Genomic DNA, 56195 nt, shown 5'->3' with positions numbered 1-56195 from the left:
ATCTCGTGGTGAAAAACCAGCGGCAAGCCGGTAAGACAGATGATCAGCAGGAAGATCGTGCAGACCAGGCTGGTCCATTTATGGACCAGATACCAGGTTTTGATGGTGGACGCGGCAGTCATGGGGGGCGGGCCCTTGCAGGCGCGGGTTGGAGAAAGCTGAATATTATCGCGAATAATATCGATTCTCGTAACCAAATTTTGACCATGGGACGGCAAGGGTGGGACGGTGAGACGGCTTGAAAGCGGGTTAAAAAGGGGGATCAAGCATCAACCCTGCAGCAGTCCCGGATCATCATGGAGCAGCGTTTTCTCAAAGTCCCGCGCAACGAGCTAGGCCGCGATTTCGCGGTGGGCGATCTGCACGGCCATTTTTCCCGCCTGGAGGAAAGCCTGGGCCAACTGGGTTTCGATCCGGCCACGGACCGTCTGTTTTCCGTGGGAGACCTGGTGGACCGCGGCCCGGAGAGCGAGGCCGCGCTGGAGTGGCTCGCCCGGCCCTGGTTTTACGCGGTCCAGGGCAATCACGAGGACTACGCCATCCGCCACGTGCGCACCGGGCAGGTGGACGTGGACAACTGGCGCGGCTATGGCGGCGGCTGGTTCCTGGATCTGCCCTCGGAACGCCAGAAGGTCTTTGCTGAGGCCTTCGCGCAATTACCCATCGCCATCGAAGTTGAAACCCTGGACGGCGCGGTGGGGCTGTTGCACGCGGATTGCCCGGTGCTGTTCTGGCCGCGGCTGGAGTCCGCGCTGCAGGACCGCTACCGGCGCACCAGCGCCGCCTGCCAGTGGTCGCGCGACCGTCTGCGGCAGATGGACCGCACCGGCATCCGGGGCGTGAGGGCGGTGGTGGCCGGGCATACGCCGGTTCCGGCGCCGTTGGTGCTGGGCAACGTCTACCACATCGATACCGAAGGCTGGAAATCCGGCTACTTCACCTTCCTGGATCTGGAGTCCCTGCAAGCTTGGCCGCGCGAGGTCGTGACCGAACTCGCGGAGCAGGAATAGCTCAGGCGTGGCCCCGGCGCCTGGCGCCGGGGGGCGGGCGCGATCAGAGCGGCCGGGCGGCTACCGGTCCGGCGCCGCTGACGGCGCTGGCGCGCGCGGGAGTGTCGGCGTCCACGCGAGGAACCGGAATGGGCGGGATGACCGGCGCATTGCCGGCCGGCGCGCCGGACGCCGATGGCACGGGGACCGGCAGGGCCAAGGGGGGCTGGCCAGGACCGCCTTGGGGCGCCGAGCCGCCGGGCGGCAAGGGCTTGACCGAGGTGTCCACGCCATCCGTGGAGCGGTTGTTGTTCAGGAAGTCCGTCAGCGCGTCGCCCGAGGAGAGGTCCAGCGAGGCCACGGCCTGGCCCGGCGGGAATTCCGAGAAATAGTATTCGCCGTTGTCCACGATCAGGCCGTCAGGCCGTGGCGCGGGCTTTGCTTCCGGGATGCCTTTTAGGGCCGGTTGCATATAGTCCAGCCAGGTGCTCAAGGCCAGGCCGCTGCCGAATTCGTTGGTGCCCAGCGACTTGGGCTGGTCAAAGCCCATCCAGACCGTGGTGGCGAGGCTGGGCGTGAAACCCGAGAACCAGACGTCCACGGCCTCGTTGGTGGTGCCGGTCTTGCCGCCGATGTCATTGCGCTTGAGCACCTGGTGCGCGCGCGCGGCGGTGCCGCTGACCGTGACGCCGCGCAGGATGTCGTCCATGACCCAGGCGGTGCGGGGATCGATGGCGCGTGCCTGGGCGTCGCCGGCCACCACCGGTTGCGCCTGCATCAGCACATTGCCCGAACGGTCGGTGACGCGGTCCACCAGGTAGGGAGTGACGCGGTAGCCGCCGTTGGCAAACACGCTGTAGCCATTGACCACCTGAAGGGGCGTGGCGCCGCCCGCGCCCAGCGCCAGCGGCAGCACGGCCGGCCAGCGCGCCTTGTCGAAACCGAACCGGGTCAGGTAGTCCTGCGCGTATTGCGGCGAAATGGCCTGCAGGATGCGGATCGACACCATGTTCTTGGAGCGCATGAGGCCCTGGCGCAGGGTCAGCATGGGCTCGTATTTGTTGCCGTCGTTCTTGGGCTGCCACGCTTTGGAGCCGGTCTGCTCCGCCGTCAGCATGAAGGGCTGGTCCGAAATCTGCGTGGCCGGGGTCAGGCCGCGCTCCAGCGCCGCGGCGTAGACGAAGGGCTTGATGTTCGAGCCGGGCTGGCGCCAGGCTTGCGTTACCCGGTTGAAGCCGCCGCGGTTGTAATCGAAGCCGCCGATCATGGCGCGGATGGCGCCGTCCTGCGGCACCATGGAAACCAGCGCCGCCTGCAGCGTCGGCATGTTGATGATTTCCCAGTTGTCGCCATTCTTGTGGATGTAGACCACCGAGCCTCGGCGCAGGCGCTGGCTGTCGCTGGCCTTGGGATTGAGCGCGCGCGCCACGACCGCCAATGCCTTTTTGTCGCTGATCGTGATGATGTCGCGGGCGCTGCGCGCCAGCGTTACTTCGGTGGGGCTGGCGGCCAGCACGACGGCGGCCAGCAGGTCTTCGCTGTCAGGCGTTTTTTCCTGCACGCCATCCAGGATCTCATCCAGTGCGGCCGCGTCCTTTTCGACGCCGTCGGGCAGGTCGATCTGATCTTCCGGGCCGGGATATACCGCGCGGCGGGTGTAGTTCAGGACGCCGTCGCGCACGGCGCGATAGGCCGCTTCCTGGTCCTTGGAATCGATGGTGGTGTAGACGTCGATGCCCTTGGAATAGGTTTCTTCCTGGAACACGCCATACATGAGCTGGCGCGCGAGTTCGGCGGGGTAGTCGCCATGGATCGCAAAGCCACGCGCGCTGGCGCCGTCCGCGCCGCGGATGGTCAGGCGCTGCTTGAGCGCTTCATCGGTCTGTTCGGGCGTGAGGTAACCCAGTGTTTTCATGCGGCCCAGCACGTAGTGCTGACGGATCTCGGCGCGCGGGAAATTGGTGATGGGGTTGAAACGTGACGGGGCCTTGGGGATGCCGGCTAGCATGGCGGCTTCCGCGGGCGTGACTTCGGACAGGGGCTTGCCCAGATAGGTGCGCGAGGCGGCCGCGAAACCATAGGCGCGGTGGCCCAGGTAGATCTGGTTCATGTAGAGCTCGAGGATCTGGTCCTTGGTGAGCTCGGATTCGATCTTGAAGGTCAGCAGCAGCTCGTAGAACTTGCGCGAATAGGTCTTCTCGGACGACAGGTAAAAGTTGCGCGCCACCTGCATCGTGATCGTGCTGCCGCCCTGGCTTTTGGAGCCCTTGACGATGTTGGTCAGCACGGCACGCGCCACGCCCATCCAGTCGACGCCGCCATGGCTGTAGAAGCGGTCGTCCTCGGCCGCCAGCACCGCCTGGCGCATCACGGGCGGGATTTCGTCAAAGCGCAGCACATTGCGGTGTTCTTCGCCGTATTCGCCAATCAGTACCTTGTCCGCCGTATAGATGCGCAGCGGCACCCGCGGCCGGTAGTCGGTCATCGCGTGCAGGTCGGGCAGGCTGGGCCACGCCAGGGCCAGCGCAAGGCCGAGCAGGACGGCGCCGCACACGGCGGCGCCAGCGGCGGCCACGCCTGCCTTGATCAGGAGTAGTTTCCAGGGGAGGCCCGGTTTGCCGCCCGGGGTGGCGGAGGATTGCTGGGGGGTGCTCATTGCAGGCGATTCTAGGGCAGAACGCTATAGACCGCCCAGGGAGCAATAAGGTTTCGGTAACCAAACTTGCCCGGGGGGCGGAGCCAGCGGACGCGGGGGAAATTCAGGGACGGGCTCTAGCATACGCCGGGGGCGGCTTTGTTGCGCCACCGCCGCTCCCGCGCGCCGAGAAATGTATTGCGCGCCGTGACAAACGGCAAGTCCGGTTGCAGGCGTCAGCGGGCCGTCAGCGGGCCCCGTCCGGTTCAGCCGGCGGTCGCAGGGCGCAGGTAATGCTGCGGCGGCGCGCCCAGCGCACGGTGGAACATGGCCGAAAAGGCGCTGGTGCTGCGATACCCCAGGTCGGAGGCAATGCGCGCAACCGGCGCGCCTTGGGACAGCCGGCACACGGCCTCGGCCAGCCGTACCTGCTGCACCCACTGTCGGTAGTTCAGCCCCAGTTCCGCCTGGAACAGCCGGATCAGCGTGCGCGCGCTGGCGCCGACTTCGCTGCCCCAGTCCTCAATGCCACGTTGCAAGCCGGGAGCATCCAGGATGGCCGCGCAGATGGTCTGCAGGCGGCGGTCGCGCGGCCAGGGAATTTGCAGCGGCGCGACGCGCGCCGCGGCCAGTTCGGACAGGAGCAGGGCGGCGATCTGCTCCGCGCGGCCCCCCAGCGGGTAGTCGATGGGTTCGGCGGTCAGCGCCAGGATCAGTTCGCGCAGCAGGCCGCTGACCTCGACCACCTGGCATTGCGGCCAGTAGTCTCGGGCGGTTTCGGCTTCGAGGTAGAGCGAGCGCATGGATACGGCGCCCACCATGTCCACGCCATGCGGCACGCCCGCCGGCACCCACAGCGCGCGCAGCGGCGGCAGGGCCCAGAAGCCGCTGGGGGTCGTCACGCGCATGATGCCCTCCACCGCGTAGACCAGCTGGGCGCGAGGATGGGAATGGGTGCCGGTCCGGGTGCCGGGCGGGAATTCCTTGGCCATGGCCGTCACCACGCGCGGCCGGTGCTGGTAGTCCTGCGGATTGATGCTGCGGGCGGGGTCGGGCAAAAGGAGTCGTGCGGGCATACGTGTCACTTCCGGCGTAAGGATGAGCAAGGGGCGGCTGAAGTGTAATTTCCGTATTTTGTCACTTACGCGACGGAAATTGGCAGATCGATCCCAACCCCGATTCCTACACTGGCTACAGGTCCCGGCACGGTGCCGGGCGTGCCCTTATCCCTATACCGCGTCCCGCAACCCATGAATCCACCCCAGAACCCCGCCGCCGGCATTGCCGATGCCGATACGGCTGCACCGCCAGCCGCCTCCTCGGATCCGTCCACCGCCTTCAAGGTGCTGGGCGCGATCAGCGTGGCGCATCTGATGAACGACATGATCCAGTCGATCCTGTTGGCCATCTATCCCATGTTGAAGGACTCTTTCAGCCTGTCGTTCGCGCAGATTGGGCTGATCACGCTGGTCTACCAGCTGGCGGCGTCGCTCTTGCAGCCCTTCATCGGCTTCTACACGGACCGCAATCCCAAACCGTACTCGCTGCCGGTGGGCATGGGCTTCACCCTGGTGGGATTGCTCCTGCTTTCCATGGCGCCGTCGTTCGGCTGGCTGTTGGTGGCCGCGGTCCTGGTGGGCACGGGCTCCTCGGTGTTCCATCCGGAGTCATCGCGCGTGGCGCGCATGGCGTCGGGCGGGCGCCACGGCCTGGCGCAATCGCTGTTCCAGGTGGGAGGCAACGTGGGGTCGGCGCTTGGGCCCTTGCTGGCCGCGCTCTTCATCATTCCGCACGGGCAGCGCAGCGTGGCGTGGTTTTCCCTGGCCGCGCTGTTCGGCATTGTCGTGCTGACCGGTATCGGGCGCTGGTACAGCGCCAACCGCGTGCGGCTCAAGCCGCGCGCGCGGCGCGAGGGCGCAGGCCATGGGCTGTCGCGTAACCAGGTGCTGGGCGCGCTGGCGGTGCTGGGCGTGCTGGTGTTCTCCAAGTACTTCTATCTGGCCAGCCTGAACAGCTACTTCACTTTCTACCTGATCGATAAATTTGCGCTGTCGGTACGCGAGGCGCAGCTCTATCTGTTCCTGTTCCTGGCCGCCGTGGCGGTGGGCACGGTGGTGGGCGGCCCGGTCGGCGACCGCATCGGCCGCAAGATCGTGATCTGGGTGTCCATACTGGGCGTGGCGCCGTTTACGCTGCTGTTGCCCTACATGAACCTGTTCTGGACGGGCGTGCTGGTGGTGATCATCGGCATGGTGCTGGCCTCGGCATTCTCGGCCATCGTGGTCTACGCGCAGGAGCTGGTGCCAGGCAAGGTGGGGATGATCGCCGGCCTGTTCTTCGGCTTTGCCTTCGGTATGGGAGGGGTGGGCGCCGCGGCGCTGGGCAAGCTGGCCGATGCGACGAGCATAGGCTATGTGTACCAGGTCTGCGCCTATCTGCCCTTGCTGGGCGTGGTGGCGATCCTGCTGCCCGACGTGGAGAAGGCGCGCCGCTGATGGCCGCGCTGGATCGGTAGCCCCTGCGCACCCCCGGGGAACCGGGGCCTTGCCTGGGCCCTGGCTTCCCGGCAAACGCGGGTGTCAGCCTGTCCGCACGGCGCTCAGGTGGGGCTGGCCGGTTTCGATGCCGGTGATGTCCCCGGCAGCGCCATGGTGGATGATGCAGGTGCGCGCCGACCTCAGCTGCGTCAGCTGGGCCGGCGTGATCGCGAAGCTGGCCGCCAGGCGGCGGTCGCTCAGCGGTTTGATTGGCTTGCGGCGGTCCTTGCCGGCGAATTTGCGGTGGTTGTAGATGGCCCAGGCGACCAACACACCGGCATTGACCAGCGCCAGCACGGCGTATCCCCAGAGCGTGTTCACGGTGGGCAGGAACACCGGCCACAGCGAGGCGTCGGGACCGCCCGCGGCGGCGCGCAGTATGGCCAGGATCCCGGAGCCAAAGAGATAGACGAAGGCAAACCAGCCGATGGCGGTCAGGACCAGGTCGAACAGGTAGCCTGCGCGGGAACGTTGCGTGGTGATGATCATGAGCTTGCGTCCGGAGATTTGATGCCCCGGTCAGGGCTGGTCCAGCGCGCGCGCCGGGCCTGCTTGCGGAGCATGACTTTGGGAAAGCTGACCAGGGTGGTGAACAGGCTCACCATCCAGAAGGCCAGCGGATACCAGATGACCCAGTACAACGAACGGGCCAGGCCGGGCTCGTAGCGGCGGTCGATCAGGATGCTGACGACGAACTGCAGCAGGCAGACGACCGCCAGCATCATGCCGGTGAAGGCGGGCGGCATCAGGCTGGCAATCTGCATATTGTTGGGCAGCGCGACTACCTGGCTGATGGCCCACAGCAGCACCGATACGCCGAAGGCGAAGGCCCAGGCCGTGGACAGGCAGAACTCCGCCATCAGCGGCCACAGGCGGCGATGGCGCCAGATCCAGATGGAACGCAGGTTTTTCAGAAAGACTTCGGCGCCGCCCTGGGCCCAGCGCAGCCGCTGCTTCCATAGCCCGCGCAGGGTTTCCGGCATCAGGATCCAGCACAGCCCGCGGGGTTCATAGAAGATGGACCAGTGATCGCGCTGCAGCTTCCAGCTGATGTCGATATCTTCGGTGATCATGTCCAGGCTCCAGTAGCCCACCCGGTCCAGCGCCGCGCGCCGGAACGCGGCGACCACCCCGGACACGGTAAACACCTGGCCATAGACACGCTGCGTGCGCTTGATAAGGCCGATGATCGAAGAGAACTCGCCGACCTGGATCCGCCCGATCAAGGTGGAGCGGGTGCGGATGCGTGGGTTGCCCGTCACGGCGCCGACGCGCGGGTTGTCGATCAGCGGGGCCACCAGGTAGGCGGCCGCGTCCGGATCCAGCATGGCGTCGCCATCGATGCAGACCAGGTATTCGCTGCGCGCGGCCATGGCGCCCATGCGCAGTGCCATCGCCTTGCCCTGGTTCTGCGCCAGGTGCACCACGCGCAGCCGCGGATGGGCGGCTGCCATGCGGTCCAGCATCTCGGCGGTGCCGTCGCTGGAGCCGTCGTTGATGGCGATAACCTCAATGTGCGGGTAGTTCTGGCCCAACGCGGCCAGCAGCGTCTCTTCGCCGTTGTCGGCTTCGTTGTAGCAGGGCACAAGAATGGACACCAGCGGATTGCCGGCCAGGGCCGGCGGCTGGCTGTCCTTGCCCCATTTCCAGTGGCGCTCCCAATGCCACCAGAAGTAAATGCCGCCAGCCATCCACATGCCGGACATGAACAGCGGGTAGAAGAACACGAAGCCCAGGAGCGCCTCACCGGTCAGCATCAGCGTGAAACCGAAGGGCGCGCCAAGCACCGCGCAGAGAATCAGCAGGGCAATCAGTCGGTCTATCATCGGATGGGGTACCAGGCTTCGGAGATGGCGGGCCGGATGCCTTGCAACCGGGGCTGGTCTTGCGAGAAGTCGTCGGGGTAGTAGCCGAAGCTGCGCGAGCCACGCAGTTGCAGCCGCTTCATCCAGCCGGCGAGCACGGCCGTGTCGACCGGGGTTGCCTCGGGGCGGCCGGGGCCGGTGCGCCAGTCGCGCGCCTGCAGCTCGAACACCGTCTTGTCCAGCGCGCCGGGGCGTTTCGCGACGGTATCGACCAGCTTGTCCAGCCAGGCGTTTTCCTTGCCAGGGGGCACGTTCTCCATCAGCGGCATCGCCATGGGCGCGGTCCAGTCGTAAGCGCCGAGGAAGTCGTCCAGGTTCTGGGCGAACCAGGTCTCGCTGCCGGGATTCAGGATGGGTTCTGCAAAGATATTGCGGGCCGTCTTGATCTGCGGACCGCGCACCGCCCGCACCCGTTGCGTGAGCTCGGCCGTGAAGTCCACCAGCGCGCGGCTCTTGAAGCGCGTCCAGCGCTGCAGGGTGTCGGGATCCGCGCGCAGCTCGGCGATGCTGCCTGGCAAACCGGCGGCCCGGTAGGCAGCCAGCGCGCCTGGACTGGCGTCTTCATAGTCGGACAGCAGCGCGTCGTCGTGGAACAGGATGCCGTCGAAGATCGCGTAGCGGGCCAGGTCCTCGTACAGATCGCCGATGCGCGCGCGCACGGTGGCGTCGAACGGCGACAAGCGGCGGTACTGGTCGGGGTCCGGGGCCGGCTGCGCCTGATCGTCGGTCCAGCGCGTGACGCGGGGCAGGGCGGGTTCCAGGTCGAAGGACAGCACAGGCATCCAGGCATAGACCATCACGTTGGCGCGGTTGTGCAACTGCCACGCGGCGCGGTTGAACAGGTCGGCCCGGGTGGGCAGCCAGCGGTTGGGGAAGTAGACCGATTTCACCAGCCCGTCGCCCTCGGGGTCCGAGTAGGCCTGCAGAAACACCGTGTTGATCTGCATGTCCAGGATGCGCTGCACCAGTTCGCCCAGGTTGCGGTCCGTCTGGGCCGGATCCGGGTCGTAGACATAGTCCAGGTCCACGTGCGCGACACGCATGAAGGGCTGGGCTTCCATGCCGACCACGCTGTTGGCGAAGGGCTTGAGCGTCGGGTCGCTCGCCAGCAGCAGACGCGGCGTGGACATCAGGCGGCCGACGCGGCCGGCGCCATCTTCCAGCGTCAGGGCGAGTTGATAGCCATGCTCGGCAGTGATACGCAGGGTGGATCCGCCTTCGGCGCCGTAGGGCCAGACCCACACTCGCGGCTTCTTGCCGGTGGCGCGGCGGATCTTCTCGGTGATGGCGGCGACGTCGCCGCCCATGCGGGCATTGAACTGCGCTTCGGTCTCGTAGCGCCGGGTCTGCGCGTCATAGGCGCGGATGGCAGCGGCAGGCTCGGTATTGCCCTGGGGGTTGGCCAGCGCGCCGTAGTGCGAGGCATTGGTGTGCGCGGCAATTTCCACCAGCCCCGACCGCGAGATTTCGCGGATCTCGTCCCAGTTCAGGAAACGCTTGCGGTCTTCGGGGCTGCCGCCGAAGTCCACGCGCTGGTTGGCGGGGGTGTCCATCCAGACGCCCACGGGCGCCAGCAGGGCAGGCCATTGATAGGCTTTCAGGATAGGCAGCACGCGCGTATAGAAGCTGCGGTAGCCGTCGTCGAAGGACAGCAGGACGGCGCGATCGGGCAGCGCTTTGCCGCCCTGGCGCGCGGCCAGGATCTGGTCCACGGTCACCGCCTGGTAGCCGTTGGCGCGCAGCCAGGCCAGTTGCTCGGCCAGGCGGTCGGTGCGCACGCTCAGGAACGCCTGGTCGGGGTCGTCGTCTTCCACGTCGTGGTAGGCCAGGGCGAGGAATTGGCCCTGGACCCAGGGTTGCTCCGCGGCAGCAAGCGGACGCTCGCCCGGCGGGGTATAGACCGGGATGTCCTTGGCGCAAGCAGTCAGCGCCAGGATCGCAAGCAGCAACAGGCCGGCGAGAATCAGGCGGGTATGGGTTTTAAGCATCATGGTGTTGACTCGGTGCCGGGTTCAGAAGCGGTACGTCAGGTCGAACGCGATGCGCAGTTCGCGTTCGCGCTCGCCGTCGTACGGGCGGCTGGTGCCGGTGATCATGGCGCCCATGTCCAGGACGTCGTTGGCGCGGTAACGCTGGCCGTAGCCCAGCGCGATCACGCCGCCGGTGCCATAGCCCTGCTGGGTGTAGGTGCCCGCGCCCAGGGTGCCGATCTGTTCCCACGCGGTTTCGTAGCGGCGGTACAGCGTGTGGGTCAGGCGCACGCCGGGCAGCAGCATCAGGTCCGAGCGCGGGTTGAAGTAAGGCACGTTGCTGTCGTGGCTGTTGCGCTGCGTCGAGGCCTCGAACTCCAGATCCGCGAGCAGGTGCGGGGCGGTGTAGACGCGCTCGCGTCCCGCCAGGCCCAGCGCCCAGCGGTTGTTGCCGTCGCTGAAGTGCGAGGGCGACAACGCCAACGTCCACTCGCGGCGTTCATTGGCGCGCCAACGCACGAAAGCCGACAGGCTGTTGGACGAAATGCCACTGGTCAGGGCCCGCAGCGGGGTTTCGCGCGACATGATTTCGCCCGAGCCGCCAACCTGCCAATGGTCGTCCACGTCGTAGGCGACCGAAAGGCGGGCGCCGGGCTTCACGCCATGGCCGTAGTCGTGAGTGGAGACCTCGCCTTCCACCGTGAGGTCGCGTCCGCGCCATTCCACGCCGGTGCGCAGCCAGCGGTAGTTGCCGCGGCCTTCCTCGAAGTCGCCGGCGGCATAGCCGCCGCCGCCGAAGACCCGCCAGTTGTAGTCCAGCGGAGCGGAATAGAGCACGGCGTCGATGCCGAAATCGCCGCTGCCATTGACCGGGCTGTCCGAGGCCAGCCCGCGATAGCCGTTGATGCGCAGCTCGGCTTTGTTGTGGACTTCCCACTCACGGGCCAGGCGGCGGCTGGTCAGGTTCTCGGGCGAGCGGGCCATGGTGTCTTGCGACAGTGCTTCCGCCTGGCGCCACTCCTGCAAATCCAGGGCGGTGAAGCCCTGGCCGTTCTCCACGCCCAGACTGCGCGGCGCCAAGGTTTCGGCCATCTTCAGTTCGACTTCCGAAGCGCGGGGAAGGGAGCGGGCGCGGTAGACGGTCGCCAGGTCGCTGCGCAGGCCGGAGTTGTTGGGCGCGTTGGCGACCATGTCCTCGAGGCGCTGCTGGGCGGCGACGGTGTCGTTGGCCTGCAGGCGGGCCGAAGCCAGGGTCTGCCGGCTTTCCAGGTTCAGATCGTTGGGCATGCGCGTGGACTGGCCCTTGTAGTAGAGCCAGGGGGCATAGCCCGATTCGACGTCGTCGGTCACCGCGCCGGTCTCGCTGAACTGTTCGCCCTCGGCCAGCGAGTAGTACAGGCCGGTCTCCGTCGCCAGGCGCTGTTCGGCGTCGTCGCCGCGCAGCGCGTCGTCGGCGGCGACCTGGCGGTAGATGTCGCGGGCGCGTTCGGGTTGGCGCAGATACAGATAGGCCGAGGCCACGTCGTTCAGGGCGTAGCGCGGCACGCTCACGCCCTCGGCCAGCAAGGTTTCATACTCGCGGACCAGATCGGCCATAAGCACCCGGACGTGGAGCGCGTGCAGGCGGTCGATACGGGCGCGCAGCGCGTCGGCCTGGCCGCCTTCCTGTTGTTGCCAGGCGGGGATCAGTTCGGCGTAGCGGGCCAACGCCTGGTCGGCCAGCACGAATCGTTCGGCTTCCGAGCGCGTGGGCATGGCCGCCAACCGCACCTGCTGGGCCAGCGCGTCGGCTTCGAAGCCGCGCATTTGGCCAGCGTCGAACAAGTCCTGGTGGCGGCGCGCCAGTTCCAGCGCCACGTCCGCCATGCGCGCGCGCTGCAAGGCGTGGATGTACTCGCGCACCACGTAAGGCGTGCCGGGCGCGGCGTCCAGGGCGAGGTCGGCCTGATGCAGCGCTTCGTAAGGTTCGCCTTGGCGGGCATGGACATAGCTCAAAGCCAGCCGTGCATCCACATCGCGGGGGTGGCGCTTGAGCCAGCGCGCGGCCGCCTCGCGCGCTTCAGGATAGCGGCCCGCGTCGGCGAGCGTCATGATCTCGCCGGCTTGGAAGGCGGATTGCCCGGGATGGCGCTGCGCTCCCGCCTGGAAGGCGGCCAGCGCCTCGGGCCAGCGCTGCAGGTCGCGGTAGGCGCGTGCCACGGCGAGCTGGATGTCGGCGGGCAGCGCCGCGCCGCGGGGCAACTGTTCGTAGGCGGTGATGGCTTCGGCGGGATTGCCGGCCCAGCCCGCGATGATGATGTGGTCGTAGATGGCGCGTTTGCCGCCATTCTGGCCCTGCTGGCGCAGCATGGCCAGGGCGGGTTCGTAGTCGCCGGCGCGCGCTCGCGCGATCAAGGCGTCATAGTCGTTGCCGGGGCCCGCCAACGCCATGGCGGGAGCCAGGATGGCGCAGGCCGCCAGCAAGCTCAGTCTCGGCCCAACGGCACCCGGGGGTGTCGATCCTCTGTTTTGCATCTGTATTACTTCCGCAGTTGCGACTCGGGGGCGTTCCTGGTCCGGCGGGCCGTGGGCATGCCTTTTTTCGGCGCGAGCCGAGGCGACGCGCAGCACAAAGGCGCCGGCGGCACGGGTAGGAACACTTTTTGGTTAGGACTGCGCGGCGCCCGCTGCGGGGACCTTCGCACTCGCGCGATGGGAGTGCATGGCTAGTACGCGCCACGCCCGTAGGGCGCGATTGCGGCGCTCTTTGCGGCACCGTCAATGGGCCAAATTATAAGTGTGTTAACTGTCAGTCAACTGTCAATTAGTGCAAAGGGCTGTGGCGCAAGGCCCGCCTTGGCGTATTCTTCGTCGCTTGCCGCGCAATCGTCTTGGCGCGGGCAGTAGAGGTTCAGGGCGAAACGGCGTGCGGCGACGGACGGGCGCCAGGTTGTGCCTGTCTGTCGCCGCGCGGGTAACAAAAAGCGTCAGGGATGCTGGGATGTAACCGGTCCAGGCGCGTGAACCCAGTGCAACAGCAATGAACAGCGACGGCGGGCGTCCGCGGGGCGCAAGCCGGCAAACACCATGACGACTTCTCTTTTCTTTCTGATGTGGGGCCTGGCCACGGCTCTGGCGTTGCCCTTGCTGGCGCCGTTTCGTGCCCGCGACGTCGGCGGCATCCGGGAATTCATCATGGGCAATGCGTTGGCGGTGCTGTCGCTGCTGGCCTACGCGTCCTCGCACTTCCTGCCGCCCGGCGTCTACGTGATGGTATCGAACACCGCCTGGGTGTGCGCGATCGGCCTGGTGTATACCGGGGTGCGGAAGTTCTTCGGGCTGCGACCGCTGGCGCGGCGTACGGCCGTGCTGGGCGCGCTCTGCATCGTGGCGTTCGCGCTCATGCAGTATCTGGTCGATGACTTGCGCGGACGCATGCTGCTCTTGTCCGCCTATACATTCGGGGCCATGGTGGCGACGGGCCTGGTGTTCTTCCGCGAGCGCAAGCGGATCCAGACGCGCGGCGTGATGCTGTACCTGATGCTGGCCAGCTTCAGCCTCGCCGCGCTGCACGCCTTGCGTGTATTGGTCTATACCGTAGGCGGCCAGGCGCCTTCCTCGATGCTTGACCCGACCCCGTGGGGCCTGTTTTTCATCGTTTGTGGAACCGTGACGGTGCCCGGACTGTTCCTCGCGCTGCTGTTGCTGATCCAGACCAGCCTGTCCGAGCAGATGCAGGCAGCGCTGACCTTCGACGGCCTGACGCGCGCCTATTCGCGCCGCAGCATCCTGGATGAACTGGCGCGTGAACTGCAACGCTGCAAGCGCGCGAACGGCAGGCTGGCCGTGCTGGTGCTGGACATCGACCATTTCAAGTCCGTCAACGACCGTTACGGCCATGCGGTCGGCGATGCGGCCTTGCGCCATTTCGCCCAGGTGGTCCAGCGGGCGGTGCGGGCCAGCGACCGCTTCGGCAGGCTGGGGGGCGAGGAATTCGTGCTGTTGATGTATGACTGCGACCCGGCGCGGGCGCTGGTGCAGGCCCAGCGTGTGTGCGACGCCTTGCGCGATACGCCCTTCCATGCGCAAGGGCGCGAGCTGCGGATGACCACCAGTGGCGGCCTGGCTTCGTATCAGCCGGGAGACAGCGTGGAGGGCATCCTGGCCCGTGCCGACGATGCGCTGTACCGCGCCAAGGAACAGGGTCGCGACCGCGTGGAGATGGCCTGGATCGGCCGCGCGGCGGGCCGGCCGCAGGAACGCGGTCCGGCCGTGCTGGAGGAGCAGGTCAGGGCTTGAGGTGTTCGGTCAGGAATTTCTCCATGGCTTCGTAGAACTCGAACTTGTTCTCGTCGTTGTGAAAACCATGGCCCTCGTTGTCCTTGACCATGTATTCGACCTCCACGCCGCGCGCGCGCAACGCCTTGACCATCTGGTCGCTTTCGTCCTTGTTCACGCGCGGATCCTTGGCGCCCTGGGCCACGAATAGCGGCGTCGTGATCTTGTCCGCGTGCAGCGCCGGCGAGGTGGCGGCCAGGCGCTCGCGGTCGCGTTCGGGATCGCCCACCATGTCGTACATCTTGTCCAGCATGGGTTTCCAGTACGGCGGAATGGACTTCATGAACGTGAACAGGTTGGACACGCCCACGTAATCGACCGCGGCGGCGTAGAGGTTGGGGGTGAACGCCACGCCCGCCAGCGTGGCGTAGCCGCCGTAGCTGGCGCCATAGATGCCGATGCGCTTCGGGTCGGCGATGCCCTGGCCGATCAGCCACTGCACGCCGTCGGTGATGTCGTCCTGCATCTTCAGGCCCCATTGGCCGAAGCTGGCTTCCCAGAAAGCGCGGCCATAGCCGGTGGATCCGCGGAAGTTCATCTGCAGCACGCAGAAGCCGCGGTTGGCCAGGAACTGCACTTCGGGGTTGTAGCCCCAGCCGTCGCGCGCCCAGGGACCGCCATGCGGGTTCACGATGCAAGGCAGGTTCCTGGCTTCGCGGCCGGCGGGCAAGGTCAGGTAGCCGTGGATGGTCAGGCCGTCACGGGCCTGGTAGCTGATGGGCTGCACGCGCGACATGTCCGCTTCCGGGATGGCGGGGTTGATGTCGGCCAGCTTGGTCAGCGTGTCGGCGGCGGCGTCGTAGATGTAGCGCGAGCCGGCCGTGCGGTCGTTGTAGGCGGCGACGATGAACTTGTCTTCGTCGCGGTTGGAGCCCTGGATGGCGAAGTCGTAGCCGGTCAGCTTGGCCGACAGCTTCTTGAAGAGCGTTTCGGTCTGGTTGTCGAAGAATTTGTATTGCGGTTTGTCGGTCTGGTAGGCGGCCACCGTCAGCACGCGGCGCTTGCGCGAGTAACCCGCCGAGTCCAGGTCGACCGTCTCGGGCGTGAAGATTTCTTCTTCGGCTTCGGGCTTGGCGGGGTCGATGACCACCAGCGAAAGCTTGTCGCGACCGCGGTTGGAGAGGGCGTAGAACTTCTTGTCGTCGAAGGTGAAGAACGCCGGGCTCACGTTGGTGCGGTAATCGGTGGTGATGAGCGGACGGAATTCGGATGACTCGTTGTCGCGGTAGAGCAGGGTGGTGTTCAGGCCGTCGCTGGTGACGGCGGCGCGCACCTTGCCGGCATGGTCGGTCTGCCAGCCGACAATGTTGCCCGGGTTCTGCGCCACCAGCACGGCGGCGCCCGTGTGCACATTGACCCGATAGACGTCGAAGACCTCGGGGTTGCGCTGGTTATGGCTGATGAGGACGTGGTCGGGATCGTCTTCCAGGTCGTCTTCGATGCCGGCGCGCACGCCGTCATAAGGGGTCAGGTCGGTGATCTTGCCGGTCTTGGCGTTGACGGCCAGCACGTGGAAGTTTTCGTCGCCGCCGAAATCCTTCTGGTAGAGCACCACGTCGGCGCCTTTCCAGAAGAAGTTGCTGATGTCGCGCGCGGTTTCGCTGGTCAGCTGCCGGGGCTCTCCCACCGGCGTGCTGCCCTGCAAGGGCTGCACATAGATGTTCATGCGCGCGGGGTTGCCGTCCACGCTGGTGGGCTGCATGAAGCCCAGCGTCCGGCCGTCGTCGGCCAGGCGGAAGAAGCCCCGTTCGGGGTTGCGGAAGAAATCCTTGAGGGGATAGGCGCGCGGCGTTTGCGCGGCGCTGGCGCCCAGCGATACGCCGATGATGCTGGCGGCCAGGACGGTGCGCTTGAGGAATGAAAACAAGGGAGGACCTCCGAGGTTGCCGCGGCGAGCGCGCAGCGCCCGCCGCCAGGTGGTCCGTCGATAATGCCATAGGGCCGCGGGCGGTGTCGAACCGCCCGCGGCCCGCGCTGCATGCGTGCAGAACCTATTGCGGCTCCAGTCCGGTCGCCTTGATGATGGCGCCGTACTTGGCCATTTCGGCGCCGATGTAGGCTTTGAATTCCTGTGGCGGCTTATAGGAAATGGCCAGGCCCTGGCCTTGCAGCTTTTCCTTGACGTCGGTGGATTGCAGCGCCTGGGCCGTGTCCTTGGAAATGCGGTCCACCAGGGCGGCAGGCATGCCGGCAGGGCCGAACAGGCCGAACCAGTTGGAGATGTCGAAGTCGTCCAGCCCGACCTCCTTGGCCGTCGGCGTCGCGGGCAGCACATCCTGGCGCCGCGGTCCGGCTATGAACAGCGGGTGTAGCTTGCCGGCGCCGATCTGGCCGATGATGGCCGGCGCCGTGGCGAAGAAAATGTCGATCTGGCCGCCCACCAGATCGGCGACGGCCAAGGCCGTACCGCGGTACGGCACGTGCGTCAGGTTCATGCCGGAACGCACCCGCAGCAGTTCGCCCGCCAAGTGCTGTTGGCCGCCCGTGCCCGGCGAGCCGTAGACCAGCGGGGCCTGCGCGCCCTGACGCTTCAGATCGGCATAGGTGGTGGCGGGCAGCTTGGGGCCGCTGACCAGCACCAGCGGCGCATCGGCGACGAGCGCGATGGGCTGCAGGTCTTTCAAGGGGTCATAGCGCATCTGCTTGTAGACGAGCTTGTTGATGGACACCTCAGGCGTATAGGCCAGCAGCAGGGTGTAGCCGTCGGGCTTGGCGCGCGCGACCTGCTCCGCGCCTATCATGCCGCTGGCGCCGGAACGGTTCTCGACGATGACCTGCTGCCCCCAGCTTGCGGTCAGCTGCGCCGCGAGGATGCGGGCGATCACGTCCGTGGCGCCGCCCGGCGTGTAGGCGACGATCAGGCGCACCGGTTTGTCGGGAAAAGCCTGCGCCGCCTGGGCGGACAGCGGAATGCAGGCCGCGGCCAGCATGCCCGCGAGTTTGACTGCGTATCGAAACATGGGATGGCTCCTGTGCTGGGGTATGGGTCAGTTGCGCTGGATGAGCAGCAGCGCCTGGTCCGGCAGGTGCCGGCGCGCGTAGTCCGTCCAATCGTCCCGCTCTTGCAGAACGCGTTGGGCCGTCAGGTCGATGACGCGTTTGAACGCGCCGCCCTGGACGTGGCGGTTCAGCGCAGGGCCGGATCCGTAGGCGAGCTCATATACCTGCCCACCGGATTGATAGCGGCACAGGCGCGCGCCAGTTTCGCCATCGATCCGTTCGACCGATCCGGTGTCCGCGGCCTGGTCCGCGAAAACCGCGTTCAGCGCCGCAAGCGCCAGCCCGGCCGGCCGCGGATCGTAGCGCCGGTCGATGAGGCCATTGCGCGGAAAGTAGCCGCGGTCCACGTCCATGAAGGTGTCGAAGGAATAGCTCACCGCGTCCGAGGTCCGGGCCGCGAGGAAGGCTTCGGCAACCAGCGCGGCAATGGCGATGTCGTCGGTATTGGCTGCCGCCAGGCGGTCGGCCAGCTTGACGCCCACGTTCACGCTGGCGCCCCAGTCCCGGGCCTGCCTGGCCAGTTGCAGGTGCGTGGCGACGAGGTCGGAACCCCAGTCCAGGCGCACGGTGAACCCGTCCAGGTTCTTCTGCGTGAAATGCGGCAGCAAGGTGGCTTGCGCGGCCTCCAGCTCGGAAGCTCGCAGTCCGGTGTTGACGAAATGGCTGTAGTGCTTGCCGTCGAAGTGAGCGTCGTCCGCGCCCGTCCGGATCTTGCAATAGATGAGGCGCGCGGAAGTGTGCTCGCGCAGGCGCTGCAAGGCCGCGCCTGCCTCGTCAAGCGCCTGGGCGTTCAGATTGACTTCGATGGCCGAGATCGCGATGCCGTGCTCGCGCGCCTGTTGCAGCAGCCGGGCGTCCGGCAGGCCGAGCGAGGTCAGCACGAAGCGGTGGCCGACGTCGGACATGAGGCGGGCGCGGCGCAACGTCTTGTCGTCGCGCAAGTCCTGTACCGGAATCTTGAGGGTGCGCAATCCCATTTCCCACATGGACATCAGGGGGTAGTCATTGCGCGCCAGCTTGCGGCCGAATTCCTGCACCCCGCCGGTGCAGGGGATCTCGATGATCTCGGCCCAGGGATGGCGCATCTCGACCGCGATGCCATCGCAGGCGGCGGTCTTGGTATGCACGGTGGGCAGGGCGCGCGCCACAGCCCGGCCCGGCTCGGCTTCGCCGCGCATGGCGCCATGCGTGCGGATGAGCTTGGCCACATGGCCCTGTTCATGGACATCGACGATGAAGTAGCCGAATTTCTCGACGTCGCCGCGTCCGAATTCGTCCGCCGGCGGCACGCGGTAGAACTCGGAGAAGTCGTGCCGCAGGAAGGCGGTGGACGGGAGCATGTAGATCTCCGCGCTGCCGATGACGTCGTACCAGAAGTTATGGACGTGGCCGGCAAAAACGGCCTCTACGCGGGGATCCGCCAGGCGCGACAGCAACCAGCCGCGGCCGGGCTCATCGATGTTGTCGTACGAACCGCGTTCCTGCGCGTCGTGCAGGTAAGGGGGGTAGTGCAGCGACACGAATACGCGGCCAGCGGCGCTGGCCAGTTGCTCGTCGATCCACGCGCGCTGCGCTTCATCGGCTGGCAGCCCGGAGTTGAACAGCAAGGCATTCAGGAACAGGAAGCGCACGCTGCCATGGTCCACCGCGTAATAGTCCGGCCCGAAAACCTGGCGGTATTTGTCCAGATAGTCGTCGCAGACGATGTCGGCGGGCATCCAGTCGATGCGCTTGTCGCCGACGTCGTGGTTGCCGGGCACCAGATGCAGCGGCATATCGATCTGTCCGGCGATGGCCTTGAAGCGGCTGGCGGCCTCCTCGAACGAGGGCATGCTCGGCACTGGATGGACGATGTCGCCCAGATGGATGGTGAACGCGGGCGCCGGGGCCAGGCTGGCGATGTCGGCGAACACATGGCGCGCGCGCGCGTTGGCGCGGGCATTGGTGGCGAAGGGGGAGGCGCAGGTGTCTTCGGATTCGTTGACGTGCGTGTCGGCCACGACGGCGAAGCTGAACAGGCGGGCGCCGAGCGGCTCGCGGGAAAAGCGGGAATTCGTCATCAATCCGTCCTTTCAATTTCAATAAATGGAATTCAAATGTTTATAGTGAACGGAATGTTTGTATTTCGGCAGACGATATACTGTCAATGCTCCGGAACCCAGGGGCCAGTCGACACTGAAACGGAGCCTTGCTCCAGGCCTTAGCCCACCCATGCACTCGAAAACTCCGCTCAACTACGAACTCGAATCCCGCGCCTCCCTCGAAGCGCACCCGCGATTCGCGTCCACGCTGTCCAACGGACTGGACGTGCTCAAGTGTTTTTCCGCGGCCGAGCCGCAGCTGGGAAACAAGGAGATCGCCGAAATGCTCGGCCTGACGCGCCCGACGGTGTCCAGGCTGACATTCACCCTGGTGGGGCTGGGCTATCTGCGGCGCGACGAACGCACCGGCAAGTATTCGCTGGGGCCGGCGGTGCTGACGCTGGGCTATCCCTTGCTGGTGCATCTGACGCTACGGCAGCTGGCGGCGCACGACATGATCGAACTCGCGCGTTACGCCAAGGGGCCGGTATCCATGGCGATCCGCGACCGCCTGCAGGTGGTTTACGTGGAAACGGTGCACGACGGGGCATCGAACGCGTCGCGTCCGGATATCGGTTCGGCCCGCCCCTTGCTGCGCACGGCTACCGGGCGCGCGTTGCTGTATGCGCAGACGGCCGATGAGCGCACGCTCATCTGCGGCCGGCTGGCCGAGGAGTTTCCCGAGGACTGGGAACGTTTCGGGGCGTCCCTGCAACCGGCGTTCGACGCCATCGACGAGCACGGTTTCTGCGTGGTCAGCAAGGACTGGCGCGCCGAGCTGTGCGGCATCGCCACGCCGATGCGCTATCGCTCCAATGACCTGCCGCTGGCCTTCAATGTGACGATCCCGGCGGACAACCTGGACGAAAAGCACGTATACGAGACCCTGGGGCCGCGCCTGCGGACCCTGGTCAAGAACCTCGAGTACCGCATCGGGATCATGTGAGCGAGGGGGCGCTTATCGCGCGCCGCGGATATGCGGGATAATCGCGGGCACTGATCTGGAGATACACATGTACTGGAAACTGGTCGCGGCTTCGGCGCTGGCCCTGGGCCTGGCAGGCTGCTCGATGGGCATTTCGTCCGGCACGTCGCCGCACAGCGAATTCAAGGCGCCGGTGAGCTTCAAGGACGCCTACGACACGGCGATCCGGCAGGCCAATGCCTGCTTGCGCAGCACGGACAATGCCTACCGCGTGGTGGACACCCTGAACGAAGGCGCGCAGTCCGGCGTGGTGCAGGTGCTGGCGCCGTATAGCGACAACGAGATGACGCGGGTCGAATTGAAGGCGGCCGGCCCCAAGACCACCGACGTGCGTATCGCGGTGTGGGGCAAGGGCACCTGGGATGCGGCCGCGATGCGCGCGATGCAGGATGCCGTCTATTACGGCCTGGTGTCGTGCAGCAGCTATATGCCGCTGGATCCGCGCCCGCCGGTCAAACCGTCGCGCGACCTGCCCAATTGATGCGCGGGCGCCGGCGGCCTGCCGTCGCTGGCGCTCAGTCGCCGCCCGGGCGGCGGCGAATGATCTTGAACGTGGCGGTGGCGCGCGCCACCAGTTCGCCGTCGGCGCGTCGGACGTCGCCTTCGCAGAAAGCGATGGAGGCGCCGCGCCGCAGGCAGCGCGCCTCGATCACGAGGTTGCCCGTGCCGGGCGACAGGAACGACGTGTTCATGTCTATGGTGGCCATGCCTTCGGTGCCGTCGGCGGAACCGCGGGCGGCGGCGCTCAGCGTGAAGTCCAGCACGCTCATCAACGTCCCGCCATGCACGTCGCCGCGGCTGTTGGTCAGGTCCTCGCGCCAGGGCAACGAGGTGCGGGCATAAGCCGGCGCGATGCTTTCGGGCACCAGGCCGATGAAATGCATGAAGGGTATGGTCAGGCCGAAGTAGTCGGTTTGGGGTGTTGAGGATGCAGTCATGGACCGTTGCGGACGGGAATGGGAAGTCGGTTGTCGGCGGTCATAATATTATGTTTTGGCTCGGGGGTTCCTAACATGAATGGCAGCAAGCTCGCGTAGCGTGCACGGCGTTGGGGGCAACAGCTTTCATGACTGAACCAAGAAAGATCGTGCACGTGGACATGGACGCGTTCTACGCGTCCGTTGAACAGCGCGACAATCCCGAGCTGCGCGGCAAGCCCGTGGTCGTGGCCTGGACGGGGCCGCGTTCCGTGGTGTGCGCCGCGTCTTACGAGGCGCGGCGGTTCGGTATCCATTCCGCTATGTCCGCGGCCAGGGCGGAGCGCCTGTGTCCACATGCGATCTACGTGCCGCCCGATTTCAACCGCTACCGCGAGGTCTCGCGCCAGGTCCGGCAGATATTCGCCCGCCACACCGACATGATCGAACCGCTGTCGCTGGACGAGGCCTACCTCGACGTCACGGTCAACAAGCTGGGGCTGCCCTCGGCCACCGAAGTGGCCCAGGTCATCCGTCACCAGATCCGTGAAGAAACCGGGCTGACGGCGTCTGCCGGCGTTGCGCCCAACAAATTCCTGGCCAAGATCGCCTCCGACTGGAACAAGCCGGACGGCCTGTTCGTCGTCCGCCCGGCCAAGGTCCTGGCTTTCCTGGAGCCTTTGCCCGTGCGCAAGGTGCCCGGCGTGGGCAAGGTGACACAGGCGCGCCTGGAGCAGATGGGCATCCATACCGTGGGCGATCTGGCCACGCACAGCGCCCAGGAACTGGAGCACTATTTCGGCCGCTACGGCCGGCGGCTGTACGAATTGGCGCGCGGCATCGACGAGCGCGAGGTGCAGACCGACCAGCCTTTGCAGCAGGTGTCTTCGGAAACGACGTTCTCGCAGGACGTCCGGCTGGAAGCCGTGGGCGAGGCCCTCGACCGCATGGCGCAACGCGTGTGGGATCAGGCGTTGAAGAAGGGTGCGTTGGGCCGCACCGTGGTCCTCAAGCTGAAGACCGACCGTTTCCGCATCCTGACCCGCAGCCAGACCAGCCAGAATCCGCCAGGATCGGCGGAGGAACTGGCCGCCGTTGCCCGGCTGCTGTGCGAGCGCGTGGATCTGCCGGCACAGACGCTGTATCGGCTGGCGGGGGTCGGGATGAGCAATTTCGCCGACCCGCAGGAACTATCGCGCCAGCCCGATCTGTTCGGCGGGGCGTTCTGAGCGGGCCGGCCGGGATCAGGCCAGGCGAGCCTTCACTTGCTGGGACAGCGCGGTCATGTCGGCGCGGCCGGCCAGGGCCTGCTTGAGCAGAGCCATGACCTTGCCCATGGCGGGCGCGCCGGTAACGCCTTGCGCAGCGACTTCCGCCAGCGCGGCGTCGATCGCGGCCGAGACTTCCTCGGGCGTTGCGGCCTGCGGCAGGAACTCCTGCAGCACAACCAGTTCTGCCTTTTCCTGCTCGGCGGTTTCGGTGCGGCCGGCCTGTTCGAACGCGGCAATGGACTCGCGGCGCTGCTTGACCTGTTTTTCGATGATGGCGGTGATCTCGGCGTCGGTCAGTTCGCGGCGTTCGTCGACTTCCTTCTGCTTGACGGCCGCCAGCAGGAAGCGCAGCGTGGCCAGGCGCTCGGCGGCCTTGGCGCGCATGGCCTCCTTGACGGAATCGGCGAGACGGGTCTTGAGCGTAGCAGTGCTCATGGGTGAAAACCTTTGTGGTGTTGCGGCAAAGAAGCAGTTTAAACCGCGGCAGGGCTGACCGGCGCCATCGTGTTTTGAAGCGCGGATTTAAAGATGTATTATAAATGCATGTTTAATGGCGATTCCGATCGCGCCACAAGGAGCAGTAGATGTTGAGTCCCCAAATCCGCGCCCTGGTCAAAGGCACGGCTCCCGTTCTCAAGACGCACGGCGTTGCGCTGACCCGGCATTTCTATGCCCGCATGTTCAAGCACAACCCGGAGCTCAAACATGTGTTCAACCAGGGCCACCAGGCCGGCGGCGAGCAGCAGCAGGCGCTGGCCGGGGCGGTCGCGGCCTATGCCGAGCACATCGACGATCCCTCGGTGCTGATGCCGGTGGTGACGCGCATCGTGCACAAGCACGTCAGCCTGGGCATCCGCCCCGAGCACTACCAGATCGTGGGCAAGCATCTGCTGGCCTCCATCGGCGAAGTGCTGGGCGAGGCGGCCACGGAAGAGCTGATTGCTGCCTGGGCTGCCGCCTACGGCCAGTTGGCCGACCTGCTGATCGCCGAAGAGGCGCGCCTGTACGCGGAGTCGGCTGCCAAACCGGGCGGCTGGACCGGCTGGCGCGCGTTCCGGGTGGTGGGCAAGCAGCGCGAAAGCGCCGAGATCACGTCGTTCTACCTGGCGCCCGCCGATGGTGGCGAGGTGCCGGCCTACCGTCCGGGCCAATACGTTTCGGTGCGTGTATTCGTGCCCGAACTGGGCCTGATGCAGCCGCGCCAGTACAGCCTGTCCGACGCGCCGGGCCAGGATCGCCTGCGCATCTCCGTCAAGCGCGAAGCCGCCGGCGCCGATACGCCGGCCGGCCGCGTGTCCAACGCCCTGCATGACCGCCTGGAAGAGGGCGGGGTGCTGGACGTGGCGCCGCCCCAGGGAGACTTCCACCTGCGCGAGGAAGGTAATGCGCCGGTTGTGCTGCTGAGCGGCGGCGTGGGCCTGACGCCCATGGTTTCCATCCTGAACCACCTGGTGGGCCTGAACGACGACCGGCAGATCCGCTTCGTGCACGGCTGCCGCAACAACTCGGTCCATGCCATGCGCGACCACGTCAACAGCATCGCCGCCGGACGCGCCAATGTGCGCAAGGCGGTGTTCTACGAGGAGGTCGGCCATGGCGACCAGCCGGGCCGCGACTACGACTACGCCGGCCGGGTGGATCTGCATGCCATTCGCGATGAAGTCATCGTGCCTGGCGCGGACTACTACCTGTGTGGTCCGGCCGGCTTCATGCGCGCGCAGCGCGAGGCCTTGACCGGCCTGGGCGTGCCCGCCGACCGCATCCACGCCGAAGCCTTTGGCAGCGGCGGCGCGCCCGCCTGAGCGGTGTATCCTGGCGGCCTGAACTCTCGGGCCGCCAGCCCCACCTTCCGTCCCTGCCATGCAACTGACCCGATTTACCGACTTTGGCCTGCGCGTCCTGATGTACCTGACGCAATGCCGGGACCGGCCCGCCGCAGTCACCATTCCGGAGATCGCCGACCGCTTCAGCGTGTCGCGCAATCATCTGGTGAAAGTGGTGCACTTCATGGCGCAGCAGGGTTGGGTCAGCACCTCGCGCGGCAAGGGCGGAGGGCTACGCCTGTCGCAATCCGCCGACAGCTATCGGCTGGGCGACCTGATCCGGCAACTGGAACAGCAGGGGCCGCTGATCGACTGCCGCGAGCCTCCCTGTGCGCTGGACGGCTCCTGCCGGCTGTCCGGCGTGCTGGCGCAGACCCTGCAGGCGTTCTATGAAGCGCTCAATGGCCATACCCTGGCCGACCTGGTGCGCGATCCCACGGCCGCGGCCATCATCAGGCTGCATCGCGCCGCCTGAGACGGGGCATGATGTTTTGTTATGGACCCTGCGGAGTTTGGCATTTGCCGCAGGGGGGGACGCGTCCCAGAATAGCGTGAATTCCCTGTCTTTCTGGATATAAGTATGCGGGTTTGCGTAATCGGCGCGGGCGTCGTGGGCGTCACGTCGGCCTATTTCCTGGCGCGCCAGGGCCATGACGTGGTGCTGGTGGACAGCCAGGCGCGTCCGGCGGAAGTGTCCAGCTACGCCAATGGCGGTCAGCTCAGTTATAGCTATGTGGCGCCGCTGGCCGGTCCCGGCGTGCTGCCCAGCGTGCCGGGCTGGTTGCTGCGCGAAGATTCCCCGCTGCGTTTCCGGCCCAGGCTGGATCCCCACCAATGGCGCTGGTGCCTGCAGTTCGCGCTGGCATGCCGGGCCTCGGTGGCTAAGGCCTCCACCGCCGAGCTGTCCAGCCTGTCCTATCTCAGCCGGGACGTCATGCATTCCCTGCTGGAGCAGGAAAATCTGGATTTCGGCCATCTGAAGAACGGCAAGCTCATTGCCTACCGCAGCACGGCCTTGCTGGACAAGGCGCGCGAACTGGTGGCTTACCAGGCCGCCCATGGCGCCGAGCAGCAGGTGCTGGACGCCGCGCAGACGCTGGCCCTGGAACCGGCGCTTGCCGGCATGGGGGGCAGCCTGGCAGGCGCCATCTATACCCCCAGCGAAGAAGCGGGCGATTGCCGCCAGTTCACCGAGTCCCTGTTCGACCGCCTGCAGGGCATGGCCAACGTGCAATGCGCCATGTCCAACCCTGTGTCGGGCCTGCAGCTTGAAGGCCGCCGCATCGTGGCGGTGAACACGCGCGACGGGGACATCGGCGCCGACGCCATCGTGCTGGCGACCGGCATTGGCACGCGCGCGCTGCTCAAGCCGCTTGGCCACGACGTGCCGCTGTATCCCCTGAAGGGCTACAGCCTGAGCGTGCCGCTGGCCGAGGACGACGACGCGGTGGCGCCGCGCATCAGCGTGACCGATTATGAGCGGCGCATCGTCTACGCCCGGGTGGGCGGGGTGCTGCGCATCGCGGCCATGGTCGATATCGGCAGCGCCGACGCCGGCATCGATTCCGCGCGCATCGGGCTGCTCAAGCGGCAGGTTCACGAGGCTTTCCCCGCGTTGGACTTGCGTCAGGCCGTGCCGTGGGCGGGCCTGCGTCCGGCCACGCCCACCAGCAAACCGTTGATCGGGCGCAGCCACGCGGCCGACAACCTCTGGCTCAACATCGGGCAGGGCGCGCTGGGCTTCACCCTGGCCTGCGGCAGTGCCGCGCTGTTGACGGCGCAGATGGGCGGGTTGGAGCTGCCGCTGGATCCGGGGCCGTTCCGCCCGTAATGGGGATGTCCATTTTGCGATAGTCGCTGCCTTTCCATCGGCAGACGGGCCAGATCGCGCTCAATAGGATGTTGATACTCCGCCGCGCGCGCCGCTTCAGGGCGACGAACGCGGCCGGAGCCTATCCCCTCATTCTCCGAGCGCAACCACCATGTCCTATCTGTTTCCGTTGTTCGCCATTCTGTTCTGGGCGGGCAACGTCATCGTGTCCAAGATGGCCGCCAGCGCCATCTCGCCCACCGCCATCACTTTCTACCGGCTGGTGCTGGCGGTGTTCCTGATGGGCTTGTTCACGGCCGGTCCCGCGTGGCGCAACCGCAAGACCATTCTGCGCCATTGGCCCAAGCTGGCGCTGTACGGCGCCTTGTCGTCGGCCGTGTTCCAGGCGCTGTCCTACCGCGCGGCCGAAACCACCACCGCCACCAACATGGCCATCCTGACCGCCTTGATTCCCTTGCTGAGCATGCTGCTGAGCGTGGTGATCCTGCGCGATCCCCTGACGTTGGGCATGGCAGCCGGCGGGGTGCTGTCGTTCCTGGGCTTGCTGTACCTGGTGGGCCAGGGAGACATGCTGAGCGTGTTCCAGCAGGGCATCCATGTCGGCGATGGCCTGATGCTGCTGGCCGCCTTGTCCTATGCGCTGTACGGCGTGCTGCTGCGTCATTGGAAAGTGCCGCTGCCGGCTTGGCAATCCACCCTGGTGCAATCCATCTTCGCATTGCTCTACATGCTGCCGTTGTACCTGCGCGTGCCGGCGGCGCAGGCGGCGCTGGACATGAACACGGTGCCGCTGATTCTCTACGCAGGCATTTTCTCGTCGGTGCTGTTGTCTTTCCTGTGGATCGAAGGTGTGCACCGGCTGGGGCCGAACCGCTGCAGCATTTTCATCAATCTGCTGCCGCTGTTTACCGCGCTGGCCGCCTTCATCATGCTGCGCGAGCAACTGCACCTGTATCACCTGCTGGGCGGCGCGGTGACGCTGGCCGGCGTGTTGCTGGCGCAGACGGTGCAGCGCCCGCTCTTTGGCCGCGCCCGCGCGCTGGCGCTGGATTAGGACGCATCCCGGCCGAAAGGCGCGTTGCACGGGTGCCGGGCCGGGGGCAGTTCACTGGCGTTCAAGACAGGTGCGAGCCTGTGCCGGCACAGTGGCTCTCTTTGACGGGAGAGAGTCGATGAGCATGTTCCAGAGAACCGCCATTGCGCTGGCGCGCAGCCCCGGCGTGGGGCGGGCGATGCGGGCCATGGCCGCCCGCACGCCGCTGGCGGCCCGTTTCGTCGGCGGCGCGGACGTGGACGCGGCGGTCCGGACGGCCGTCCGGCTGCGCGAGGCGCACGGCATTCGGGCGTCCTTGTTCTACCTGGGCGAGTATGTGGATGATCCCGAGGCCATCGAACACAACGTGGCGCAGGCGGTCGGCGCCTGCCAGGCGCTGGATCTGGCAGGGTTGGACGTGCACGTATCGGTCGATCCCACGGCGATCGGCTACATGCGGGATGACGCCCTGGGCCAGGCCAACGCCCGGCGCATCGGGCTGGCGGTGCGCCGGCCGGTCGGGCTGGGGCGCGACTGGATGGTGCTGGACATGGAAGATTCATCCATTTGCGACCGCACCTGCGCGTTGCACCGCGAATTGCTGCAAGCAGGCGTGCCGGCTGGACTGACCCTGCAGGCGCAGCGGCGCCGCACGCCGGAAGACCTGGCCTGGGCGATCCGTCAACGCACCTCGCTGCGGCTGGTCAAAGGCGCGTTTCCCGAACGCGCGCTGGACCACCACGGCCGCGCGCGCATCGACCAGGCTTATCTGGACGCCGCCTCTATCATGTTGTCGCGCGAGGCGCTGCAATCCGGGTTCCAACCCGTCTTCGGCACCCATGACGACCGCCTGGCGGGCGTCATCATGGAAATGGCGCGGGAACGAGGCTGGCCGCCGCAAGCCTTTGAATTTGAAATGCTTTACGGCGTGCGCCCGGACTGGCAGCTTGCGCTGCGCCGTTTGGGCTATAACGTCAGGGTTTATCTGCCCTTCGGCGGCGACTGGTGGCCCTATGCCGTGCGCCGCGTGGGCGAGAATCCCCGCAACGCATTGCTGTTGGCCCGCACGCTGACTTCGGACCAGAGCTACTTCGGCTAGACGCCCCACCCAAATCCAACCATGGCGGTTTCCCAACACATCTGGCATTGCGGCGCCGGCCTGCCTGGCGACGTGCTGATCGCCGACTTGCGCGCCTATCGCTATGCGCCGCATTTCCACGATGCCTGGTCCATCGGCGCCATCGCGCAGGGCCACTGCGCTTTCACCGTGCATGGCGAACCGGAAACTGCCGGCGAGGGCGATCTGGTGGTGATCGCGCCGGGGCAGGTCCACACTGGCGGCACCTCGGACGCGCCGCTGGCCTATCGCATGGCCTATATCGATCCCGCCTGGTTCAAGGACCACGAGCTTGCCCTGTTTGCCGGCGGCGCCTCGCTGGCCGGTCCGGTCATCCGCAACCCGGCGCTATGCCGGTCCTGGCTGGAGGCGCTCACGCCCGATGCCATTTCCGACGCCGAACGCCGTGCACGCATTTCCAGCGCCTTGTTCGGACTGCTGGCGGCGCATGCGCAGGCCCGGCCGGCTCCGACAGACGACGCGCCCGATGTCTGCGCGATGCTGCGTGAACGCATGGCATCGGACCCGGCTTGCGCGCCGGACCTCGAGGCCCTGGCCCGGGCGCAGGACCGCCACCGTACGACCCTGGTCAAGCAATTCGCCCGGCGCTACGGCCTGCCACCGCTGGCCTGGCTGCGCAACTGGCGGGTGGCGCGCGCCCGCGTGCTGCTGCGCGATGGCCTGGCGCTGGCGGACGCTGCGCACGCCGTGGGCTTTGCCGATCAAGCTCATCTGACCCGCGTATTCAAGCAGGTTTACGGCAGCACGCCGGGCGTGCTGCGCAGGGCGGGGGTACCGGACTCCCAGACGTTGCGGGCGCGCGGCGTTTCCACCCGGTAGTCCGAATATTTCTGGGTAAAGAACGCGGCGCCCAGGTCCGCCGCTGCTTGCAAGGGCTGGCGTGGGTCCGCCGCGATCTCGCCGCGCAGGTTGCCGGCGCCGTGCACATAGCCGATGAAATCCGAGTGCGTATAGCGGGCGTATTCCTGGATCTGGTGCACGATGCCCAGCGCCGCGCCAGGATAGGTTTCCTCGGACGCCACCGCCAGGCCCAGGCGTTTGCCGGTCATGCGCTCTTTGACGCGTTCCGGCTCCGGACCTTGGCCGGCATAGTGGCTGAACGAGCGGTCGAAAAACGCCTTGGTCTGCGCCGACATACCGTACCAGTAGATCGGCGTGCAGATGAGCACGCCGTCCGCGGGAAGGAAGTGTTCCAGGAACAGCTCGGAATAGCGGTCGGGCGGCGCGGATGCGTGGCGCAGATCCGGGAGGAAGGACTGGATGTAGTCGTCCAGGAACAGCAGCGTGGCGGCAGTGCCCGCCGCCTCGGCGCCGCGTAGCGCGGCCGCGCCCAAGGCTGCGCTGTTGCCGTCGCGTCTAGGGCTGCCGACCAGGATCAGCAGGCGCTTGATTGGATGATCTGAATTCATGTTTGATCCCTGTTCTGAACATGGATGATTCCATGCTTGCCAGAAAATGTAGCGACTTCCCGCCATTGGCGACAAACGATGAATCCTTAAGTAAGATGAATTAATTTCACCACTCGGGCGGGAATTCCATGTTCGCCACGCTACCTGTTACCGCGCTGCGCACATTTGAGGCGGCGGCCAGGCTTGGCAGCTTCAAGCTGGCCGCGGCCGAGCTGGCGGTAACGCCCACGGCAGTGTCCCATCAGGTCAAGGCGCTGGAGCGGCATGTGGGGTTTGCGCTGTTTGAGCGCGTGCCGCGCGGCGTACGCCTGACCGATAAGGGCGCGCGCCTGTTTGCCGGCGTGCATGACGCCTTGCTCGATGTCGCGCAAACCCTGGATGCCTTGCGCGCCGCGCCGGCCTCGGGCGCCTTGACCGTATCCACCACCCATTCGTTCGCGGCTTTGTGGCTGGTGCCGCGCCTGGGCCGCTTTTACGCGGCCTTTCCGCAGTACCAGCTAAACCTGAACACCAACCCTGAACCCATCGACCTGCTGCGCGAAGCCAGCGTGGACCTGGCCATCCGCTACAGCCGCGACCACTGGCCGGGGCTGCACGCCGCCTGCTCGCTGCAGGAATGGTTCGGCGTGTATGGTTCGCCGGCGTTGGCTGCCCGGCCGGCAAAGCGCGCGCCGTCGCTGGTGACGGTGCGCTGGCGCGATTCGCAGTTGTACGATCAGGGTTGGCTGGACTGGTGCGAGGCGGCCGGCCTGCCGGCCTGGCGGCAACCGGCGGCGCTGCACGCCTACACCGAAGAGCACTATGCCTTGCAGGCCGCGATCGCCGGCCAGGGGTTGGTGTTGGCAAGCTCCGTCATGGTGTCGGACAGCGTGGCCGCGGGGACCCTGGTGGCGTACCGGCCCGAGGTGAGGGTGGCCGGAGCGGCTTATACAGCGTTGTGCGCGCCGGGCCGCGAACGGCATCCGCCGGTCAGGGCTTTTCTTGACTGGCTGCGCAAGGAATTCGAGGGCCAGGGATGAGACAGATCTCGCAACTGATGCGCCTGCTGTACGTGGGCGGACTGGCCTGAAAGCGGTCCGTCGTTCGTGCAGGCTCGGGAGCCAGGGATGGATTGACGCGCCCCTGTGCGCGCTTCTACTCTTTGCCGACCATCAGCGCGGAGGCCGCCAGGCGTGAATCGATTCCATGAAATGAGCGTGTTCCTGGCGGTGGCCGAGGCGCAGAGCTTCGCTGCGGCGGCCCGGCGCCTGGAGATGTCGGCGCCCACGGTCACGCGCAGCGTTTCGGCGCTGGAGCGGCGGCTGGGTGCCTTGCTGCTGGTGCGTACCACGCGCAGCCTGCGCCTGACCGAGGCCGGCCAGCGCTATGCCGATGATTGCCGTCGCATTCTCGATGAGGTTCAGCAGGCCGACGACGCGGTCGCCGGCGCCATGGCCGCGCCGCGCGGCGCGCTCAGCATCACCGCCCCGGCCTTCTTCGGGGAGTTGCATGTGATGCCGGCCGTGCTGGGCTATCTGCGCGCGCATCGCGAAGTGTCGGTGCGCACGCTGTTGGTGGACCGTGTGGTGAACCTGCTGGATGAGCGCGTGGACGTGGCGGTGCGCATCGGCGACTTGCCCGATTCGACGCTGACCGCGGTGCCGGTGGGCCAGGTGCGCCGCGTGGTCTGCGCCGCGCCCGCGTTCCTGCGCGAGCATGGCGTGCCGCAGGACCTGGAGTCCCTGCAGCGCTATTGCACGGTTACCGCGGCCATGGAGGGCAGGACGCCACAATGGCGCTTCCAGCAGGACGGCCAGCCCAGGAGCCTGCGTGTCGATTCGCAGCTGACCGTCACGTCCTTCCAGGCCGCGGTGCTGGCGGCCTGCGAGGGCTGGGGCCTGACGCAGGTCGTGTCCTACCAAGTGGCGCGGCATCTGGCCAGCGGCGCCTTGCAGGTGGTGCTGCGCGACTTCGAACAGCCGCCGCTGCCCGTGCACGTGGTGTATCCGGAAGGCCGCAAGAGCTCGGCGAAAGTGCGCAGCTTCGTCGAATTCTGCGTCGAGGCCCTGCGCCGCGACCTGGCGACGCTGCCCGCGTAGCGGAGTTTCTTTCAGGCACTGCAAGAGTGTCTTGCGAGCGCTGGCCGTTCACGGGCGGCGGCCGCCGGCCCAAGATGGAGGCTGTATCCGACTTGGAGCCTACTCATGCAAACCGCCCAGACCCCGGCGCTGACGTTCTACAGCTTTCCCCTGTCCGGCCACGCCCACCGCGTCGCCCTGATGCTGTCCCTGCTCGAAGTGCCCCACCGGCGGGTGGATGTAGACCTGCGCGGCGGCGAGCATAAGCGTCCCGAATTCCTCGCGCTGAATGCCTTCGGGCAGGTGCCGGTCATCGATGACAATGGCGTGGTGGTCGCGGATTCGACCGCCATCCTGGTTTACCTTGCCAAACGCTACAACGGCCAGGCCTGGCTGCCCGAGGATCCTGTGGGAGCGGCGGCGGTGCAGCGCTGGTTGTCGGCGGCGTCCGGCCCGGTGGCGTTCGGCCCGGCTGCGGCGCGCATGGTGACGCTGTTTGGCGCCGCCTATGACGTGGACAGCACGTTGGCCCGGGCGCATGCCCTGCTGCAAGTCATGGATGGCGAGCTGGCCGGGCGCCCGTTTCTGGCGGGCGAGGCGCCCACCATCGCGGACGTCGCCTGCTACACCTATGTGGCGCACGCGCCGGAAGGCAATGTATCGCTGGATGCCTACCCGCACGTGCGTGCGTGGCTTAGCCGCATTGAAGCCTTGCCGCGCTTTGCGCCCATGCCATCGTCGCCTGTGGGCCTGGCGGCCGCCTGAGACATGGGCGCCGACCGCAAGGAGAACGCCATGACCAACGTAGAACCCGCCTCCGCGTCGTCCGCGCCCTGGCATGCCGGTGAACGTTTGCTGCAACAGCAGGCGGGTGTCGCCGAACGCATGGAAGTGGCGGGGCGCAAAGTCATCCGCGACTACATGCCGGAGCAGCATCGCATTTTCTTCGAACAGTTGCCCTTCCTGGTAGCGGGAGCGGTGGATGAGCAGGGCGATCCCTGCGCGGGCGTGCTGGAAGGCCTGCCGGGTTTCGTGTCCTCGCCGGATCCGCGCAGCCTGCGCGTGGCGGCCGTGCCGGATGCCGATGATCCACTGCTGGCCGGCCTGGGGCCGGACCGGCAGGTGGGCCTGCTGGGAATCGAGTTGCACACCCGGCGGCGCAACCGCGCCAACGGCCGCATCGCGGCCTGGGACGGCAAGCGCTTCGACGTAGCGGTGGCGCAGTCCTTTGGCAATTGTCCGCAGTACATCCAGGCGCGGGAGTTCCACTTTTCGCGTTCGCCCGCCTTGCGCTTTCCTGGCGCGCCGCAGGAGCGAGAGGGGTTAGACGATGTCGCGCGGGCGCTGATTGCGCGATCCGACACATTTTTCGTGGCGACCTACGCGGACGAGGGCGGCCGCGCGGTCGATGTTTCGCACCGCGGCGGCAAACCGGGATTCGTGCGGGTCGATGGCGACGTGCTGACCATTCCGGACTTTTCCGGCAACCGGTTCTTCAACACGCTGGGCAATATGATGCTCAATCCGCGGGCCGGCCTGCTGTTCATCGATTTCGAGCGCGGCGACGTACTGCAGCTGACGGGCGCTGCCGAAGTGATCCTGGACAGCCCCGAGATCGAGCGGTTCGATGGCGCCGAACGATTGTGGCGGGTGCGGGCGCGGCGCGTGGTACGCCGGCCGGGGGCGTTGGCCTTGCGCTGGCGCTTCGATTCGTATTCTCCCACCGCGCTGGCGACGGGGCAGTGGCCGCGGGCGGCGTAGCGTATTCGCGCTAGCCGGGAATGGCGGTCTTCTGGACGACGGCGTCGTCCGGACCGAGCAGCCGGCCGTCCTGCGCCCGGATTTCCAGCCTGCGCACCGGCTGGCCGCGCTTGCGGTCTATCAGGGTGGAATGGGGTTCGGCGGGGCCGTAATAGTGGTCTTCACCCCATTGGCGCAAGCCGACGATCACCGGGAACAGCGCCCGGCCCTTATCCGTCAACACATATTCCTGGTATGCGCTGCCATCGGAGGCTGGCGCCACCTCCAGGATGCCGTGCGCAACCAATGTGCGCAGCCGGTCGCTGAGGATGTTCTTGGCCACGCCCAGGCTTTTTTGCAGTTCGCCGAAACGCCGCAATCCGTCGAAGGCATCGCGCACGATCAAGAGCGACCACCAGTCGCCGATCGCGTCCAGGGAGCGCGCAACCGGGCAGGCGGCGCCTTCGAGACTAGTGCGTTTGACCATGTCGGATCCTTGTCGAGGAAAGTGACGCTTAGGGGGTGGCAACGGCGGGCTTATCTAGATTTCGGTTGCATTATAAAACCTCTAAAACTATTATTCTGGTTTTATAAAGCAACCAGAATGGAGTGAGCGATGCCAGCCAGACCTGAACCTGCCCAATCGGGGCCTCAAGCGCCCATGCCTAGATCGTTGGTGATGCTGCTGGCGGTGGCCTGCGCCTTGAGCGTGGCCAATGTGTATTACGCACAGCCGCTGCTGGACGCCATTGGCCGCGAGTTCGGTATCGCCGAAGGCGCGGTGGGCATCGTGGTGACGGCGACGCAGTTGGGTTGTGCGCTGGCGCTGCTGTTTGTCGTGCCTCTGGGCGATCTGCTGGACCGCCGGCGCCTGATGCTGGGCCAATTGGCGTTGCTGGTGCTGGCCTTGGCGGCCGTCGCCTTGTCGGCGGGCACGCCCTGGCTGTTGATGGGAATGGTGGCCCTGGGGCTGCTCGGAACGGCGATGACGCAAGGTCTGCTGGCGCTGTCCGCGGCGCTGGCCGCGCCGGGCGAGCGCGGCCGAGTGGTGGGCGCGGCGCAGGGTGGGGTAGTGATAGGTCTCTTGCTGGCGCGCACCCTCGCCGGGGCAGTGGCGGACCTGTGGGGGTGGCGTGCGGTGTACGTGGTGTCGGCGGCTGTGGCCGCCGTGCTGGCCGTGGTGCTGGCGCGGCGTTTGCCGCAACGCCGGCTGCCTTCGGTGGATCTGGGTTACTGGGCGCTGCTGCGCTCGCTCTATGGCTTGCTTGCCACCGAACGCGTGCTGCGCGTGCGCGGCATGATCGCGCTGCTGATGTTTGCGGCTTTCAGCGCGTTCTGGACTGCACTGGTGCTGCCGCTGAGCGCGCCGCCGCATTCGCTGACGCATAGCGCGGTGGGCGCGTTCGGGCTGGTCGGCGTGGCGGGCGTGCTGATGGCGGCGCGAGCCGGCCGTCTTGCCGATAGCGGGCAGGGCGAGCGGACGACTGCAGTGGGCCTGGCGCTGTTGTGCCTGGCCTGGGTGCCCATCGCCTTCCTGGAGCAGAGTCTGTGGTTGCTGGCCCTGGGAGTGCTGGTCCTGGATATTGCCTTGCAGGCCTTGCACGTGACCAACCAGGCCATGATCTTCAGCGTGAATCCGCAGGCGCATAGCCGGCTTGTCGGCGCCTACATGATGTTCTATGCGGTGGGGAGTGGGCTGGGGTCTATCGCATCGACGGTGGTTTATGCGCAGGCGGGTTGGTTGGGGGTGTGTGTTTTGGGGGCGGGGATCAGTGTTGCGGCGTTGGCGTTCTGGGTGGTGACGGTGCCGCGGGGGGAGCGGTTGTTGGTTGGTTCTTAGGTTGCTGGTTGGTGGGTTCTTGAGACGCCTGTCGCGTCGGGGGCTCGCGAGGCGCGGGGCAACGATTGCGGTCCGGAGCCTTCGCTCCGGACTGCCCCGTCGTCATCGTCGTCCAGGCCTTCGGCCTTTTCTTCCGATTCCCTCGGGCTTATCGACGCCCCGCGCCTCGCGAGCCCCCGACGCGACAGGCTCGGCTGGTTGAAACTTCACGGGCGCTGGGGCGGGCGGTGTGCTTGGCGTTCTGGCCACGAACGAGTGGGGTTGGCGTGTCTTGCGGGGCCCGCCCCAGGCCGGCCGCGCGGGCGGCCTTTTGGGGCTTACGCCGTGTCTTGCGTCGCGCGATGGCGCTGCGCGCTGGTGGCGGGGCGTTCTCGTGGTGATGCGTATGGCAAGTGAGAACCGGGTCCGATTTTGTGAGGCGCGGTGTCGTGACGATGGCCACGCGCCGGTCTGCCAGTAATCGCCACTCAACGCGGATGCCGGATGGGTGGCGCGCGTCCGGGTCTGCATGCGTTAGCGGCTGTCCGTCGCGCGCCACCCATCACCGCCCACCCCCCAATAGCTGGCGACCAATAGCAAACCGTTCACCGCATTCGCGCCGGTGAACACAATCGAAATTCAAGCAATCGCGTATGTCATTCTCGGCCGCCCGCGCGGCCGAGAATGGCGGGCAGTATAAGAATCGTCCCTGACCACGGCTCCAGCAGCGCATCAGTCCAAGATTCAAGTAGCCCGTCGGCGCGGGCGCCTGAGGGGTGGGCAACCTCGATGCGCCCGCGGGAATCTGAAGGGAAGGCCGAAGGCCTGGACGAAGATGACAAGGGGGAAGTCCGGAGCGAAGGCTCCGGACCGCAATCGTGGGCGCCCGCCCCTCAGGCGCCCGCGCCGACGGGCGGCCTACGAAGCATTGGAACGCGACAGCCTAACTATTTCAGACCAAGCCCGTCACTCAGCGGCTGTCACGCCTGCACCTCATACTCCCCAGACCCCGTGACCACCGCCGCCAGTCCTGGCGCCTGGCTCAGCTTATGCAGCGCGTAGCACTGCACGGTGGCGATCTTGGCGTCGTGGAAGGCCGGATCTTCCTGGCGCAGGTCCAGGCTGGCCAACAGCGCGCGCGCCATTTGCCAACCGGCCAGCGTGGTGCCCGCCAGCATCAGATAGGGCACGGCGGCGGCGAATACCGCATTCGGACGGGCCGCGGCGTTGGCCAGGACGAAGTCGATGGCGTCGGCCAGCGCCGCGCGGGCCTGGCGCAGCGGCGTCAGGATCAGGCGGGCGGCAGGTTCGCTGCGGGCTTCCAGCGCGGCTTCGGTCTTGCCGATTTCGGCCAGCAGGGCGCGGGCCACCGCGCCGCCATCGCGCAGGGTCTTGCGGCCCACCAGGTCATTGGCCTGGATGGCGGTCGTGCCTTCATAGATGGTGAGGATGCGCGCATCGCGGTAGTACTGCGCCGCGCCTGTTTCTTCGATGAAGCCCATGCCGCCATGCACTTGCACCCCCAGGCTGGCCACGTCGATGGACATCTCGGTGCACCAGCCCTTGACGATGGGAACCAGGTACTCCTGAACCGCAAGATGGCGTTTGCGGGCTTCGGCGTCCGGGCTGGCATGCGCCAGGTCGGCGTGGCCCGCGGTGTAGTAGGCCAGCGCGCGGCCGGCCTCGGTCAGTGCACGCATCGTGCCCAACATGCGGCGCACGTCGGGATGCTGGATGATGGGCACCGCGTCCTTCGATGAACCGTCCACCGGGCGGCTCTGCACGCGTTCGGCCGCATAAGCGCGCGCATGTTGATAGGCGCGGTCTGCGATGGCAACGCCTTGCACACCCACGGCGTAGCGGGCGGCGTTCATCATGATGAACATGGCATCCAGGCCGCGGTTCTCCTGGCCCACCAGATAGCCGAGCGCGCCGCCCGCGTCGCCGAATTGCAGGGTGCAGGTGGGACTGGCCTTGATGCCCAGCTTGTGTTCGATGGACACGCAATGGACGTCGTTGCGCGCGCCCAGCGTGCCATCTTCGTTGACCAGGAACTTGGGCACCAGGAACAGGGATATGCCTTTGACGCCTTCGGGCGCATCGGGCAGGCGGGCCAGGACCAGGTGCAGAATGTTCTCGGCCAGGTCGTGCTCGCCGTAGGTAATGAAAATCTTGGTGCCGGAGATGCGGTAGGTGCCGTCGCCTGCCGGCTGCGCGCGCGAGCGGATCATGGCCAGGTCCGAGCCCGCCTGCGGTTCGGTCAGATTCATGGTCCCGGTCCACTGTCCGGAAATCATGGGGCCGATGAAGCGTTCCTTCAGCTCGGGCGAACCGGCGGTCAGCAGCGCCTCGATCGCGCCGTTGGTCAGCAGCGGGCAGAGCGCGAACGAAAGATTGGCGGCATTCAGCATTTCAGAGCAGGGCGAGCCGATCAGTCCTGGCAGGCCCTGGCCGCCATATTCGGCGGGATGCGTCATCCCCTGCCAGCCGGCGTCGGCGTATTGGCGGAAGGCCTGCTTGAATCCCGGCGACGTAGTCACGGCGCCATCTCGCCAGGCGCTGGGCTCGCGGTCCGCGGTGTGATTCAACGGAGCCAGCACATCGCCGGCATAACGCGCGGATTCTTCCAGCACGGCCTGGGTGGTGTCGGGCGTGGCCTCCTCGAAACCGGGCAGCGCGGCGACGCGCGGCAGGCCGGCAAGATGGTTCAGCACGAACAGCATGTCTTTCACGGGGGCTTGGTACGTCATGGCGTCGGAGCTCCTGGAGGGATGGGGACGTGGGTATCAGCCGGCCTTGCCGGAACCGGCCACGTCGATGGCCTTGGTCGCGCCGACGGCGGCGCGCAATTCGAATTTCTGGATCTTGCCGGTCGAGGTCTTGGGCAGTTCCCCGAAGCGTACCGCGCGCGGCACCTTGAAGCCGGGCAGGAGCAGCTTGCAGTGCGCGATGATCTCTTCGGCGGTGGCGCTGCAGCCCGGCTTGAGTTCGACGAAGGCGCAAGGGGTCTCGCCCCATTTGGGATCGGGCATGGCCACCACGGCCACCGCCGCCACGGCGGGATGGCGGTAGAGCGCATCTTCGACTTCGATGCTGGAAATGTTCTCGCCGCCGGAAATGATGATGTCCTTGCTGCGATCCTTGATGCGGACGTATCCGTCGGCCGTCATGACGCCCAGGTCGCCGGTGCGGAACCAGCCTCCGGCAAAGGCTTGCTCGGTGGCGCGCTCGTTCTTCAGGTAGCCCTTCATGCAGATGTTGCCGCGGAACATGACCTCGCCCACGGTCTGCTCGTCGGCGGGCACTTCTTCCATGGTGTCGGGGTTGCGCACGGACACGCCGGCCTGCAGGTGGTAGCGCACGCCCTGGCGCGCATTGCGCAGCGCGCGTTCTTCTTCGTCCAGCGCGTCCCAGGCCTCTTGCCGGGCGCAAACGGCCGCTGGCCCGTAGACCTCGGTCAGCCCGTACACATGGGTCAGCTCGAAGCCGATGTCGCGCATCTTGGCGATGACGGCCGGCGCGGGCGCGGCCCCGGCCACCATGGTGCGCACTGTGTGGCTGATGCCGGCTCGCATGTCGGCCGGCGCATTGGCCAGCGCGCTCTGCACGATGGGCGCGCCGCAATAGTGCGTCACGCCTTCGGCGCGGATCAGGTCGAACACGGTTTGCGGGTCGAACTTGCGCAGGCACACGTTAACCCCGGCGCGCGCGGCCACCGTCCAGGCGAAGCACCAGCCATTGCAGTGGAACAGCGGCAGCGTCCACAGGTACACCGGATGCTTGGGCATGTCCCATTCAAGAATGTTGCTGATGGCGTTCAGGTAGGCGCCGCGGTAGTGGTAGACCACGCCCTTGGGATCGCCGGTGGTGCCCGACGTGTAGTTCAGCGCAATGGCGTCCCATTCGTCGGCGGGCGGTTTCCAGTCGTAGCGCTCGGGCGCGCCGGCCAGGAATGCTTCGTAGTCGATTGCGCCGGGCAGTTCCGCAGGCGCGGTGTCCAGGTCGTGCACGGAAATGAGCTTCAGCTGCGGGAACTCCGCCCGGGCGCGCTGGGCGAGCTCGCCAAACTCCGTGTCCACGATCAGCGCCTGTGCTTCGCCATGGCCCAGCATGAACAGCACGCTGGGCGTATCCAGGCGGGTGTTCAGGGTATTGAGCACCGCGCCCAGCATGGGCACGCCGAAGTGAGCCTCGACCATGGCGGGAATGTTGGGCAGCATGACTGCCACGGTGTCGCCGCGCTTGATGCCGGCTTGCGCCAGCGCGCCGGCCAGGCGCTGGGCGCGTTCATAGGTCTGGGCCCAGTTGCGCCGCACCTTGCCATGGACGATCGCCAGCCGTTGGCCATAGACCTGCGCCGCGCGGGCGATGAAGTCCACCGGGGTCAGGGCTTCGTAGTTGGCGTCGCGGCGCGCAAGGCCGCGATCGAACATTCCGCTCATGCTTGTCTCCTGTCGGGACGCGCAGGCGTCCCTTATCCGTGTGCGGGGAGTTTGATCCCCGTCGCTTGCCCTAGCTTACGGGGGCGCCGAAAATGCTGTCTGTCGCCTGCATGACAGACCGCCGGCCGACCCCGTATCTCGCAGTTTTACACGGTAATTTCCATGTCCGACGTTTCAAACATCGTTTCCGCCGCGGAGCTGTCCGGCCTGTTCGAGGCTTGCGCCTGGTTTGCTGCGCTGCAAGCCGACCACCAGGATCTGGTGCTGGCGACCTCACGCGCCGAGCACGTGGCCAACGGGGCGTGGATCGCGCGGCGCAACGCGCCCTCGGACTATTGGCTGGGCGTGCATTCGGGCCTGTTGAAGCTGGCCATCTACAACGAGTCGGGCCGCAGTTGTACGTTCTCGGGCGTGCCGCCCGGCGGCTGGTTTGGCGAGGGCAGCGTCATCAAGCGGGAACTGCGTAAGTACGACGTGGTGGCGATCCAGCCGTCGCTGGTGATGCTGGTGCCCACGGCCACCTTCCATGCGCTGTTGTCGGCCAGCCTGCCGTTTTCGCATTTCGTCATCGGCCAATTGAATAACCGCATGGGCGAGTTCATCGCTTCTATCCAGAACCACCGCTTGCTGGATGCGGATGCGCGGGTGGCGCAGTCGCTGGCGCAACTGTTCAATCCGCAGCTGTACCCGTCCACCGATCTGACGCTGGCGATTTCACAGGAAGAGCTAGGCTATTTGACTGGCTTGTCGCGCCAGCGGGTCAACCAGGCGCTGCAGACGCTGGCGGACCAGGGGATCCTGGCACTGGCCTACAACCAGATCAAGGTGCTGGACCTGGACCGCCTGCGCCAGTACGGACTGGACCAGATCTGAGCGCGCCGGATCAGGCGCCGCGCAGGGCCCGCTTGAGCGCCGCGCGCGCCAGGATGCGGGTGGAATCCAGCGTGGGCAGGGCGGAGTTGCCATCGTTCAGCACCAGCGGCAATTCGGTGCATCCCAGCACCACCGCATCGCAGCCCGCATCGCGCAAGCGTTCGATCACCGCTTGCAGCAGGGCAACCGATTCCGGCTTGAAAATGCCATACACCAGTTCGTCCATGATGATGCGCGCCAGCGTATCGCGGTCGCTTTCGGACGGCCGCAGCCATTGCAGGCCGCGGTTGCCCAGCTTATCGGGATAGACGTTGCTGTCCACCAGCCAGCGCGTGCCCAGGATGCCGATGCGGCGGTAACCGCGCGCCTCGGCTTCGGCCGCCACTTCTTCGGCGATGTGCAGCCAGGGCAGGGGCGACTGCGGCAGCACGTGTTCCAGCGCCTGGTGGATGGTGTTGTCGGGGCAGATCAGGAAGTCCGCGTCCGCGCGCGCGAGCTTGCCTGCCGAGGACAGCATCAGCGCCGCCACGCCGGCCAGGTCGGCGCGGTCCAGACAGGCCACGTAGTCCGCCAGCGAATGCGTGTGCAGCGAGATCTCGGGGTGGGCATGCGGCCCCAGATGCTGGGCGCCTTCCGCGCACAGCGTGCGATAACAAAGCGCGGCGCCTTCCGCGGAGCAGGCGACGATCCCGATGTGCAAGGGCGTGGCGGTCATTCGGCAGTCTCCTTGCGCGATGCGCGCACATGGCGGGCGATGTCCAGGAAGCTTGCCGCCATGGACTCCTGTTGCGCTTGCGGCAGCCGCGACAGGAACAGTTCGTCGACCGCGGGACCGTACACCTTCCACATTTCGCGGCGTAGCGCGCGTCCCTTGGGGGTCAGGCGAGCATAGGTGGCGCGACGGTCCTCGTCCGAGCGGAAGCGTTCGACCAGGCCTTCGGCCTCGATGCGGTCCATCAGACGCGTCAGGTTATAGCGCGCAATCACCATGCGCTCGGCGATCTCGAACATCCGGGCAGTGCCGCCGGGCGCGCGTTCCAGCGCCCACAGCGCGTCGTACCAGGCCAGCGGCGGCAGGCCGGCGGCGGTCAGGCGCTTTTCGATTTCTTCCACCACCAGCGCGTGCGCGGTCAGGAAGAGGCTCCATGCGTCGGGCTTGCCCGTGGCCATGCGGTCGATTCCTTCAAAAGAGGCGCGAATACAGCGGGGGATTGTAAGAGGGCGCTGCGTCCTGTGGAGGGTATGAATCACCCTTTTGTAGTGATTTATACCCAGGCGCAGGGCGGTGGAATTCACCCTGTCAATCACAACATGATGATTCAACGGGGATTTTTCCTGGCACGGAATTCGCATAGGTGAACGTACCCCACTAACCGAAACACTGGAGGGCGTTCCCATCATGGGTCCGTATCGGAAATTATGGTTCACGCTGATCGCCGTGCTGGCGGTCACCTTCGCACTGCTGGGCTTTTATGGCGGCGAAGTCTACCGCCAGGCTCCGCCGATTCCCGGGCAGGTCGTCACGACCGACGGCAAGCCGCTATTTGGCCGCGACGACATCCTGGATGGCCAGACAGCCTGGCAGTCGGTCGGCGGCATGCAGCTGGGATCCGTCTGGGGCCATGGCGCCTACCAGGCGCCCGACTGGACGGCGGACTGGCTGCACCGCGAGCTGACGGCCTGGCTGGACCTGGCCGCGCGCGAGCGGCATGGCGAGGATTACGCGCAGTTGGACGCGCGCGCCCAGGCTGCGTTGCGCGCGGACCTGAAAGCGGAATACCGCGCCAACCGCAGCGTTGCGGCAACCGACACCCTGGTGGTGAGTCCGCGGCGCGCGCGCGCCATGGCGCAGACCGCCGCCTACTACGATCAGCTGTTTTCCGATGCGCCCGCGCTGCATGGCAGCCGCGAGAGTTTCGCAATGAAGGAAAACACATTGCCGGATGCCGGACGCCGCGCGCAGCTCACGCGCTTTTTCTTCTGGACGGCGTGGGCCGCGGCCACCGAGCGCGAAGGCAAGGCGGTCACCTACACCAACAACTGGCCCCATGAACCGCTGATCGACAATGTGCCCAGCGCCGAGAACGTGATGTGGTCCATCATCAGCGTGGTGGTGCTGCTGGCGGGCATCGGCCTGCTGGTGTGGGCCTGGGCCTTCCTGCGGGGCAAGGAAGACGATGAACCGCAGGCGCCGGCCAAGGATCCGCTCGCCGCCTTCGCCTTGACGCCTTCGCAGCGCGCCCTGGGCAAGTACCTGTTCCTGGTGGTGGCCTTGTTCGGGTTCCAGGTGCTGCTGGGCGCGTTCACGGCGCACTACACGGTCGAAGGGCAGAAGTTCTATGGCGTGGACCTGTCGCAGTGGTTCCCGTATTCGCTGGTGCGCACCTGGCATATCCAGAGCGCGCTGTTCTGGATCGCCACGGGGTTTCTGGCCGCGGGCCTGTTCCTTGCGCCCTTGATCAACGGCGGGCGCGACCCGAAGTTCCAGAAGGCCGGCGTCGACATCCTGTTCTGGGCGCTGGTGCTGGTGGTGGTGGGATCGTTTGCCGGCAACTACCTTGCGATCGCGCAGATCATGCCGCCCGACCTGAACTTCTGGCTGGGCCACCAGGGCTATGAATATGTGGACCTGGGCCGCCTGTGGCAGATCGGCAAGTTCGCGGGCATCTGCTTTTGGCTGGTGCTCATGTTGCGCGGCATCGTGCCCGCGCTGCGCACGCCGGGCGGCGACAAAAACCTGCTGGCGCTGTTGACCGCCTCGGTCGGCGCTATCGGCCTGTTCTACGGCGCGGGCTTTTTCTACGGCGAGCGCACCCACCTGACGGTAATGGAGTACTGGCGCTGGTGGATTGTGCATCTGTGGGTGGAAGGATTCTTCGAAGTCTTCGCGACGACGGCGCTGGCCTTCATCTTCTCTACCCTGGGGCTGGTGTCGCGCCGCATGGCCACCACGGCCAGCCTGGCCTCGGCCTCGCTGTTCATGCTGGGCGGCATACCGGGCACCTTCCATCACCTGTATTTCGCCGGCACGACCACGCCGGTCATGGCCGTGGGCGCCAGCTTCTCGGCGCTGGAAGTGGTGCCGCTCATCGTGCTGGGACACGAGGCCTGGGAAAACTGGCGTCTCAAGACCCGCGCGCCCTGGATGGAAAACCTGCAGTGGCCGCTGATGTGTTTCGTGGCCGTGGCCTTCTGGAACATGTTGGGCGCCGGCGTCTTCGGCTTCATGATCAATCCGCCCGTATCGCTGTACTACATTCAGGGCCTGAACACGACGCCGGTCCACGCGCACGCGGCCTTGTTCGGTGTGTACGGGTTCCTGGCGCTGGGCTTCACGCTGCTGGTGCTGCGCTACATCCGTCCGCAATACGCGCTGAGCCCCGGACTGATGAAGCTGGCGTTTTGGGGCATGAACCTGGGCCTGGCGCTGATGATCTTCACCAGCCTGCTGCCGGTGGGGCTGATCCAGTTCCACGCCAGCATCAGCGAGGGCATGTGGTACGCCCGCAGCGAAGCTTTCATGCAACAGGAACTGCTGCAGAACCTGCGCTGGGGGCGCACCTTCGGCGACGTCGTATTCCTGCTGGGCGCGCTGGCCATCGTGACGCAGGTGATCCTCGGTCTCGTGAGCGGCAAGCCCGCGCAGGCCGAGCCGCGTCTGCAGGCGAAGCCGGCACGCGGTTAGGGAAGCATCAGGGGCGTCCAAAATATAGTTGCACTTGCAATTATTAAAATTCCTCCATACGATTGCAATTGCACATGATGCAATTGCAATTCACAATGCGAAATGGCGGCCGCCGTATACGGGGATGCCGCCTTCGCGCCCACCAGGAGGACGCCATGGACACCCCGATAGAACCGAGCGATGCCGATCCGCAGGAAACCCAGGAATGGCTGGAAGCCATGCAGGCGGTGCTGGCCCACGAGGGCCGGCCACGCACCCACTATTTGCTCGATCAGCTGATCGGCCAGGACCGCGCTGGCAACGGCGGCTATGCGGCGCCAAACTCCACGCCTTACGTCAATACCCTGAGCCCGGCGGAGCAGGGCGTGTTTCCGGGAGACATGGGCATCGAGCTGAGGCTGGATGCCTATTTGCGCTGGAACGCCATGGCCATGGTGTTGCGCGCAGGCAAGACCTCGGGCGTGGGCGGGCACATCGCGACCTACGCTTCGGCCACGACGCTGTACGAAACCGGTTATCGGCACTTTTTCCGCGCCGCCTCGCCGGACTTTGCGGGGGACATGCTCTACATCCAGGGCCATTCCGCGCCCGGCATCTATGCGCGCGCCTATCTCGAGGGCCGCATTTCCGAAGCCGAGCTGGACCGCTTCCGGCGCGAGACGGGCGGCGGCGGGCTGGCGTCCTATCCGCATCCGCGCACCATGCCCGGATTCTGGCAATTCCCCACGGTGTCGATGGGCCTGGGGCCGCTGATGGCGGCCTACCAGGCGCGCTACATGCGCTACCTGGAAGACCGCGAACTGATCTCGGCGCAGGGCCGCAAGGTCTGGGGATTCCTGGGCGATGGCGAACAGGACCAGCCCGAGACGTTGGCGGCGGTCGCCATGGCGGGCCGCGAAAAGCTGGACAATCTGATCTTCGTGGTGAACTGCAATCTGCAGCGCCTGGACGGCCCGGTGCGCGGAAACGCCAAGATCATCCAGGAACTGGAAAGCGTGTATCGCGGCGCCGGCTGGAACGTCATCAAGGTGATCTGGGGCGGCGGCTGGGATAGTTTGCTGGCCCAGGACCATGACGGCCGGCTGCGCCAGCGCATGATGCAATGCGTGGACGGCGAGTACCAAGTGTTCAAGGCGCGTGGCGGCGCCTATGTGCGCGAACACTTCTTCGGCGCCGATCCGGTGCTGTTGGAACGCGTGGCGCACCTGAGCGACGCCGAGATCGGCGCGCTGAACCGGGGTGGGCATGATCCGGCCAAGGTCTATGCCGCGTACGCTGCGGCGCTGGCCCATCGCGGACAGCCCACCGTCATCCTGGCCAAGACCGTCAAAGGCTATGGCATGGGCGCGGCGGGCGAGGCGGCCAATACCAACCACCAGCAGAAGAAGATGGCGGACCCGGCGGTGCGCGCGTTCCGCGACCGCTTTTCCATTCCGGTGCCGGATGAGCAGCTCGAAGAGATTCCGTACATCAAACCCGCGCCCGGCAGCGCCGAACACGCTTACTTCGATGCCGCGATCGCGCGCGCCGGCGGCCATCTGCCCCGGCGGCCGGCGGGTCCCGGCCCCTTGGCGACGCCAGCGCTGGAAGCGTTTGCCGCGCACCTGAAGGGCAGTGACGGCAGGGAGTTTTCGACCACCATGGCTTTTGTGCGGGTGCTGGCGCAATTGCTCAAGGACCCGGGCATCGGTCAGCGCGTGGTGCCCATCGTGCCCGACGAGTCGCGCACCTTCGGCATGGATGGCATGTTCCGGCAGGTGGGCATCTATTCGCACGTGGGACAGCTCTATACGCCGCAGGACGCCGATCAGCTCAGTGTGTACCGCGAAGACCGCCGGGGTCAGATCCTGCAGGAAGGCATCAACGAGTCGGGCGCGATGGCCTCATGGATTGCCGCGGCCACCGCCCACAGCACGCACGGCGTGACTACGATTCCGTTCTACATCTTCTATTCGATGTTCGGTTTCCAGCGCGTGGGCGATCTGGCGTGGGCGGCAGGCGACATCCGCGCGCGCGGCTTCCTGCTGGGTGCGACGTCCGGGCGCACCACGCTGGAAGGCGAGGGCTTGCAGCACGACGACGGCCACAGCCACGTGCTGGCCTCGGTCATTCCCTCGTGCGTGGCCTACGATCCGGCCTATGCCTACGAAATCGCGGTGATCGTGCAGGACGGCATGCGCCGGATGTACCAGGAAGAAGAGGACGTCTTCTACTACCTGACGCTGATCAATGAGAAGACCGCGCATCCGCCGATGCCGGCAGGCGCCGAAGCGGGCATCTTGCGCGGCATGTACCGCCTGCGCGAAGGCGGGGACGGCACGCTGCGGGTGCAACTGCTGGGCAGCGGCGCCATCCTGGGCGAAGCCCTGGCCGCCGCGGATCTGCTGCAGCAGGACTTCGGCGTGGCGGCCGACGTCTGGAGCGTGACCAGCTATTCGGAACTGGGCCGCGACGGCCAGGAGGCCGAGCGCTGGAACCGCCTGCATCCGCTGGAGGATCCGCGCCGCGGCTACGCGGAAACGGTCCTGGCCGGCAGTGCCGGTCCGGTGGTGGCCGCCACCGACTACATGAAGACGGTGCCCGAGCAGATACGTCCGTTCATGGCGGGCCGTCGCTATGTCACGCTGGGCACCGACGGCTTCGGCCGGTCCGACACGCGGGCAGCCCTGCGCGCCCATTTCGGCGTGGATCGTCACCATATTGCCTTGGCTGCCCTGAAGGCCCTGGCGGACGACGGCCTGGTTCCGCGCGAGCGCGCGGCCGAGGCTATTGCCCGCTACGGCATCGATCCGCAGGCCGTCTCGGCCGCCCTGCCGTAAGGCTAGACACGCCGCGCCAGCAAGGCCCAGACCCCGGCGGCAGACAGCAGTGCGCCGCCGCCCAGGTTGAAGCCGCGCTGGGCGCGGGGCGAGGCCAGCAGGCGGCGGGCCGAACCCGCGAATACGGCGTAGGCCGTGGCGTTGAGGCCGGCGCAGGCGACGAAGGTGCCCGACAGGATCCAGAGCTGGCGGGTCACGTCGCCGGCCGGGTCGATGAACTGGGGCAGGAAGGCAACGAAGAAAATGATGCCCTTGGGGTTGAGCGCGGTCACCAGGTAGGTGTTGGCGAACAGCTTCCAGCGCGAACCGGACGCGGCGGTGGCGGGCAAGGCCGCAGGCGAGACGCCCGCGCGCAGCAGCTTGAAGCCCAGGTACAGGAGATACAGGCCACCCGCCGTCTTGACCACGGTGAACCAGAATGCCGACGCGGCCAGCAGCGCACCCAGGCCCAGCAACGACAGCACCAGGGCAGTGGAATCGCCCAGCGCCACCGCCAGCACCAGCGGCAGGCGCGCGCGGCTGCCATGCGCGATGGAATAGCTGATAACCGTGAGTATCGTGGGGCCGGGCAGCATCACGAGGACAGCGGACGCGCCCAGGAAGGCCAGCCAGGTTTCAAGCGACATGGGATCTGCTCCAGGGAGAGGGCCGGGCATTGCAGCCAGCTTGCGGGCCACTGTAAAGCAATCGCGGCCGCCTGCAAACAGCGGCCGGACGGATGCTTGTGCCGGGTAGTGTTAAATACGGTTTTCCCGGACAGTGAACGCGGGCCCGCAAGGGGACGCGAAGGAAACATCATGGCATTTGATTTTGATCTGTTTGTGATCGGCGCGGGTTCCGGCGGCGTGCGCGCGGCGCGTTTCGCGGCGGGCTTCGGTGCGCGCGTGGCGGTGGCGGAAAGCCGCTATCTGGGCGGCACTTGCGTCAACGTGGGCTGCGTGCCCAAGAAGCTGCTGGTCTACGGCGCGCACTACAGCGAAGACTTCGAGCAGGCGCGAGGCTTCGGCTGGAACGCGGGCGAACCCAGCTTCGACTGGCCCACGCTGATCGCGAACAAGAATCGGGAGATCGAGCGTCTTAACGGCATTTACCGCAATTTGCTGGTCAATAGCGGCGTAACCCTGTTGGAGGGCCACGCCCGCATCCTGGATCCCCATAAGGTCGAGGTCAATGGCAAGGCCTACAGCGCCGCCAACATCCTGGTGGCCACGGGCGGCTGGCCGCAGGTGCCCGATATTCCGGGCAAGGAACACGCCATTACGTCCAACGAGGCCTTTTTCCTGAAGCAGCTGCCGCGCCGCGTGCTGGTGGTGGGCGGAGGCTATATCGCGGTCGAATTCGCCTCCATTTTCAACGGCATGGGCGCCCAGACCACGCAGGTCTACCGCGGCCCGCTGTTCCTGCGCGGTTTCGACCAGGGCGTGCGCGAGCATCTGCGCGACGAGCTGACGAAGAAAGGCATCGATCTGCGTTTCAACTCGGAAGTGACGCGCATCGACAAGCAGGCGGACGGCACGCTCGCCGCGACCCTGAAGGACGGCGCCGTGATCCAGGCCGACTGCGTGTTCTACGCCACCGGCCGCCGGCCCATGCTGGACAACCTGGGCCTGGAGAACACCGCGGTCAAGCTGGGCAAGGACGGCTTCATTGAGGTGGATGACGAATACCGCACGGCCGAACCCTCCATCCTGGCCATCGGCGACGTGATCGGCCGGGTGCCGCTGACGCCGGTTGCGCTGGCCGAAGGCATGGCGGTGGCGCGGCGCCTGTTCCGCCCCGAGGAATACCGCAAGGTCGACTACCAGTTGATTCCGACCGCGGTGTTCAGCCTGCCCAACATCGGGACGGTGGGCATGACCACCGAAGAAGCGCGGGCGGCCGGCCACGAGGTCAAACTCTACGAAAGCCGCTTCCGGCCCATGAAGCTGACCTTGACGGAGTCGCAGGAAAGGACGCTGATGAAGCTGATCGTCGACGCCAAGACCGACCGCGTGCTGGGTGTGCACATGGTAGGCCCGGACGCCGGGGAGATCGTGCAAGGGATCGCGATCGCCCTGAAGGCCGGCGCGACCAAGCAGGTGTTCGACGAGACGATTGGCATCCATCCCACGGCCGCCGAAGAGTTCGTGACCCTGCGCACGCCGGTTGCGCAGTAAGCCCCGGCGCCGCTACAGGCGTTCGATCATGGCGCGCGCGGCCATGGGCGCGAGTTCCTTCGCGCCGTTGATGAAGAAGGCGTAAACCTCCCCCGGCCGCGCCTTTTTCGCTGGAGCCCCCGCCAGCGGGAGGTCATCCGGATGGCTTCCGCGCGCCCAGGCGCGCAAGCGGTCCGCCCAGGCGTCCAGCGCCTTGGGCGCATAGCCGGCCTTGTAGGCGGTACTGGCTCGCATCAGGCGCGCATATACGAAATCGGCGGTGCGGTCGGCGATGGACGGGTAGTCCTCGCTGTCCGTGTAGACCGTGGCGGCGCCGTGGCGCCGGGCCAGTTCCAGGTATTCCTCGCAGGCAAAGCTCGCATGGCGCACGTCCAGTACGTGGCGCAGCGGCAGGCCGTCCACCCGATCCGGGAGCAAGTCCAGGAAGGCGCCGAAGTCGTCAGCGTCGAAAACCTTGGTGGGCGCGAACTGCCAGACGATGGGGCCCAGCTTGGGGCCGAGTTCGGCAATGCCGCTGTGTACGAAACGCTCGATCGAGTCCTTGGCGCCGGCCAGCTCGCGGCGGTTGGTCGCATAGCGCGAAGCCTTCAGCGAGAACACGAAGCCCTCGGGCGTTTCATCGCGCCATTTGGCAAACGTGGCCGGTTTCTGGGTGCTGTAGTAGGTGCCGTTGATCTCGATGGCGGTGAGCTGGCGGCTGGCGTACTCCAGCTCGCGCGCGTGCGGCAGATTTTCGGGGTAGAAAGCGCCGCGCCAGGGGGCATAGGTCCAGCCCCCTATGCCTACGCGGATGGCGCCGTCTTTCGGATGAGGATGAGCTTGGGGCATGTCCGGGCTCTCCAGGCTGAGGAACCGCACAACTGTATCGCCGGCGCCACTCGTACGCCAGGCCCGTCCGGGAAAATTCCCTGTTCCGATACAGTTTTGGGCTAAGGTGTGGATTCACGATTCCACGATCCGCGTGTCCTCGCGCCGGCCCATCATGCCCGACTTTACCCATCTGATGACGTTCGCCCTGGTTGCCCTGGGCATGGTGCTCACCCCTGGGCCCAATATGATCTACCTGGTCTCCCGTTCCATCTCGCAAGGCGCGCAGGCCGGCCTGATTTCGCTTGGGGGCGTGGCGGTCGGCTTCGTCTTCTATGTGCTCTGCGCGGCGTTCGGCATCACGGCGCTGCTGATGGCGGTGCCTTACGCCTATGACGTGCTGCGCATCGGCGGCGCGTTGTACCTGCTGTACATGGCCTGGCAGGCGCTGCGCCCGGGCGGGCGGTCGCCGTTCCAGGTGCGCGACCTGCCCAAGAGCAGCCCGCGCACGTTGTTCACAATGGGCTTGGTGACCAATCTGCTCAATCCCAAGATTGCGATCATGTACGTGTCGCTGCTGCCCCAGTTCATCCAGCCGGAGCGTGGCAGCGTGCTGACGCAGTCGCTGGCGCTGGGCATGACCCAGGTGGCGATCAGCCTGACGGTCAATGCGCTGATCGCCATCATGGCGGGATCCATCGCCGGTTTCCTGGCGGGCCGCCCCGTGTGGATGGTGGTGCAGCGTTGGCTGATGGGGACGGTGCTGGCCGGGTTGGCGGTGCGCATGCTGATGGATAGCCGCCGCTGATGCAGACCGAGGACGGTTTCTTCGCTTCATTGGGCAGCATGCTCGGAGAGGCGCTGCGCAGCGTCGTGGCCGGGCTGAAGTGGTTACTGGGCGGCCTGGGCAAGGCGTTCGGGGATTTCTATTCGGGCCTGGCCGGCGCGATGGGCATGAGCCCGTCGATATTCAATTTCATCCTGTTGGCGCTGGGGCTGATGTGCCTGTGGGCCGCGGTCAAGGCGCTGCTGCGTCGTTCAATCATCGGCTTCCTGTTCTGGCTGGTCGTGGCCCTTTTGCTGTTGGGCGGACTGGGCGCCTAGCGCTTCTTCCAGCGCTTCCCGCAAGTGGGCGACGCGGGGATTCGTGGGTCCCTTCCGGGTGATCAAGGCCACCACGCTCGAAGGCGGCTCGGGTTGGCTGCCAGCTTTTCCCGGGCGCAGCCCGCTGCGCCTGGAAGGTCGCAGTCCAGGCCGAGGGCGCGCCCAGGCCGTCGGTGCATGCCGACTGGCTGATCATGGTGCGCTACGGGAGCCCTTGAGTCCCAGCGCCACTTCGCCGATCTTCCGTACCAGGCCGGCAAAGCGCTCGGCCCCGGTGTTGCCGTAGCCGATCACCAGCCCGTTGTCCTCCGTGCGAGGCGTTACCGCGAACGAGGACAGCGCGCCCGGATTCATACCGAGCTTGCGCATCTGCTGCACGATCTCTCTGTCCGGGTATTGCGCCGGCAGCCTCACCGTCAGGTGCAGGCCGGAATGGCCGCCCAGCACTTCATGTTCGATACCCAGGTGCGCGGCCAGCGCTTCGCGCAGCGCGGCCTGGCGCTCGCGGTACAGGCGGCGCATGCGGCCAAGGTGGCGCGAGAACTGGCCGTTTTCCATGAAGGCGGCCATGGTCAGCTGTTCCAGCCGATGGCCGCCGCGCATCATTTCGATGATGGACGGCATCGCCTGCGAGGCAATGGCCTCGGGCAACACCAGGAAGCCCAGGCGCAGCGCCGGGAACATCGTCTTGCTGAACGTGCCGACATAGAGCACCGGCGCGTCCTCGACCAGCCCTTGCATCGCGGCTATTGGCTCGCCCTGATGGCGGAATTCACTGTCGTAGTCGTCTTCGATGATCCAGGCTCCGGCCTGCCGGGCGCGTTCGATCAGCGCCAGGCGGCGGGGCAGGGATAGCACCGCACCGGTGGGGTATTGGTGCGAGGGCGTGGTCTGGATGAGGCGGGGGGGGCGTTCATGCCAGGCGTTTTCGGGGATGACGATGCCGTCCGCGTCCACACGCATGGCCACCACGTCCAGGTCGCCGCCGTGAAAGGCCGACTTGGCACCGCGGTAGCCCGGGTCTTCCAGCCAGGCGGTGTCGCCCGGGTTGGTCAGAAGCTGCACGCAGAGCGCCAGCGCGCCCTGTGCCCCTTCGGTGATGACGATGCGCGAGGCGTCGCAGCGCACGCCGCGCGACACCCGCAGGTATTGGGCGATGGCTTCGCGCAGGGCTGGCTCGCCCACCGGATGGCCATAGCCTAAGGCGGTGGCCGGCGCGGCCTGCAGCGCGCGGTCCTGCGCGCGGCGCCAGGCATTAATGGGGAACTGCGTCAGCGCTGGGGTGCCGGGCGTCATGGGCAGCGAGCCGTCGTGCGCGTAGCGCGTGGAGACGATGCGTGTCAGCCGCTTGGCCGTGAGCGATGGCTGGGGGGCGGGCGGCGCGGCGCGCTTGGCGGCGATGGCCGCGGCGGCGGACAATGGGGCTACGCGGGTGCCCTGGCGGTCGGCGATCACATAGCCTTCGGCCGTGAGCTGCTCGTAGGCGATCAGCACCGTATTGCGCGAGATGGCGAGCTCCTCGGACAACGCCCGCGACGAAGGCAGCTTGCCTCCGGCGGGCAGTTGGCCGGCCAGGATGGCCTGTTTGAGGCGCTGGATCAGTTGGCGCTGGCGCGGCAGGGCGCCGGGGCCGCGCGTGAGCGGGCTGGACAGCAAGGCGTTAGGGGTTGTCATGGCCCTATTAAAATCTATGATCGTGGTGCTTTTTATGATGCCACGATTCCGATATCGTGAGGGCATGCATCCTGCGTCCGCCTGTGTGGGCGGCGCGCCAACCCTGATGAGGCTCCGTAGCATGCAACCCCGCGTCAACGCTTTCCAGCAACCCATCGGCCCGGACATGACGGGCTGGACGCCGCGCCCGCGTCCGCCCCTGACTCCGATCGTTGGCCGCTATTGCCGGCTGGAGCCCTTGTCGGCCGAGCGCCACGCCGAGGACCTGTACCACGCCTTCAGCCTGGCGCCGGATGACAGCGACTGGACGTATATGTCGGTGGGCCCGTTCGCGGACCTTGCGGCCTACCGCGAGTTCGCGGAGAAGGCGCAGGCAGGGCACGACCCTTTGCATCACGCCATCATCGACCTGGAATCGGGCCGTGCCATCGGCACGTTGGCTCTGATGCGCATCGATCCAGCCAACGGCGTGATCGAAGTGGGCTTCGTGTCGTTCTCGCGCCAGCTCAAGCGCACGCGGATCGCCACCGAGGCGCAGTTCCTGCTGATGAGCCGGGCCTTCGATGAATTGGGTTATCGCCGCTACGAATGGAAGTGCGACAGCCTGAACGCCCCGTCGCGCGCGGCTGCCGCCCGTCTGGGTTTCCAGTTCGAGGGCATCTTCCGCCAGGCTACCGTGTACAAGGGCCGCAGCCGCGATACGGCCTGGTTCTCGATCGTCGACGGCGAATGGCCTGTATTGCGCGCCGCCTATGAACGCTGGCTGAGCCCCGACAATTTCGATGCGCAAGGCCGCCAGCGCCAGGGCTTGTCCGAACTGACGGCGCAGGCCCGGTCCGCGTGCGCCTGATTCCGGTAGCGCTGGCCCTGTTCTGGGGCTTGAACTGGCCGGCGGTGAAGATCATCCTGTCGATCTTCCCTCCATTCACACTGCGCCTGCTTGGCCTGGGCAGCGGCGCGGTGCTGCTGTTGCTGCTGGCGCGCGCCAAACGGGTGGCCTTGTTGCCGCCGCGCGAGTCGTGGCCGGGCATCGTGGTGGGCGGCCTGCTGGCCGTGGCGGTCTTCAACCTGGCGGTGGCCTGGGCACAGCTGAGCACCAGCACGTCGCGCGCGGCGGTGCTGACCTTCACCATGCCCATGATGTCGGCCGTGCTGGCCTGGGCGGTGCTGGGCGAACGCCTGGACCGGCGCCGGGCGCTGGCGCTGCTGCTGGGCGCGGCAGGGGTCTCCATCCTGGCCTGGCCGGTGCTGCGCGCGGTGTTTGGCGAACGCGACCTGGCCGCGGCCAAGGGCCTGGTCTTTCCGTTGGTGGCGGCCTTTGGCTGGGCCGCTGGCACGGTCTACCTGAAAGGCTGGCCCGTGGCCGGGCACCGCATCGTTGTTACCGCCTGGCAGCTGGCCGTGGGTGCGGCCTGCGCCCTGCTGGGCATGCTGATCGCGGGCGAATCGTTTCCGACGCAGGGCTGGAACGGCCGTGTGGTGGCGGCGCTGTCGTTCCATATCATCCTGGGCACCGCCGTTGCGTATTGGCTATGGTTCGTGCTGAGCGAGCGCGTCAGCGCCACGGTGGCCGCCCTGACCACCCTGATGGTGCCGGTAGTGGGGGTGCTGGGCGCGATGGCGCTGGTGGGTGACCGGCCCGCGGCCATGGACTGGTGGGGCTTCGGCCTCGTCTTGAGCGGCGCGGCGCTGATCGTGCTGAACCTGGGCGCTGCGCCCGCGCAGCGAACACAGCGCTGAGCGGGCGCGGCGGACGGGCGGGTCAGCGCAGGCGGCGGAGTTTCTCGCGCAGCAGCTCGGCGCCGCTCACCAGAGTGATGCCGCCCAGCACCAGCAGGGCGCCCAGCACGAAGCCGGCGTCCAGGGATTCATCCAGGATGATCACCCCGAAGCTCACGCCGAACAGCGGCGTCATGAACGACAGGATGGACAGGCGCGACGCCAGGTAACGGCGCAGCAGCCAGAACCACGCCAGATAGCTGGACAGCGCCACCACCACCGATTGGAAGGCGACGCTGAGCACTGCGGCCTGCGTGTAGCGAAAGCCGGCATTGCCAGTGGCCACGGCGTACGCCAGCAACGCGACCGCCGCGACCGCCATTTGATAGAACAGGGTCTTGGCGGGCGCGGCTTCCGACAGCGAGGTCTTGCGGATTGCCACGGTAGTCGCGCCCCAGAACAGGCCGGCCAGCAGGCCCATTGCGTCGCCCAGCAGCATATTGGGGGCGGCGGCGGAACCTTCGGGCTGGCCTTTGCCCAGGAAGGCCACGGCGATGCCGCAGAACGCGACGGCCACGCCCAGCCACTGCAGCGGTTTCATGCGTTCTTCGGGCAGCAGCCAGTGCAGGCCCAACGCGGCGAAGATGGGGGCGGTGTAAAGAAACACCGACATGTGCGAGGCCGTCGTGTAGACCAGGCCTTGCGCGACGAAGAGGAATTCCGCAGCGAACAGCAGGCCCACGATGAGACCGGGCAGCGCAGTGCCATCGGTCAGGGCGCGCAGGCCTTCGCGCCGCCAGACGGCGACCGCCAGCACCAGCGCCGCGAACGCCGAGCGCAGGCCGATCTGCATGATGGGCGATACGTCCGCGGCGACCAGCTTGATGGCGATCTGCTGGAAGCCCCAGCAAATGCACAGCAGCAGCATGGCGCTGGTGGCCAGCGCGTCCAGCGGCTGGCGCAAGGGCTTGGCCGCGCTCACGGCAGTTCTGCGGGATAGCTGTCCAGGGCCAGCCCGATCTGCTGGCGCAGGTCCCATTCCGCCAGGGTCGATTGGACCGGGCCGAAGAATGCGCCGTCGCGCGTGACGAACATGGCGGGCAGATGAAAGACCTCGTAGCGTTCGACCAGGCCGCGGTTGTCGCCGGCGTCGACCCAGCACACGCGTTCCACGGGCAGTTCCAGTTGCGGCAGCTGTTCGCGCGCGATGCGGCAGGTGCCGCAGGTACGGCTGTGAAACACCAGCAGGGACAGGCCGGGCGCGTCCAGGAGGTAGCGGTCGGCGGTGCTGTCGTTGAGTTCTATTTGTTCCATGGGAAGAGGCACGGTCCTGCAAGGACGCCGGTCGTGGCGCAAGGCGTCCATTATGGCAGCGCCAGGCCTGCGGGCGCGGGATACCCGCAGGCCTGGAAGGGCCGCGCCAGCCTCAGGCGGCGCGCAGCGCCCGGTCCAGTTCCAGGACGGACTGATACAGCACGCGGGTGCCGTCCAGCAGTTGC

General features: G+C 66.7%; 48 protein-coding genes and 1 pseudogene (1 of these 49 running past the window's edge). 25 read left to right on the top strand and 24 right to left on the bottom strand.

What is annotated here, in order from left to right; translation table 11 throughout:
- Positions 1–122: the 5' portion of a PepSY-associated TM helix domain-containing protein gene (locus tag VCS63_RS27655; protein ID WP_042793005.1), read on the bottom strand. The gene continues 1054 nt to the left of window position 1, outside the view; 122 of the gene's 1176 nt are visible here — the first part of the coding sequence; its start codon is at positions 120–122; its stop codon lies off the left edge, out of view.
- A gap of 174 nt (positions 123–296) precedes the next feature.
- Here VCS63_RS27655 and VCS63_RS27650 point away from each other — a divergent pair, with 174 nt between their 5' ends.
- Positions 297–1010 carry a metallophosphoesterase gene (locus tag VCS63_RS27650; protein WP_042793006.1) on the top strand — a complete coding sequence of 238 codons (714 nt, stop codon included), beginning with the start codon at positions 297–299 and terminating at the stop codon, positions 1008–1010.
- A gap of 43 nt (positions 1011–1053) precedes the next feature.
- Here VCS63_RS27650 and VCS63_RS27645 read toward each other — a convergent pair whose 3' ends face one another.
- Both VCS63_RS27645 and VCS63_RS27640 read right to left on the bottom strand, forming a co-directional pair.
- Entirely contained in the window at positions 1054–3645 is a 2592-nt protein-coding gene (locus VCS63_RS27645) for a PBP1A family penicillin-binding protein (protein ID WP_323881632.1), read from the bottom strand.
- Between the two features lie 245 nt (positions 3646–3890).
- Entirely contained in the window at positions 3891–4700 is an 810-nt protein-coding gene (locus tag VCS63_RS27640) for an AraC family transcriptional regulator (RefSeq protein ID WP_238913915.1), read from the bottom strand.
- A gap of 174 nt (positions 4701–4874) precedes the next feature.
- Between VCS63_RS27640 and VCS63_RS27635 the strand changes: the two genes are divergently transcribed.
- Positions 4875–6119 carry an MFS transporter gene (locus tag VCS63_RS27635; protein ID WP_112965299.1) on the top strand — a complete coding sequence of 415 codons (1245 nt, stop codon included), beginning with the start codon at positions 4875–4877 and terminating at the stop codon, positions 6117–6119.
- 84 nt (positions 6120–6203) lie between these two features.
- On the opposite strand, the gene pgaD is transcribed toward VCS63_RS27635, so the two are convergent.
- The 4 genes from pgaD to pgaA are packed head-to-tail and all read right to left on the bottom strand — an operon-like array spanning position 6204 to position 12510.
- Complete coding sequence (gene pgaD, locus VCS63_RS27630) at positions 6204–6650, bottom strand: poly-beta-1,6-N-acetyl-D-glucosamine biosynthesis protein PgaD (RefSeq protein ID WP_063959523.1); 447 nt, start codon at positions 6648–6650, stop codon at positions 6204–6206.
- Positions 6647–7987: a poly-beta-1,6-N-acetyl-D-glucosamine synthase gene (gene pgaC, locus VCS63_RS27625; RefSeq protein WP_063640442.1), complete on the bottom strand. Its 1341-nt coding sequence runs from the start codon at positions 7985–7987 to the stop codon at positions 6647–6649. Before pgaC ends, pgaD begins: the two co-directional genes overlap by 4 nt.
- Positions 7984–10017 (bottom strand): poly-beta-1,6-N-acetyl-D-glucosamine N-deacetylase PgaB, encoded by a 2034-nt coding sequence (gene pgaB / locus VCS63_RS27620; RefSeq protein ID WP_323881630.1) that lies wholly within the window; start codon positions 10015–10017, stop codon positions 7984–7986. The genes pgaC and pgaB overlap by 4 nt, the downstream gene beginning before the upstream one ends.
- A 21-nt stretch (positions 10018–10038) precedes the next feature.
- Positions 10039–12510, bottom strand: a complete 2472-nt coding sequence (gene pgaA, locus VCS63_RS27615; RefSeq protein WP_323881628.1) for a poly-beta-1,6 N-acetyl-D-glucosamine export porin PgaA — start codon at positions 12508–12510, stop codon at positions 10039–10041.
- Between the two features lie 552 nt (positions 12511–13062).
- On the opposite strand from pgaA, the gene VCS63_RS27610 reads away from it, so the two are divergent.
- The gene (locus tag VCS63_RS27610) at positions 13063–14274 is read left to right on the top strand and encodes a GGDEF domain-containing protein (RefSeq protein ID WP_063640439.1); all 1212 of its coding nucleotides are present in this window, start codon (positions 13063–13065) and stop codon (positions 14272–14274) included.
- Here VCS63_RS27610 and VCS63_RS27605 read toward each other — a convergent pair.
- From VCS63_RS27605 to VCS63_RS27595, 3 genes are all read right to left on the bottom strand, one after another.
- Positions 14264–16180, bottom strand: a complete 1917-nt coding sequence (locus tag VCS63_RS27605) for an alpha/beta hydrolase family protein (protein WP_323881626.1) — start codon at positions 16178–16180, stop codon at positions 14264–14266. The two genes, VCS63_RS27610 and VCS63_RS27605, sit on opposite strands and share 11 nt — an antisense overlap.
- Positions 16181–16304: 124 nt before the next feature.
- A complete protein-coding gene (locus VCS63_RS27600) occupies positions 16305–17273 on the bottom strand; it encodes a Bug family tripartite tricarboxylate transporter substrate binding protein (RefSeq protein WP_063640437.1) in 969 nt (322 codons plus the stop codon).
- A gap of 27 nt (positions 17274–17300) precedes the next feature.
- Positions 17301–19373: a metallophosphoesterase gene (locus VCS63_RS27595; RefSeq protein ID WP_323881624.1), complete on the bottom strand. Its 2073-nt coding sequence runs from the start codon at positions 19371–19373 to the stop codon at positions 17301–17303.
- A gap of 151 nt (positions 19374–19524) precedes the next feature.
- Here VCS63_RS27595 and VCS63_RS27590 point away from each other — a divergent pair, with 151 nt between their 5' ends.
- Both VCS63_RS27590 and VCS63_RS27585 read left to right on the top strand, forming a co-directional pair.
- A complete protein-coding gene (locus VCS63_RS27590; protein ID WP_042793015.1) occupies positions 19525–20340 on the top strand; it encodes an IclR family transcriptional regulator in 816 nt (271 codons plus the stop codon).
- Between the two features lie 67 nt (positions 20341–20407).
- Entirely contained in the window at positions 20408–20860 is a 453-nt protein-coding gene (locus VCS63_RS27585) for a BPTD_2524 family lipoprotein (protein ID WP_063640435.1), read from the top strand.
- Between the two features lie 34 nt (positions 20861–20894).
- Here the strand turns inward: VCS63_RS27585 and VCS63_RS27580 are convergent, their stop codons facing one another.
- On the bottom strand, positions 20895–21317 hold the full coding sequence (locus tag VCS63_RS27580; RefSeq protein WP_323881622.1) for a PaaI family thioesterase: 423 nt from the start codon (positions 21315–21317) through the stop codon (positions 20895–20897).
- A 128-nt stretch (positions 21318–21445) separates the two neighbouring features.
- On the opposite strand from VCS63_RS27580, the gene dinB reads away from it, so the two are divergent.
- Positions 21446–22525 (top strand): DNA polymerase IV, encoded by a 1080-nt coding sequence (gene dinB, locus VCS63_RS27575; RefSeq protein ID WP_063640434.1) that lies wholly within the window; start codon positions 21446–21448, stop codon positions 22523–22525.
- A gap of 15 nt (positions 22526–22540) precedes the next feature.
- On the opposite strand, the gene VCS63_RS27570 is transcribed toward dinB, so the two are convergent.
- On the bottom strand, positions 22541–23002 hold the full coding sequence (locus VCS63_RS27570; protein WP_042793017.1) for a GatB/YqeY domain-containing protein: 462 nt from the start codon (positions 23000–23002) through the stop codon (positions 22541–22543).
- A gap of 149 nt (positions 23003–23151) precedes the next feature.
- Between VCS63_RS27570 and hmpA the strand changes: the two genes are divergently transcribed.
- From hmpA to VCS63_RS27540, 6 genes are all read left to right on the top strand, one after another.
- Positions 23152–24369 (top strand): NO-inducible flavohemoprotein, encoded by a 1218-nt coding sequence (hmpA, locus tag VCS63_RS27565; protein WP_175202299.1) that lies wholly within the window; start codon positions 23152–23154, stop codon positions 24367–24369.
- A gap of 58 nt (positions 24370–24427) precedes the next feature.
- Positions 24428–24865 (top strand): Rrf2 family transcriptional regulator, encoded by a 438-nt coding sequence (locus VCS63_RS27560; protein WP_042793019.1) that lies wholly within the window; start codon positions 24428–24430, stop codon positions 24863–24865.
- A gap of 105 nt (positions 24866–24970) precedes the next feature.
- Positions 24971–26221 (top strand): D-amino acid dehydrogenase, encoded by a 1251-nt coding sequence (locus VCS63_RS27555; protein WP_323881620.1) that lies wholly within the window; start codon positions 24971–24973, stop codon positions 26219–26221.
- A gap of 151 nt (positions 26222–26372) precedes the next feature.
- The gene (locus VCS63_RS27550) at positions 26373–27275 is read left to right on the top strand and encodes a DMT family transporter (protein WP_323881618.1); all 903 of its coding nucleotides are present in this window, start codon (positions 26373–26375) and stop codon (positions 27273–27275) included.
- Positions 27276–27399: 124 nt separating this feature from the next.
- Positions 27400–28353: a proline dehydrogenase family protein gene (locus VCS63_RS27545; protein ID WP_323881616.1), complete on the top strand. Its 954-nt coding sequence runs from the start codon at positions 27400–27402 to the stop codon at positions 28351–28353.
- 21 nt (positions 28354–28374) lie between these two features.
- The gene (locus tag VCS63_RS27540) at positions 28375–29211 is read left to right on the top strand and encodes a helix-turn-helix transcriptional regulator (RefSeq protein ID WP_175200142.1); all 837 of its coding nucleotides are present in this window, start codon (positions 28375–28377) and stop codon (positions 29209–29211) included.
- On the opposite strand, the gene VCS63_RS27535 is transcribed toward VCS63_RS27540, so the two are convergent.
- Complete coding sequence (locus VCS63_RS27535) at positions 29127–29801, bottom strand: flavodoxin family protein (protein ID WP_042793024.1); 675 nt, start codon at positions 29799–29801, stop codon at positions 29127–29129. The two genes, VCS63_RS27540 and VCS63_RS27535, sit on opposite strands and share 85 nt — an antisense overlap.
- 128 nt (positions 29802–29929) lie before the next feature.
- Between VCS63_RS27535 and VCS63_RS27530 the strand changes: the two genes are divergently transcribed.
- From VCS63_RS27530 to VCS63_RS27515, 4 genes are all read left to right on the top strand, one after another.
- Positions 29930–30820: a LysR substrate-binding domain-containing protein gene (locus tag VCS63_RS27530; protein ID WP_042793025.1), complete on the top strand. Its 891-nt coding sequence runs from the start codon at positions 29930–29932 to the stop codon at positions 30818–30820.
- 153 nt (positions 30821–30973) lie between these two features.
- Positions 30974–31879, top strand: coding sequence for a LysR family transcriptional regulator (locus VCS63_RS27525; RefSeq protein ID WP_112965306.1), 906 nt, complete (start codon positions 30974–30976; stop codon positions 31877–31879).
- Between the two features lie 105 nt (positions 31880–31984).
- Positions 31985–32623 carry a glutathione S-transferase family protein gene (locus tag VCS63_RS27520; RefSeq protein WP_076812576.1) on the top strand — a complete coding sequence of 213 codons (639 nt, stop codon included), beginning with the start codon at positions 31985–31987 and terminating at the stop codon, positions 32621–32623.
- A gap of 30 nt (positions 32624–32653) precedes the next feature.
- Positions 32654–33619: a pyridoxamine 5'-phosphate oxidase family protein gene (locus VCS63_RS27515; RefSeq protein ID WP_323881614.1), complete on the top strand. Its 966-nt coding sequence runs from the start codon at positions 32654–32656 to the stop codon at positions 33617–33619.
- A gap of 10 nt (positions 33620–33629) precedes the next feature.
- On the opposite strand, the gene VCS63_RS27510 is transcribed toward VCS63_RS27515, so the two are convergent.
- Complete coding sequence (locus tag VCS63_RS27510) at positions 33630–34085, bottom strand: winged helix-turn-helix transcriptional regulator (protein WP_063959553.1); 456 nt, start codon at positions 34083–34085, stop codon at positions 33630–33632.
- Between the two features lie 129 nt (positions 34086–34214).
- Between VCS63_RS27510 and VCS63_RS27505 the strand changes: the two genes are divergently transcribed.
- Positions 34215–35438, top strand: a complete 1224-nt coding sequence (locus VCS63_RS27505) for an MFS transporter (protein ID WP_416379213.1) — start codon at positions 34215–34217, stop codon at positions 35436–35438.
- Positions 35439–36397: 959 nt separating this feature from the next.
- Here VCS63_RS27505 and VCS63_RS27500 read toward each other — a convergent pair.
- Positions 36398–38167 (bottom strand): acyl-CoA dehydrogenase, encoded by a 1770-nt coding sequence (locus VCS63_RS27500; protein ID WP_323881612.1) that lies wholly within the window; start codon positions 38165–38167, stop codon positions 36398–36400.
- A 36-nt stretch (positions 38168–38203) separates the two neighbouring features.
- Positions 38204–39859 carry an acyl-CoA synthetase gene (locus VCS63_RS27495; protein WP_063640422.1) on the bottom strand — a complete coding sequence of 552 codons (1656 nt, stop codon included), beginning with the start codon at positions 39857–39859 and terminating at the stop codon, positions 38204–38206.
- Between the two features lie 162 nt (positions 39860–40021).
- On the opposite strand from VCS63_RS27495, the gene VCS63_RS27490 reads away from it, so the two are divergent.
- Positions 40022–40732, top strand: a complete 711-nt coding sequence (locus tag VCS63_RS27490; RefSeq protein WP_323881610.1) for a Crp/Fnr family transcriptional regulator — start codon at positions 40022–40024, stop codon at positions 40730–40732.
- 10 nt (positions 40733–40742) lie between these two features.
- On the opposite strand, the gene VCS63_RS27485 is transcribed toward VCS63_RS27490, so the two are convergent.
- Positions 40743–41447, bottom strand: coding sequence for an aspartate/glutamate racemase family protein (locus VCS63_RS27485; RefSeq protein ID WP_042793029.1), 705 nt, complete (start codon positions 41445–41447; stop codon positions 40743–40745).
- Positions 41444–41902, bottom strand: coding sequence for a MarR family winged helix-turn-helix transcriptional regulator (locus tag VCS63_RS27480; protein ID WP_042793031.1), 459 nt, complete (start codon positions 41900–41902; stop codon positions 41444–41446). Before VCS63_RS27480 ends, VCS63_RS27485 begins: the two co-directional genes overlap by 4 nt.
- Positions 41903–42131: 229 nt before the next feature.
- Here VCS63_RS27480 and VCS63_RS27475 point away from each other — a divergent pair, with 229 nt between their 5' ends.
- Positions 42132–44417 (top strand): nitric-oxide reductase large subunit, encoded by a 2286-nt coding sequence (locus VCS63_RS27475; RefSeq protein ID WP_149064841.1) that lies wholly within the window; start codon positions 42132–42134, stop codon positions 44415–44417.
- 155 nt (positions 44418–44572) lie between these two features.
- Positions 44573–47236: a pyruvate dehydrogenase (acetyl-transferring), homodimeric type gene (gene aceE / locus VCS63_RS27470; RefSeq protein WP_323881608.1), complete on the top strand. Its 2664-nt coding sequence runs from the start codon at positions 44573–44575 to the stop codon at positions 47234–47236.
- Positions 47237–47238: 2 nt separating this feature from the next.
- Here aceE and VCS63_RS27465 read toward each other — a convergent pair whose 3' ends face one another.
- The gene (locus VCS63_RS27465) at positions 47239–47862 is read right to left on the bottom strand and encodes a LysE family translocator (protein WP_323881606.1); all 624 of its coding nucleotides are present in this window, start codon (positions 47860–47862) and stop codon (positions 47239–47241) included.
- Positions 47863–48033: 171 nt separating this feature from the next.
- On the opposite strand from VCS63_RS27465, the gene gorA reads away from it, so the two are divergent.
- On the top strand, positions 48034–49392 hold the full coding sequence (gene gorA / locus VCS63_RS27460; protein ID WP_063640418.1) for a glutathione-disulfide reductase: 1359 nt from the start codon (positions 48034–48036) through the stop codon (positions 49390–49392).
- A 12-nt stretch (positions 49393–49404) separates the two neighbouring features.
- Here gorA and VCS63_RS27455 read toward each other — a convergent pair whose 3' ends face one another.
- A complete protein-coding gene (locus tag VCS63_RS27455) occupies positions 49405–50220 on the bottom strand; it encodes a DUF72 domain-containing protein (protein ID WP_063640417.1) in 816 nt (271 codons plus the stop codon).
- A gap of 154 nt (positions 50221–50374) precedes the next feature.
- Here VCS63_RS27455 and VCS63_RS27450 point away from each other — a divergent pair, with 154 nt between their 5' ends.
- Together VCS63_RS27450 and VCS63_RS27445 are read left to right on the top strand one after the other, a co-directional pair.
- Positions 50375–51007, top strand: coding sequence for a LysE family translocator (locus tag VCS63_RS27450; RefSeq protein WP_042796933.1), 633 nt, complete (start codon positions 50375–50377; stop codon positions 51005–51007).
- Positions 51007–51303: a hypothetical protein gene (locus tag VCS63_RS27445; protein WP_042793036.1), complete on the top strand. Its 297-nt coding sequence runs from the start codon at positions 51007–51009 to the stop codon at positions 51301–51303. The genes VCS63_RS27450 and VCS63_RS27445 overlap by 1 nt, the downstream gene beginning before the upstream one ends.
- Before the next feature lie 192 nt (positions 51304–51495).
- Here VCS63_RS27445 and VCS63_RS27440 read toward each other — a convergent pair whose 3' ends face one another.
- A complete protein-coding gene (locus tag VCS63_RS27440; RefSeq protein WP_063962023.1) occupies positions 51496–52977 on the bottom strand; it encodes a PLP-dependent aminotransferase family protein in 1482 nt (493 codons plus the stop codon).
- Positions 52978–53098: 121 nt separating this feature from the next.
- Between VCS63_RS27440 and VCS63_RS27435 the strand changes: the two genes are divergently transcribed.
- Entirely contained in the window at positions 53099–53827 is a 729-nt protein-coding gene (locus VCS63_RS27435; RefSeq protein WP_063640415.1) for a GNAT family N-acetyltransferase, read from the top strand.
- Positions 53818–54717 carry a DMT family transporter gene (locus tag VCS63_RS27430; protein ID WP_323881603.1) on the top strand — a complete coding sequence of 300 codons (900 nt, stop codon included), beginning with the start codon at positions 53818–53820 and terminating at the stop codon, positions 54715–54717. Before VCS63_RS27435 ends, VCS63_RS27430 begins: the two co-directional genes overlap by 10 nt.
- 22 nt (positions 54718–54739) lie before the next feature.
- Here VCS63_RS27430 and VCS63_RS27425 read toward each other — a convergent pair whose 3' ends face one another.
- From VCS63_RS27425 to VCS63_RS29780, 3 genes and pseudogenes are all read right to left on the bottom strand, one after another.
- On the bottom strand, positions 54740–55678 hold the full coding sequence (locus VCS63_RS27425) for a DMT family transporter (RefSeq protein ID WP_063640413.1): 939 nt from the start codon (positions 55676–55678) through the stop codon (positions 54740–54742).
- The gene (locus tag VCS63_RS27420; RefSeq protein ID WP_042793046.1) at positions 55675–56010 is read right to left on the bottom strand and encodes a thioredoxin family protein; all 336 of its coding nucleotides are present in this window, start codon (positions 56008–56010) and stop codon (positions 55675–55677) included. Before VCS63_RS27420 ends, VCS63_RS27425 begins: the two co-directional genes overlap by 4 nt.
- Positions 56011–56122: 112 nt before the next feature.
- A pseudogene (locus VCS63_RS29780) lies at positions 56123–56195 on the bottom strand (allantoate amidohydrolase); the annotation flags it as partial.

The organism is Achromobacter sp. D10 (assembly GCF_035282245.1).
Taxonomy (GTDB): Bacteria; Pseudomonadota; Gammaproteobacteria; order Burkholderiales; family Burkholderiaceae_B; genus Achromobacter; species Achromobacter insolitus.
The sequence above is the reverse complement of the archived record's forward strand: the minus strand, read 5'-3'. Positions and strand labels throughout refer to the sequence as shown.

Excerpts from the sequence above, each read along its gene's own strand:
- dinB (WP_063640434.1), top strand. The coding sequence starts at position 21,446 with ATGACTGAACCAAGAAAGATCGTGCACGTGGACATGGACGCGTTCTAC.
- VCS63_RS27455 (WP_063640417.1), bottom strand. The coding sequence starts at position 50,220 with ATGCCCCAAGCTCATCCTCATCCGAAAGACGGCGCCATCCGCGTAGGC.
- VCS63_RS27520 (WP_076812576.1), top strand. The coding sequence starts at position 31,985 with ATGCAAACCGCCCAGACCCCGGCGCTGACGTTCTACAGCTTTCCCCTG.
- VCS63_RS27555 (WP_323881620.1), top strand. The coding sequence starts at position 24,971 with ATGCGGGTTTGCGTAATCGGCGCGGGCGTCGTGGGCGTCACGTCGGCC.
- VCS63_RS27495 (WP_063640422.1), bottom strand. The coding sequence starts at position 39,859 with ATGAGCGGAATGTTCGATCGCGGCCTTGCGCGCCGCGACGCCAACTAC.
- VCS63_RS27475 (WP_149064841.1), top strand. The coding sequence starts at position 42,132 with ATGGGTCCGTATCGGAAATTATGGTTCACGCTGATCGCCGTGCTGGCG.
- VCS63_RS27540 (WP_175200142.1), top strand. The coding sequence starts at position 28,375 with ATGGCGGTTTCCCAACACATCTGGCATTGCGGCGCCGGCCTGCCTGGC.
- pgaC (WP_063640442.1), bottom strand. The coding sequence starts at position 7,987 with ATGATAGACCGACTGATTGCCCTGCTGATTCTCTGCGCGGTGCTTGGC.
- VCS63_RS27585 (WP_063640435.1), top strand. The coding sequence starts at position 20,408 with ATGTACTGGAAACTGGTCGCGGCTTCGGCGCTGGCCCTGGGCCTGGCA.
- gorA (WP_063640418.1), top strand. The coding sequence starts at position 48,034 with ATGGCATTTGATTTTGATCTGTTTGTGATCGGCGCGGGTTCCGGCGGC.
- VCS63_RS27560 (WP_042793019.1), top strand. The coding sequence starts at position 24,428 with ATGCAACTGACCCGATTTACCGACTTTGGCCTGCGCGTCCTGATGTAC.
- pgaD (WP_063959523.1), bottom strand. The coding sequence starts at position 6,650 with ATGATCATCACCACGCAACGTTCCCGCGCAGGCTACCTGTTCGACCTG.
- VCS63_RS27435 (WP_063640415.1), top strand. The coding sequence starts at position 53,099 with ATGCAACCCCGCGTCAACGCTTTCCAGCAACCCATCGGCCCGGACATG.
- VCS63_RS27420 (WP_042793046.1), bottom strand. The coding sequence starts at position 56,010 with ATGGAACAAATAGAACTCAACGACAGCACCGCCGACCGCTACCTCCTG.
- pgaB (WP_323881630.1), bottom strand. The coding sequence starts at position 10,017 with ATGATGCTTAAAACCCATACCCGCCTGATTCTCGCCGGCCTGTTGCTG.
- VCS63_RS27485 (WP_042793029.1), bottom strand. The coding sequence starts at position 41,447 with ATGACCGCCACGCCCTTGCACATCGGGATCGTCGCCTGCTCCGCGGAA.
- VCS63_RS27515 (WP_323881614.1), top strand. The coding sequence starts at position 32,654 with ATGACCAACGTAGAACCCGCCTCCGCGTCGTCCGCGCCCTGGCATGCC.
- VCS63_RS27570 (WP_042793017.1), bottom strand. The coding sequence starts at position 23,002 with ATGAGCACTGCTACGCTCAAGACCCGTCTCGCCGATTCCGTCAAGGAG.
- VCS63_RS27505 (WP_416379213.1), top strand. The coding sequence starts at position 34,215 with ATGCCAGCCAGACCTGAACCTGCCCAATCGGGGCCTCAAGCGCCCATG.
- VCS63_RS27590 (WP_042793015.1), top strand. The coding sequence starts at position 19,525 with ATGCACTCGAAAACTCCGCTCAACTACGAACTCGAATCCCGCGCCTCC.
- VCS63_RS27445 (WP_042793036.1), top strand. The coding sequence starts at position 51,007 with ATGCAGACCGAGGACGGTTTCTTCGCTTCATTGGGCAGCATGCTCGGA.
- VCS63_RS27440 (WP_063962023.1), bottom strand. The coding sequence starts at position 52,977 with ATGACAACCCCTAACGCCTTGCTGTCCAGCCCGCTCACGCGCGGCCCC.
- VCS63_RS27500 (WP_323881612.1), bottom strand. The coding sequence starts at position 38,167 with ATGACGTACCAAGCCCCCGTGAAAGACATGCTGTTCGTGCTGAACCAT.
- VCS63_RS27510 (WP_063959553.1), bottom strand. The coding sequence starts at position 34,085 with ATGGTCAAACGCACTAGTCTCGAAGGCGCCGCCTGCCCGGTTGCGCGC.
- VCS63_RS27530 (WP_042793025.1), top strand. The coding sequence starts at position 29,930 with ATGTTCGCCACGCTACCTGTTACCGCGCTGCGCACATTTGAGGCGGCG.
- VCS63_RS27545 (WP_323881616.1), top strand. The coding sequence starts at position 27,400 with ATGTTCCAGAGAACCGCCATTGCGCTGGCGCGCAGCCCCGGCGTGGGG.
- VCS63_RS27580 (WP_323881622.1), bottom strand. The coding sequence starts at position 21,317 with ATGACTGCATCCTCAACACCCCAAACCGACTACTTCGGCCTGACCATA.
- pgaA (WP_323881628.1), bottom strand. The coding sequence starts at position 12,510 with ATGCAAAACAGAGGATCGACACCCCCGGGTGCCGTTGGGCCGAGACTG.
- VCS63_RS27550 (WP_323881618.1), top strand. The coding sequence starts at position 26,373 with ATGTCCTATCTGTTTCCGTTGTTCGCCATTCTGTTCTGGGCGGGCAAC.
- VCS63_RS27650 (WP_042793006.1), top strand. The coding sequence starts at position 297 with ATGGAGCAGCGTTTTCTCAAAGTCCCGCGCAACGAGCTAGGCCGCGAT.
- VCS63_RS27640 (WP_238913915.1), bottom strand. The coding sequence starts at position 4,700 with ATGCCCGCACGACTCCTTTTGCCCGACCCCGCCCGCAGCATCAATCCG.
- VCS63_RS27450 (WP_042796933.1), top strand. The coding sequence starts at position 50,375 with ATGCCCGACTTTACCCATCTGATGACGTTCGCCCTGGTTGCCCTGGGC.
- VCS63_RS27645 (WP_323881632.1), bottom strand. The coding sequence starts at position 3,645 with ATGAGCACCCCCCAGCAATCCTCCGCCACCCCGGGCGGCAAACCGGGC.
- VCS63_RS27480 (WP_042793031.1), bottom strand. The coding sequence starts at position 41,902 with ATGGCCACGGGCAAGCCCGACGCATGGAGCCTCTTCCTGACCGCGCAC.
- VCS63_RS27610 (WP_063640439.1), top strand. The coding sequence starts at position 13,063 with ATGACGACTTCTCTTTTCTTTCTGATGTGGGGCCTGGCCACGGCTCTG.
- aceE (WP_323881608.1), top strand. The coding sequence starts at position 44,573 with ATGGACACCCCGATAGAACCGAGCGATGCCGATCCGCAGGAAACCCAG.
- VCS63_RS27465 (WP_323881606.1), bottom strand. The coding sequence starts at position 47,862 with ATGTCGCTTGAAACCTGGCTGGCCTTCCTGGGCGCGTCCGCTGTCCTC.
- hmpA (WP_175202299.1), top strand. The coding sequence starts at position 23,152 with ATGTTGAGTCCCCAAATCCGCGCCCTGGTCAAAGGCACGGCTCCCGTT.
- VCS63_RS27595 (WP_323881624.1), bottom strand. The coding sequence starts at position 19,373 with ATGACGAATTCCCGCTTTTCCCGCGAGCCGCTCGGCGCCCGCCTGTTC.
- VCS63_RS27635 (WP_112965299.1), top strand. The coding sequence starts at position 4,875 with ATGAATCCACCCCAGAACCCCGCCGCCGGCATTGCCGATGCCGATACG.
- VCS63_RS27490 (WP_323881610.1), top strand. The coding sequence starts at position 40,022 with ATGTCCGACGTTTCAAACATCGTTTCCGCCGCGGAGCTGTCCGGCCTG.
- VCS63_RS27600 (WP_063640437.1), bottom strand. The coding sequence starts at position 17,273 with ATGTTTCGATACGCAGTCAAACTCGCGGGCATGCTGGCCGCGGCCTGC.
- VCS63_RS27535 (WP_042793024.1), bottom strand. The coding sequence starts at position 29,801 with ATGAATTCAGATCATCCAATCAAGCGCCTGCTGATCCTGGTCGGCAGC.